This window comes from Agrococcus sp. GCM10030265, from assembly GCF_042666675.1.
Lineage (GTDB): Bacteria > Actinomycetota > Actinomycetes > Actinomycetales > Microbacteriaceae > Agrococcus.
On the sequence record NZ_JBHTCZ010000004.1, the window covers coordinates 390091 to 445497 of the forward strand.

Annotated in this window: 55 protein-coding genes and 1 tRNA gene (2 of these 56 cut by a window edge); 43 read left to right on the forward strand and 13 right to left on the reverse strand. The window is 73.4% G+C overall.

Annotated elements, in window-relative coordinates:
• The 3 genes in view from ACFQPP_RS13575 to ACFQPP_RS13585 are tightly spaced (at most 56 nt apart) and all read left to right on the forward strand, a layout consistent with a single transcriptional unit that may run on beyond the window.
• Window positions 1-244, forward strand: the end of a protein-coding gene (locus ACFQPP_RS13575; RefSeq protein WP_376917175.1) for an acyltransferase. Its footprint begins 1034 nt before the window's first position; only the last 244 of its 1278 coding nucleotides appear in the window; the start codon falls outside the window, past its left edge; the stop codon is at window positions 242-244.
• A 56-nt stretch (window positions 245-300) separates the two neighbouring features.
• A complete protein-coding gene (locus tag ACFQPP_RS13580) occupies window positions 301-1707 on the forward strand; it encodes an NAD(P)/FAD-dependent oxidoreductase (protein WP_376917176.1) in 1407 nt (468 codons plus the stop codon).
• The gene (locus ACFQPP_RS13585; protein WP_376917177.1) at window positions 1704-2030 is read left to right on the forward strand and encodes a cupin domain-containing protein; all 327 of its coding nucleotides are present in this window, start codon (window positions 1704-1706) and stop codon (window positions 2028-2030) included. Before ACFQPP_RS13580 ends, ACFQPP_RS13585 begins: the two co-directional genes overlap by 4 nt.
• On the opposite strand, the gene ACFQPP_RS13590 is transcribed toward ACFQPP_RS13585, so the two are convergent.
• Window positions 2018-2668 (reverse strand): DNA-3-methyladenine glycosylase, encoded by a 651-nt coding sequence (locus ACFQPP_RS13590; RefSeq protein WP_376917178.1) that lies wholly within the window; start codon window positions 2666-2668, stop codon window positions 2018-2020. The two genes, ACFQPP_RS13585 and ACFQPP_RS13590, sit on opposite strands and share 13 nt — an antisense overlap.
• A gap of 5 nt (window positions 2669-2673) precedes the next feature.
• A complete protein-coding gene (locus tag ACFQPP_RS13595; protein WP_376917179.1) occupies window positions 2674-3375 on the reverse strand; it encodes a TetR/AcrR family transcriptional regulator in 702 nt (233 codons plus the stop codon).
• A gap of 146 nt (window positions 3376-3521) precedes the next feature.
• Between ACFQPP_RS13595 and ACFQPP_RS13600 the strand changes: the two genes are divergently transcribed.
• Window positions 3522-4754, forward strand: coding sequence for an MFS transporter (locus ACFQPP_RS13600; RefSeq protein ID WP_376917180.1), 1233 nt, complete (start codon window positions 3522-3524; stop codon window positions 4752-4754).
• 75 nt (window positions 4755-4829) lie between these two features.
• Here the strand turns inward: ACFQPP_RS13600 and ACFQPP_RS13605 are convergent.
• Window positions 4830-4905 (reverse strand) — tRNA-Arg (locus tag ACFQPP_RS13605).
• A 91-nt stretch (window positions 4906-4996) separates the two neighbouring features.
• Between ACFQPP_RS13605 and ACFQPP_RS13610 the strand changes: the two genes are divergently transcribed.
• Window positions 4997-5794, forward strand: coding sequence for a transglutaminase family protein (locus ACFQPP_RS13610; protein WP_376917181.1), 798 nt, complete (start codon window positions 4997-4999; stop codon window positions 5792-5794).
• 12 nt (window positions 5795-5806) lie between these two features.
• On the opposite strand, the gene ACFQPP_RS13615 is transcribed toward ACFQPP_RS13610, so the two are convergent.
• A complete protein-coding gene (locus ACFQPP_RS13615; protein WP_376917182.1) occupies window positions 5807-6367 on the reverse strand; it encodes a hypothetical protein in 561 nt (186 codons plus the stop codon).
• Between the two features lie 22 nt (window positions 6368-6389).
• Here ACFQPP_RS13615 and argS point away from each other — a divergent pair, with 22 nt between their 5' ends.
• The 15 genes from argS (at window position 6390) to ACFQPP_RS13690 (ending at window position 23668) form a co-directional block, all read left to right on the forward strand.
• Window positions 6390-8039: an arginine--tRNA ligase gene (argS, locus tag ACFQPP_RS13620; protein WP_376917183.1), complete on the forward strand. Its 1650-nt coding sequence runs from the start codon at window positions 6390-6392 to the stop codon at window positions 8037-8039.
• A 5-nt stretch (window positions 8040-8044) separates the two neighbouring features.
• The gene (locus ACFQPP_RS13625; protein ID WP_376917184.1) at window positions 8045-8797 is read left to right on the forward strand and encodes an LmeA family phospholipid-binding protein; all 753 of its coding nucleotides are present in this window, start codon (window positions 8045-8047) and stop codon (window positions 8795-8797) included.
• 162 nt (window positions 8798-8959) lie between these two features.
• Window positions 8960-10306, forward strand: coding sequence for a diaminopimelate decarboxylase (gene lysA / locus ACFQPP_RS13630; protein WP_376917185.1), 1347 nt, complete (start codon window positions 8960-8962; stop codon window positions 10304-10306).
• Window positions 10303-11604, forward strand: a complete 1302-nt coding sequence (locus ACFQPP_RS13635; RefSeq protein ID WP_376917186.1) for a homoserine dehydrogenase — start codon at window positions 10303-10305, stop codon at window positions 11602-11604. The genes lysA and ACFQPP_RS13635 overlap by 4 nt, the downstream gene beginning before the upstream one ends.
• A 17-nt stretch (window positions 11605-11621) precedes the next feature.
• A complete protein-coding gene (gene thrC, locus ACFQPP_RS13640) occupies window positions 11622-12692 on the forward strand; it encodes a threonine synthase (RefSeq protein ID WP_376917187.1) in 1071 nt (356 codons plus the stop codon).
• Window positions 12689-13606 carry a homoserine kinase gene (thrB, locus tag ACFQPP_RS13645; protein WP_376917188.1) on the forward strand — a complete coding sequence of 306 codons (918 nt, stop codon included), beginning with the start codon at window positions 12689-12691 and terminating at the stop codon, window positions 13604-13606. The genes thrC and thrB overlap by 4 nt, the downstream gene beginning before the upstream one ends.
• Window positions 13607-13759: 153 nt before the next feature.
• Complete coding sequence (rho, locus tag ACFQPP_RS13650) at window positions 13760-15811, forward strand: transcription termination factor Rho (RefSeq protein ID WP_376917189.1); 2052 nt, start codon at window positions 13760-13762, stop codon at window positions 15809-15811.
• Window positions 15812-15815: 4 nt separating this feature from the next.
• Window positions 15816-16895, forward strand: coding sequence for a peptide chain release factor 1 (gene prfA / locus ACFQPP_RS13655; protein WP_376917190.1), 1080 nt, complete (start codon window positions 15816-15818; stop codon window positions 16893-16895).
• A gap of 116 nt (window positions 16896-17011) precedes the next feature.
• A complete protein-coding gene (locus ACFQPP_RS13660; RefSeq protein ID WP_376917191.1) occupies window positions 17012-17326 on the forward strand; it encodes a DMT family transporter in 315 nt (104 codons plus the stop codon).
• 2 nt (window positions 17327-17328) lie between these two features.
• Window positions 17329-17676, forward strand: coding sequence for a DMT family transporter (locus ACFQPP_RS13665; protein WP_376917192.1), 348 nt, complete (start codon window positions 17329-17331; stop codon window positions 17674-17676).
• Between the two features lie 178 nt (window positions 17677-17854).
• Complete coding sequence (locus ACFQPP_RS13670; protein WP_376917193.1) at window positions 17855-18910, forward strand: extracellular solute-binding protein; 1056 nt, start codon at window positions 17855-17857, stop codon at window positions 18908-18910.
• Between the two features lie 109 nt (window positions 18911-19019).
• Window positions 19020-20018, forward strand: coding sequence for an ABC transporter ATP-binding protein (locus ACFQPP_RS13675; protein ID WP_376917194.1), 999 nt, complete (start codon window positions 19020-19022; stop codon window positions 20016-20018).
• Window positions 20015-21802, forward strand: coding sequence for an ABC transporter permease (locus ACFQPP_RS13680; RefSeq protein ID WP_376917195.1), 1788 nt, complete (start codon window positions 20015-20017; stop codon window positions 21800-21802). The genes ACFQPP_RS13675 and ACFQPP_RS13680 overlap by 4 nt, the downstream gene beginning before the upstream one ends.
• Entirely contained in the window at window positions 21795-22790 is a 996-nt protein-coding gene (locus tag ACFQPP_RS13685) for a LacI family DNA-binding transcriptional regulator (protein ID WP_376917196.1), read from the forward strand. The genes ACFQPP_RS13680 and ACFQPP_RS13685 overlap by 8 nt, the downstream gene beginning before the upstream one ends.
• Window positions 22787-23668, forward strand: a complete 882-nt coding sequence (locus tag ACFQPP_RS13690) for a metallophosphoesterase (protein ID WP_376917197.1) — start codon at window positions 22787-22789, stop codon at window positions 23666-23668. Before ACFQPP_RS13685 ends, ACFQPP_RS13690 begins: the two co-directional genes overlap by 4 nt.
• 56 nt (window positions 23669-23724) lie before the next feature.
• On the opposite strand, the gene ACFQPP_RS13695 is transcribed toward ACFQPP_RS13690, so the two are convergent.
• The 3 genes from ACFQPP_RS13695 to ACFQPP_RS13705 are packed head-to-tail and all read right to left on the reverse strand — an operon-like array spanning window position 23725 to window position 27319.
• Window positions 23725-24639, reverse strand: coding sequence for a hydroxymethylglutaryl-CoA lyase (locus ACFQPP_RS13695; protein ID WP_376917198.1), 915 nt, complete (start codon window positions 24637-24639; stop codon window positions 23725-23727).
• On the reverse strand, window positions 24636-25877 hold the full coding sequence (locus tag ACFQPP_RS13700; protein ID WP_376917199.1) for a CaiB/BaiF CoA transferase family protein: 1242 nt from the start codon (window positions 25875-25877) through the stop codon (window positions 24636-24638). The genes ACFQPP_RS13695 and ACFQPP_RS13700 overlap by 4 nt, the downstream gene beginning before the upstream one ends.
• Window positions 25874-27319 (reverse strand): GntP family permease, encoded by a 1446-nt coding sequence (locus ACFQPP_RS13705; protein ID WP_376917200.1) that lies wholly within the window; start codon window positions 27317-27319, stop codon window positions 25874-25876. The genes ACFQPP_RS13700 and ACFQPP_RS13705 overlap by 4 nt, the downstream gene beginning before the upstream one ends.
• 142 nt (window positions 27320-27461) lie before the next feature.
• Here ACFQPP_RS13705 and ACFQPP_RS13710 point away from each other — a divergent pair, with 142 nt between their 5' ends.
• The 4 genes from ACFQPP_RS13710 to ACFQPP_RS13725 are packed head-to-tail and all read left to right on the forward strand — an operon-like array spanning window position 27462 to window position 30306.
• A complete protein-coding gene (locus tag ACFQPP_RS13710) occupies window positions 27462-28220 on the forward strand; it encodes an IclR family transcriptional regulator (protein ID WP_376917201.1) in 759 nt (252 codons plus the stop codon).
• Between the two features lie 38 nt (window positions 28221-28258).
• On the forward strand, window positions 28259-28978 hold the full coding sequence (locus ACFQPP_RS13715) for an MSMEG_4193 family putative phosphomutase (RefSeq protein ID WP_376917202.1): 720 nt from the start codon (window positions 28259-28261) through the stop codon (window positions 28976-28978).
• Window positions 28979-28987: 9 nt separating this feature from the next.
• Window positions 28988-29542 carry a DUF3090 domain-containing protein gene (locus tag ACFQPP_RS13720; RefSeq protein WP_376917203.1) on the forward strand — a complete coding sequence of 185 codons (555 nt, stop codon included), beginning with the start codon at window positions 28988-28990 and terminating at the stop codon, window positions 29540-29542.
• Window positions 29543-29559: 17 nt separating this feature from the next.
• The gene (locus tag ACFQPP_RS13725; RefSeq protein ID WP_376917204.1) at window positions 29560-30306 is read left to right on the forward strand and encodes an SCO1664 family protein; all 747 of its coding nucleotides are present in this window, start codon (window positions 29560-29562) and stop codon (window positions 30304-30306) included.
• A 3-nt stretch (window positions 30307-30309) separates the two neighbouring features.
• Here the strand turns inward: ACFQPP_RS13725 and ACFQPP_RS13730 are convergent, their stop codons facing one another.
• Window positions 30310-30762: a hypothetical protein gene (locus ACFQPP_RS13730; protein WP_376917205.1), complete on the reverse strand. Its 453-nt coding sequence runs from the start codon at window positions 30760-30762 to the stop codon at window positions 30310-30312.
• A 33-nt stretch (window positions 30763-30795) separates the two neighbouring features.
• On the opposite strand from ACFQPP_RS13730, the gene ACFQPP_RS13735 reads away from it, so the two are divergent.
• Window positions 30796-31263, forward strand: a complete 468-nt coding sequence (locus ACFQPP_RS13735; protein ID WP_376917206.1) for an AAA family ATPase — start codon at window positions 30796-30798, stop codon at window positions 31261-31263.
• Window positions 31264-31275: 12 nt separating this feature from the next.
• Here the strand turns inward: ACFQPP_RS13735 and cysE are convergent, their stop codons facing one another.
• The gene (cysE, locus tag ACFQPP_RS13740; protein ID WP_376917207.1) at window positions 31276-31806 is read right to left on the reverse strand and encodes a serine O-acetyltransferase; all 531 of its coding nucleotides are present in this window, start codon (window positions 31804-31806) and stop codon (window positions 31276-31278) included.
• A 1-nt stretch (window position 31807) separates the two neighbouring features.
• A complete protein-coding gene (gene cysK, locus ACFQPP_RS13745; RefSeq protein ID WP_376917208.1) occupies window positions 31808-32737 on the reverse strand; it encodes a cysteine synthase A in 930 nt (309 codons plus the stop codon).
• A 69-nt stretch (window positions 32738-32806) separates the two neighbouring features.
• On the opposite strand from cysK, the gene prmC reads away from it, so the two are divergent.
• From prmC to ACFQPP_RS13820, 15 genes are all read left to right on the forward strand, one after another.
• Entirely contained in the window at window positions 32807-33694 is an 888-nt protein-coding gene (gene prmC, locus ACFQPP_RS13750; protein WP_376917209.1) for a peptide chain release factor N(5)-glutamine methyltransferase, read from the forward strand.
• Between the two features lie 41 nt (window positions 33695-33735).
• A complete protein-coding gene (locus tag ACFQPP_RS13755) occupies window positions 33736-34413 on the forward strand; it encodes an L-threonylcarbamoyladenylate synthase (RefSeq protein WP_376917210.1) in 678 nt (225 codons plus the stop codon).
• Window positions 34410-35606 (forward strand): MraY family glycosyltransferase, encoded by a 1197-nt coding sequence (locus ACFQPP_RS13760; RefSeq protein ID WP_376917211.1) that lies wholly within the window; start codon window positions 34410-34412, stop codon window positions 35604-35606. Before ACFQPP_RS13755 ends, ACFQPP_RS13760 begins: the two co-directional genes overlap by 4 nt.
• Window positions 35603-36055 carry a hypothetical protein gene (locus ACFQPP_RS13765; protein ID WP_376917212.1) on the forward strand — a complete coding sequence of 151 codons (453 nt, stop codon included), beginning with the start codon at window positions 35603-35605 and terminating at the stop codon, window positions 36053-36055. Before ACFQPP_RS13760 ends, ACFQPP_RS13765 begins: the two co-directional genes overlap by 4 nt.
• Window positions 36056-36210: 155 nt before the next feature.
• On the forward strand, window positions 36211-37065 hold the full coding sequence (gene atpB, locus ACFQPP_RS13770; protein WP_376917338.1) for a F0F1 ATP synthase subunit A: 855 nt from the start codon (window positions 36211-36213) through the stop codon (window positions 37063-37065).
• A gap of 51 nt (window positions 37066-37116) precedes the next feature.
• Window positions 37117-37341 (forward strand): ATP synthase F0 subunit C, encoded by a 225-nt coding sequence (gene atpE / locus ACFQPP_RS13775; RefSeq protein WP_092502204.1) that lies wholly within the window; start codon window positions 37117-37119, stop codon window positions 37339-37341.
• A gap of 42 nt (window positions 37342-37383) precedes the next feature.
• Window positions 37384-37941, forward strand: a complete 558-nt coding sequence (locus tag ACFQPP_RS13780; protein ID WP_376917213.1) for a F0F1 ATP synthase subunit B — start codon at window positions 37384-37386, stop codon at window positions 37939-37941.
• Window positions 37938-38720 carry a F0F1 ATP synthase subunit delta gene (locus tag ACFQPP_RS13785; RefSeq protein ID WP_376917214.1) on the forward strand — a complete coding sequence of 261 codons (783 nt, stop codon included), beginning with the start codon at window positions 37938-37940 and terminating at the stop codon, window positions 38718-38720. The genes ACFQPP_RS13780 and ACFQPP_RS13785 overlap by 4 nt, the downstream gene beginning before the upstream one ends.
• Before the next feature lie 18 nt (window positions 38721-38738).
• Window positions 38739-40367 carry a F0F1 ATP synthase subunit alpha gene (atpA, locus tag ACFQPP_RS13790; protein ID WP_376917215.1) on the forward strand — a complete coding sequence of 543 codons (1629 nt, stop codon included), beginning with the start codon at window positions 38739-38741 and terminating at the stop codon, window positions 40365-40367.
• A 5-nt stretch (window positions 40368-40372) separates the two neighbouring features.
• Window positions 40373-41272, forward strand: coding sequence for a F0F1 ATP synthase subunit gamma (locus ACFQPP_RS13795; RefSeq protein WP_376917216.1), 900 nt, complete (start codon window positions 40373-40375; stop codon window positions 41270-41272).
• A gap of 22 nt (window positions 41273-41294) precedes the next feature.
• Window positions 41295-42749, forward strand: coding sequence for a F0F1 ATP synthase subunit beta (gene atpD, locus ACFQPP_RS13800; RefSeq protein WP_376917217.1), 1455 nt, complete (start codon window positions 41295-41297; stop codon window positions 42747-42749).
• Window positions 42749-43006 carry a F0F1 ATP synthase subunit epsilon gene (locus ACFQPP_RS13805; RefSeq protein WP_376917218.1) on the forward strand — a complete coding sequence of 86 codons (258 nt, stop codon included), beginning with the start codon at window positions 42749-42751 and terminating at the stop codon, window positions 43004-43006. The genes atpD and ACFQPP_RS13805 overlap by 1 nt, the downstream gene beginning before the upstream one ends.
• Window positions 43003-43716, forward strand: a complete 714-nt coding sequence (locus ACFQPP_RS13810) for a YaaA family protein (RefSeq protein ID WP_376917219.1) — start codon at window positions 43003-43005, stop codon at window positions 43714-43716. Before ACFQPP_RS13805 ends, ACFQPP_RS13810 begins: the two co-directional genes overlap by 4 nt.
• A 54-nt stretch (window positions 43717-43770) precedes the next feature.
• Entirely contained in the window at window positions 43771-44712 is a 942-nt protein-coding gene (locus ACFQPP_RS13815; protein ID WP_376917220.1) for an aldo/keto reductase, read from the forward strand.
• Between the two features lie 97 nt (window positions 44713-44809).
• Window positions 44810-45832, forward strand: coding sequence for a DUF4192 family protein (locus tag ACFQPP_RS13820; protein ID WP_376917221.1), 1023 nt, complete (start codon window positions 44810-44812; stop codon window positions 45830-45832).
• A 26-nt stretch (window positions 45833-45858) separates the two neighbouring features.
• On the opposite strand, the gene ACFQPP_RS13825 is transcribed toward ACFQPP_RS13820, so the two are convergent.
• From ACFQPP_RS13825 to ACFQPP_RS13835, 3 genes are read right to left on the reverse strand one after another with little or no spacing between them, the layout of a single operon-like run.
• Entirely contained in the window at window positions 45859-47580 is a 1722-nt protein-coding gene (locus tag ACFQPP_RS13825; protein WP_376917222.1) for a gamma-glutamyltransferase family protein, read from the reverse strand.
• 3 nt (window positions 47581-47583) lie between these two features.
• Entirely contained in the window at window positions 47584-48960 is a 1377-nt protein-coding gene (locus ACFQPP_RS13830) for an aspartate aminotransferase family protein (RefSeq protein ID WP_376917223.1), read from the reverse strand.
• Window positions 48961-48969: 9 nt separating this feature from the next.
• The gene (locus tag ACFQPP_RS13835) at window positions 48970-49434 is read right to left on the reverse strand and encodes an Lrp/AsnC family transcriptional regulator (RefSeq protein ID WP_376917224.1); all 465 of its coding nucleotides are present in this window, start codon (window positions 49432-49434) and stop codon (window positions 48970-48972) included.
• A gap of 140 nt (window positions 49435-49574) precedes the next feature.
• Here ACFQPP_RS13835 and ACFQPP_RS13840 point away from each other — a divergent pair, with 140 nt between their 5' ends.
• The 3 genes in view from ACFQPP_RS13840 to ACFQPP_RS13850 are tightly spaced (at most 3 nt apart) and all read left to right on the forward strand, a layout consistent with a single transcriptional unit that may run on beyond the window.
• On the forward strand, window positions 49575-50405 hold the full coding sequence (locus ACFQPP_RS13840) for a PP2C family protein-serine/threonine phosphatase (protein ID WP_376917225.1): 831 nt from the start codon (window positions 49575-49577) through the stop codon (window positions 50403-50405).
• A 3-nt stretch (window positions 50406-50408) separates the two neighbouring features.
• On the forward strand, window positions 50409-51767 hold the full coding sequence (locus ACFQPP_RS13845) for a serine/threonine-protein kinase (protein WP_376917226.1): 1359 nt from the start codon (window positions 50409-50411) through the stop codon (window positions 51765-51767).
• Window positions 51764-55407 carry the 5' portion of an Ig-like domain-containing protein gene (locus ACFQPP_RS13850; protein WP_376917227.1) on the forward strand. Its footprint extends 2095 nt past the window's final position, so only the first 3644 of its 5739 coding nucleotides appear in the window; its start codon is at window positions 51764-51766; the stop codon falls past the right edge of the window. Before ACFQPP_RS13845 ends, ACFQPP_RS13850 begins: the two co-directional genes overlap by 4 nt.

A 55407-nucleotide genomic window follows, 5' to 3' on the forward strand; every position in this document is an offset into this window, starting at 1 on the left:
CGCCGTCGTGTCCCTCCTGTCGATCCCGCTCGTGCGCTTCGAGCGCGTGCAGGCGCTGCCGGATGCCCCGTCGGCGTGGCGCACGGTCGTCGCGCTCGTGCTGTTCATCGCGCCGCCGTTCGCGATCATGACGTTCGGCCTCGACCTGCTGCTCGCAGCGCTCGCCGTCGCCGGCACCGTCTCGGCGCTGCTGCTCGCCCGCATCCCGCTCGCCCCCGCGCCGCGGGCGCGCCTCCTGCCGTGATCGCCGCCCACCGCGGAGCCCGCCGCGGAGGGCTGCCGCTGCCCTAGGCTCCGCTCATGGAGACCACGTTCGACGCAGCCGTCGACCCGGCGCTCGTCGCCCGAGCGCTCGCCCCCGCGCAGGAGGGCTCGGTGTGGCTCGACATGCCCGCCCCGCGGCATCCGCGACTCACGGCGCACGTGCGCGCTGACCTCGTCGTCGTCGGCGGCGGCTACCTCGGGCTGTGGACGGCGCTCAAGGCCGTCGAGCGCGAGCCCGGCACGAAGGTCGTGGTCGTCGAGGCGCACCGGCTCGGATGGGCCGCGTCGGGCCGCAACGGCGGCTTCTGCGACGCGTCGCTGACGCACGGGCGGTCGAACGGCGAGTCGCGCTGGCCCGCCGAGCTCGACGAGCTCGAGCGCCTCGGCATGGAGAACCTCGACGGCATGCAGGCCGACGTCGAGCGCCTCGCGCTCGACGTCGAGTGGGAGCGCACGGGCTCGCTCACGGTCGCGACCGAGCCGCACCAGCTCGAGTGGCTGCGCACCGAGGCGGTCGAGGAGCGCGGCGTGTTCCTCTCGGCTGCGCAGACGCGCGCCGAGCTCGACTCGCCCACGTACCTCGGCGGCTACCTCGACCGCACGGGCACGGCGCTCGTGCACCCCGGTCGGCTCGTGCACGAGCTCGCTCGCGCGTGCGCCGACCGCGGCGTCGAGCTCTTCGAGCGCTCGAAGGCCGTCTCGATCGACACGGATGCCGATGGCGTCACGGTGCGCACGGGCGGCGGCAGCGTGCGCGCGCCGCGCGCGATGCTCGCGACGAACGCGTTTCCGAGCCTGCTGCGGCGCGATCGCCTCTCGACGGTGCCGGTCTACGACTACGTGCTCGCGACCGAGCCGCTCACCGCCGAGCAGAAGGCGGCGATCGGGTGGGACTCCCGTCGGGGCATCTCGGATGCGGCGAACCAGTTCCACTACTACCGGCTCACGGCCGACGACCGCATCGTGTGGGGCGGCTACGACGCCGTCTACTTCTACGGCGGCCGCATCCGCCCGCACCACGAGCGCAGGCAGGCGTCGTACGACCGGCTCGCTGCGCACTTCCTCACCACCTTCCCGCAGCTGGAGGACGTGCGCTTCGCCTACCGCTGGGCGGGCGTCATCGACACGTCGACGCGTTTCTGCGCCCAGTACGGCCTCGCCCGCGGCGGGAGGGTCGCCTACGCGAACGGCTTCACGGGGCTCGGCGTCGCGGCGACGCGCTTCGCCGCCGACGTGTGCCTCGACCGGCTCGCGGGCATCGAGACCGAGCGCACCGAGCTGCAGATGGTGCGGCAGCCGGCGATCCCGTTCCCGCCGGAGCCGTTCGCGTCCGCGGGCATCCAGGCGACGCGCTGGTCGCTCGATCGCGCCGACCACCAGTCCGGTCGTCGCAACGCGCTGCTGCAGACGCTCGACGCGCTCGGGCTGGGCTTCGACTCGTGAGCCGGGTCGTGCGCCTCGCCGACGTGCCCGTGCCGCTGCAGCCGCTCCCGGCGACGGAGGTCGTGGCGGGCTCGCCGGAGGCCGGCGCCGTCGCGCTCGCGACGGCGGGCGAGGTCGAGGTGGGCGTGTGGCGCATGACGGTGGGCGTCGCGACCGACGTGGAGGTCGACGAGGCCTTCGTCGTGCTCTCGGGCCGCGCGAGCATCCGCGTGGGCGGCGGCGAGACGTTCGACGTCGCCCCGGGCGACCTCGTGACGCTCGGCGCCGGCGAGCGCACCGAGTGGACGGTGCACGAGACGCTCACGAAGGTCTACGTCGCCTGACGGGGCCTGCGCGGCGCGGCCGCGCGGTAGGCCGACACGCTCGGCTCGCCGGGCAGCCAGCACCGCCACGGGAAGCGCTCGGCGTCGCCGCCGACCCCCGAGACGCCCACGCGCGGGCCCGTGCGGTGGGGGAGCGGATGCGTCGGCAGGCTCGCGCCGACGTCGAGCGACCACGGCCCGCCTCCCAGCAGGTCGGCGCCGTCGTCGGCGAGCGTCGCGCCGAGCGCCTGCGCCAGGTTCCCCGGCCCGCGCGCGAGCTCGACGATGGGGGAGCGTCTGGGCCTCGCCTCGCGCCGCGCCCTCGCGAGCGGCTCGCCGTCGACGACGCTGCCCGCCCGCACCAGCACCCCGAAGCCCTCGTGGTCGCCAGCGACGACGTTGATGGCGTGATGCATGCCGTAGGTGAAGTAGGCGTAGAGGTGGCCCGCCTCGCCGAACATCGTCGCGTTGCGCGCGGTGCGGCCGCGGAACGAGTGCGCGCCAGGGTCGTCGGCGCCGCGGTAGGCCTCGACCTCGGTGATGCGCACGACGACGCGGCCCTCGCTCGTCTCGTGCGCGATCGTCGCGCCGAGCAGCAGCGGTGCGATGACGACGGGGTCGCGCGCGAGCCATGCCCGCACGGCGCGCGCATCCGGCATCCGCGTCAGCGGCCCGGCCGATCGGTGGGCCAGCCGCGCGCGTGCAGGCTCTCGAGCCCGGCGATCGTCGTCTCGAGGATGAAGGAGAAGTACGCGTCGTCCGCCGCGGCGACGTCCTCCGCCTCGCCGAGGAACGGCTCGACGAGGGTCGCGGCGATGAGCGCGATCGCCTCGCTCGTGCTCGACTCCATGCTCGCGAGCATCGCCGCGTGGTCGCGGGGCCCGTCGTCCTCGACGAGGCGGCGGTCGTCGCCCATCGCGATGGCGGCGAGCGTGTTGTTGACGAGCGTCGCGTAGGCGAGCGCCGCATGGTCGCCGAGGCCGGCGCGCTGCAGCGCCGCGACGCCCGACTCGACCGTCGGCACGGTGAGCGTGAGCGTGGGGCCGTGCAGCAGCAGCCACTTCGCGACGCCGGGATGCGCGCCGATCACGGCGCGCGCCGGCAGGATGAGCCCGCGGAACCAGTCCTGCCACGAGAGGTCGTCGCTCGGCAGGTCGATGGCGCCGAGCACGCGCTCGACGACGCGACGCACGATGAGGTCCTTGCTGCCGACGTGGTGGTAGAGCACGGATGCGGCGACGTCGAGCCTGCGGGCGAGGTCGCGCACCGACCATCCGAGCAGGTGCGTCTCGCGGGTCAGGGCGACGGCCACGTCGACGACGCGCTCGGGCGTCAGCCCCACGTGGAATGGTGCCTCGTCGGGCATGCCCGCCTCCGTCCGTCGTGGTCAGTCTGGACCATGGCGGGCGCTCGGCCATGACGGCGCGCACGCTCGAGGGGTGACGACGCCTCGCTTTCGCGGTACCGTGCAATCGAACGACGTTCTACCACCGATCGAGAGTCGCAGGCTCCATGGCCGCCGAGAGTCCCGTGCGCGTTCCCGCACCGGTCGTCGCCGTGCTCGCCGCCGTGCTGCTGTCGGCGTTCGCGCAGATGTCGGTGCAGCCGACGTCGGCCCCCATGGCGAGCGAGCTCGGGCTCGCGCCGTGGCAGGTCGGCCTCGCGGTCGCGCTCTCGGCGGTCATGATGCTGCTCGCCGCACCCGCATGGATGCGCCGCATGGCGAGACACGGCGCGCGCGGTCCCATGGTGCTGGCGCTCGCGCTCGCGGCGGTCGCCATGGCGGCGTTCGGCACGCTCGCGATGCTCGGCGCCCGCGGGCTCGTCGAGGGGTGGATGCTCGTCGCGGCCATCCTCGTCCTGCGCGGCATCGCGCTCGGCGCCTCGCTCGCCGCGATCGCGCCCGCCGCGCGCGTCGTCATCGCCGCGGCGGTCGACGGCGCCGCTCGCGCTCGTGCGCTCGCCGGCATCGCGACGGTGCAGGGCGTCGCGGTCGTCATGGGCGTCGCGCTCGGCGGGTTCCTCTCGGCGTTCGGGGCGCTCGTGCCGCTGCTCGCCGCCCCCGTGATCCTCGCGGCCGGGGCGCTCGCCGTGGCGCTCTGGGGGCCCGTCGCACCCGTCGCGCTGCCCACGGCGCCCGCCGAGCGAGCCCGCGTCGTCGACGCCCGCTCGTGGCCCTTCGCGGTCGTGGCGCTCGTCGTGCTCTCGAGCGTCGCGTGCGTGCAGGTCGTGCTGGGCTTCGTGCTGCAGGAGCGCCTCGCGCTCGACGCTGCGACCACGGGGTTCGCGACCGGTGGCATGCTGCTCGTCGGCAGCCTCGCCGCCGTCGTCGCGCAGTCGCTCATCGCCCGCGCGTCCGAGCGCCCTCGCGTGCTGCTGCGCGTGGGCGTGGCGCTGCTCGCCGGCTCGCTCGTGGTGCTCGTCCCCGCGATGGACGTCGTGACGATGCTCGTCGCCGTCGTCGCAGGCGGCATCGGCGCTGGGCTCGCGCTGTCGGGGGCGGCGCGCACCGCGACGCTCGTGCTCGGCGGCCGTGCGGCGTCGCAGCGCGTCATGGGCGTGGCGGGCGTGCTGGGGGCCGTCGCGGGGCCCGCCGCGGGCACGGCGCTGCTCGCCGCGTCGACGTCGGCGCCGTTCGTGGCGTGCGTCGCCGCGCTGGCGCTCGCGATCGCGCTCGTCGTCGCGCATCCCGCGTTCCACTCTGCGGTCGCGCCGGAGCCGCTGGCCGAGCCGGCCGCGGCCTGAGGCCGCGAGCGACGCGTCGACGTCGGGGACGGCGTCCGGCTGCCGGCCGCCTCGGCCGGTCGTGCCGCGACGACCTGGTGCCCTCGATAGGATTCGAACCTACGACCTTCTGCTCCGGAGGCAGACGCTCTATCCCCTGAGCTACGAGGGCAGGGGCTCGATCAGGCTAGCACCCGGGCACGCATCGCCTCGCCACCGGTCGAGGGGCGAGACGATGACCTCGACGTGAGGAGACCCCCCCCATGGTGCGCACCCTGCACGCCGAGTTCGCGATGGACGTCGACGAGCCGGCCGACTTCACGTTGCTCCTGCTGCCGTCGGCAGGGCACGACGGCGACGAGCGGCTCGCGATCGACGTCGACGGCGAGCCCGTGGAGGCCGCGGAGGTCGTCGGCAGGCACGGCACGCGCGAGCTGCGCTTCACGGCCGGTCCCGGCGCCCTCTCGTGCTCGATCGACGCGCGCATCGCCGGCCGCGCGCCGAGCGCCCCCGAGGGCGACGACGTCGACCGCTACCTCGCGCCGTCGCGCTACACCCAGGTGGATGCGCTGCGCGACTTCGCCTCCGAGCGCTTCGGCCGCGCCGAGGGCTGGGCGGCCGTCGACGCCATCGTGCGCCACGTCGCGCGCAGCCTCGACTACGACGCGCAGCGCTCGGCGCTCGACGACGGCGCCGTCGAGACCCTGCGCAAGGGCGGCGGGATGTGCCGCGACTACGCCCACGTCGTCATCGCGCTGTGCCGTGCGCTCGGCATCCCCGCCCGCTACGCGTCGGTCTTCGCGCCCGCGCTGCAGCCGCCGGACTTCCACGCCGTCGCCGAGGTGCGCATCGACGACGAGTGGTGGGTCGTCGACGCCACGCACCTCGCGCCGCGCGCGAGCATGGTGCGCATCGCGACGGGCGTCGACGCCGAGGAGACGGCGTGGGCGACGAACGCGGGCGGCTGGGTCACGCTGCGCTCGCTGTCGGTCTCGGCCGCCGACGACGCGCTCGACGCCGACGCCGCCGACGACCCGCGGGAGCGCATCCGCCTGTCGTGAGCGGGCGGATCCTCAGCCGAGGTTCGCGCCGATCTGCTGGATGAGCGCGTCGGCGGCGGGCGCGTCGCCCTCGAAGTACTCGGAGCCGACGGCGATCGCCCATGCGCCGACGACGGCGGCCCCGCCGGGCAGCGTCGAGACTGCGGGCGCGTCGCCCGCGGCCTCGAGCACCCCGACGAGCAGCACGTCGCCGCTCGTGACGTGCTGCCATGCGCACACGACGCCCGAGTCCGAGTAGGGCGCGAAGTCGGCGGGGATGCCAGCCGTGGGCGACGCCGTCGCGAGCAGCTCGGGGCTGATCTCGTACACCTGGTCCGGCGTCAGCACGTCGGGGCACGCGAGGTCGAGCGCGCCGTCGACCGGCGCCACGACGGGCGGCTCGCTCGGCGCCGGCTCGAAGTCGGAGGGGTTCGGGTCGGGCACGCTCGGCGAGGCGCTCGGGATGGGCGTCTCGGGCGCCGACGTGCTCGGGCTGGGGGAGGGCTCGCCGTCGAGCGCGCCGGGTGCGCAGGCGGCGAGCACGAGCGTGCCGGCGGCGGCGAGGGCGATGGCGAGGGCGCGAGGGCGAGGCATGCGGCCAGCATAGGATCGGGGGATGCATCCCGCCGCGCTCGCCGACGCCCTCCTGACCTCCGTGCAGGCCGTCGTCGCAGACCGAGCGGAGGTCTCGGCTGCCGACATCGTGCTCGAGCGGCCCCGCAGCCGAGAGCACGGCGACTGGACGACGAACGCGGCCATGCGCCTCGCGAAGCGCGTCGGCATGGCCCCCCGCGACCTCGCGGCCGAGCTGCAGGGGCACATCGCCGCCATCCCGGGCGTGGCTGGCGTCGAGGTCGCGGGTCCCGGCTTCCTCAACCTGCGGCTCGACGCGGCCGCGGCCGGCGAGCTCGCGCGCACGATCGTCGAGGCGGGCGGCGCGTACGGCCGAGGCGACACGATGCAGGGCATCGCGATGAACCTCGAGTTCGTGTCGGCGAACCCCACGGGTCCGCTGCACCTCGGCGGCACGCGCTGGGCGGCCGTCGGCGACTCGCTCGCCCGCATCCTCGAGTCGCAGGGTGCGCGCGTGACGCGCGAGTACTACTTCAACGACCACGGCGCGCAGATCGACCGCTTCGCCCGCAGCCTCGTCGCCGCGTGGCGCGGCGAGCCGACCCCGGAGGACGGCTACGGCGGCGACTACATCGCCGACATCGCGGCACGCGTCGAGGCCGCGAGCGAGGTCGACCTGCTCGACCTCGACGACGACGCGCTGCAGGAGCACTTCCGCGCACGCGGCGTGCAGCTGATGTTCGGCGAGATCAAGCAGTCGCTCGCCGACTTCGGCGTCGTGTTCGACGTCTTCTTCCACGAGCACGACGTGCAGGCCAACGGCGACGTCGAGCGCGCGATCGAGCGTCTGCGGGAGCGCGGCCACGTCTTCGTGGAGGACGGCGCGACCTGGTTGCGCACCACCGACTTCGGCGACGACAAGGATCGGGTGGTCGTGCGCTCGAACGGCGCGCCCGCGTACTTCTCGGGCGACCTGGCGTACTACCTCAACAAGCGCGAGCGCGGCTTCGAGCAGTGCTTCATCATGCTGGGCGCCGACCACCACGGCTACGTCGGCCGCATGATGGCGATGTGCGCCGCGTTCGGCGACGAGCCGCACGTGAACCTCGAGCTGCTCATCGGCCAGCTCGTCAACCTCATGCGCGACGGCAAGCCCGTGCGCATGTCGAAGCGCGCGGGCACCATCGTCACGATGGAGGATCTCGTCGAGGCCGTCGGCGTCGACGCCGCCCGCTACTCGCTCGCGCGCTCGAGCGTCGACACGCCGCTCGACATCGACCTCGAGCTGCTGCAGAAGCGATCGAACGACAACCCCGTCTTCTACGTGCAGTACGCCCATGCCCGCACGAGCGCCGTGGCCCGCAACGCCGCCGCCGCGGGCGTCGACCGCTCGGCGTTCGACGCGTCGACCCTCGCGCACGAGACCGAGTCGGCGCTGCTGGGCGCGCTCGCCGACTTCCCGCGCGTGCTGACGCAGTCGGCGCAGCTGCGCGAGCCGCACCGCGTGGCGCGCTTCGCCGAGGAGCTCGCGGGCCTGTACCACCGCTGGTACGACGCCTGCCGCGTCGTGCCCGTCGGCGACGAGCCCATCGGCGACCTGAACCGCTCGCGCCTGTGGCTCAACGACGCGACGGGCCAGGTGCTGCGCACCGCGCTCGGCCACCTCGGCGTGAGCGCTCCCGAGCGGATGTAGCAGCCGTGCCGCGCCGACTCCTCCGCGTGGGTGCGGGCCTGGCGGGCATCGCGGCGCTCGTCGGCGCAGGCGTCGTCGCCGACATGCTCGTGCGCGACGGCATGGAGCGCGTCGCGCGCGAGGAGATCGCCGTCGCGCTGCAGCTCGAGGACGCCGACCAGGTCGACGCGGAGGTCATCGGCGGCAGCGCCCTCGTGCAGCTGCTGCTCGGCTCGGTCGATCGGGTGTCGATCACGGTGCCGGAGCTCGACCTCGGCGTCGCGGACGGCACGTTCCACGCCGAGATCTATGACCTGCCGACGAACCCGCTCACGCCGATCCCCCGCGTCTACTCCTACGTCGCGCTCGACCACGACTCGGTCGTGCAGCTCACGGGCGACTTCGTCGACGCGCCCGTCGTCGACGTCGCGCTGCAGCCGCCGGCGCTCCGCGTCGAGCTCGAGGCGCGCCTGCCGTGGGGCGCGACGCCCGTGACGGTCGTCGTCGAGCCCGTGACGCGCGGCGGCCGCATCGTGCTCGTGCCGGAGACGGTCGAGCTCGGGGCCGCCGAGCTGAGCCCCGCCCAGTTCGAGGAGCGCACGGGCGTCTCGACGGGCTCGCTCTTCGACCAGACGGGCTTCTGCATCGCCGACTCGGTGCCGACGACGATGGAGACGACCGACGTGCGCGTCTCGAACGGCGCCGTCATCCTCGTCTTCGGCATCGAGCAGCGCTCGGTGCTGCAGCTGCAGGCCCCGCACGGCTCCTGCGCGGGCTGACGCCTGCGCCGCGACGCACGGCGTCACGGCGCGTCGAGCGGGCATCCTGCGCCCGCTAGGCTTGCCCCGTCAGGCTTCAGGGGCCAATCCAGGTCCGCTCGCCTGCTGTTCGCGGCCGCATCGCGCCCGCACCGCAGGCGATCCCACCCCTCACGGACCGACATGACCCACGCTTCCTCCGCCAACGCGCTCCAGGCCGCCATCTGGCCCGAGTCCGCGACGCGCGTCGACGGCGTCGTGCACGTCGCAGGCGCGAGCCTCGACGCGCTCGTCGCCGAGCACGGCACGCCGCTCATGCTGCTCGACGAGGCCGAGCTGCGGGGCCGGGCCGCGCGCATCCGCGCCGCGTTCGCCGCCGTGCTCGACGACCCGATGGTCTACTACGCGGGCAAGGCGCTGCTCACGGCCGACGTCGCCCGCTGGGTCGTCGCCGAGGGCCTCGGCGTCGACGTGTGCTCGGCGGGCGAGCTCGCGCTCGTGCGCGCCGCGGGCGTCGACCTGGCGCACGTCGGGTACCACGGGAGCAACAAGTCGGAGCACGAGCTGCGGCACGCGGTCGCAGCGGGCGTCGGCACCATCGTCGTCGACTCCACGCTCGAGGTCGAGCGCCTCACGCGCATCGCCGCGGAGGCCGGGGTGCGGCAGCGCGTCCGGCTGCGCATCAACGTGGGCGTGCACGCCTCGACGCACGAGTTCCTCGCCACGAGCCACGAGGATCAGAAGTTCGGCGTGCCCATCGCCGACGCACCCGCGATCGTCGCGCGCATCCGAGCGGACGACGTGCTCGAGCTGCGCGGCCTGCACACGCACATCGGCTCGCAGATCTTCGACGGGGCGGGCTTCGCCGCGGCGTTCGACCGCATGGTGGCGCTGCACGCGTCGCTGCTGCCGGGCGGCGACCTGCCCGAGCTCAACGTCGGCGGCGGCTTCGGCATCGCCTACACCGAGGCCGACGACCCGCAGCCGATCGAGGAGATCGCGCGCTCCTTCGCCGAGGCGCTCCGCGCGGCATGCGACCGCGAGGGCATCGCGATGCCGCGCGTCGCCATCGAGCCCGGCCGCTCGATCGCGGGCCCGTCGGGCGTCACGGTCTACCGCGTCGGCACCGTGAAGCGCATGGCGCTGGCCGACGGGGAGCGCGTCTACGTCTCGGTCGACGGCGGCATGAGCGACAACCCGCGCCACGTGCTCTACGGCGCACGCTACACCGCGCGCATCGCAGGCAGGGAGTCGGAGGCCGAGCCCGTGCGCGCCCGCGTCGTCGGCCTGCACTGCGAGTCGGGCGACATCGTCGTCGACGAGGTGAGCCTGCCCGGCGACGTGGGCCCCGGCGACCTGCTGGCCGTGCCCGCGACGGGCGCGTACTGCGCGAGCCTCGCCTCGAACTACAACATGACGCCGCGTCCGCCGATCGTCGCCGTCGCCGACGGCGCGTCGCGCGTGCTCGTGCGGCGAGAGACGATCGACGACCTGCTCGCACGCGATGCGGGCCTGGGAGGGAACCGATGACCGCCTACCGCAGCCTCAAGGTCGCGCTGCTCGGAGCCGGCTCCGTCGGCTCGCAGGTCGCGCGCCTGCTGCTCGAGCACGGCGACGAGCTCGCCGCGCGCGCAGGCGCCGGCCTCGAGCTCGTCGGCATCGGCGTGCGCGACGTCGACGCGCCGCGCGACGTCGAGCTCCCGCGCGAGCTGCTGACGACCGACCTGGCGCGCCTCGCCGCCTCCGCCGACATCGTCGTCGAGCTGCTCGGCGGCATCGAGCCCGCGCGCACGCTCGTGCTCGACGCGCTGAACGCCGGCGCCGACGTCGTCACCGCCAACAAGGCGCTCGTCGCCGCCCACGGCCCCGAGCTCTTCGACGCCGCCGAGCGCGTCGGCGGGCAGCTGGCCTTCGAGGCGGCCGTCGGTGGCGCCATCCCCATCATCCGGCCGCTCGAGGCGAGCCTCGCAGGCGACCGCATCACGCGCGTCATGGGCATCGTCAACGGCACGACGAACTACATCCTCGACCTCATGCACCGCGAGGGCGCGACGATGCAGGATGCGCTCGCCGAGGCGACGCGGCTCGGCTACGCCGAGGCCGACCCGACCGCCGACGTCGAGGGCTACGACGCCGCGTCGAAGGCGACGATCCTCGCGTCGCTCGCCTTCCACACCGTCGTCCCCGTCGATCGCGTGCACCGCGAGGGCATCACGGGCATCACGGCCGAGGTCGTGCGGCAGGCGGAGCGCGACGGCCGCGTCGTCAAGCTGCTCGCCATCTGCGAGCGCATCGACGGCCCGGGCGGCGAGCGCGTCTCCGCGCGCGTCCACCCGGCGCTCATCCCCGGCGACCATCCGCTCGCTGCGGTGCACGAGGCGAAGAACGCCATCTTCGTCACGGCCGAGGCCGCGGGCGACCTCATGTTCTACGGCGCGGGCGCGGGCGGTCCCGAGACGGCGTCCGCCGTGCTCGGCGATCTCGTGTCGATCGCGCGCCGCCACGTCATCGGCGGCCCCGGCCTCGCGGTGTCGAGCCACGCCAACCTGCCCATCGCGCCCCTCGAGGACGTCGCGACGCGGTACCAGCTGCGCCTCGCGGTCGCCGACCGGCCGGGCGTGCTCGCCGCGATCGCGTCGATCCTCTCCGGCCACGACGTGTCGATCGAGTCGATCGAGCAGCACGTGGCGGACGGGCCGACGGCTAGCCTGGTGCTCGGCACGCATGCCGCGCCCGAGGGCAGGCTGCGACAGGTCGTCGACGCGCTGCGCACGCATGAGGACGTCGCGGCGATCGAGCACGTCATCCGCATCGAGGCGCAGGCCTGAGCGGGGAAGAGGGACGCATGGCACATCAGTGGCGCGGAGTCATCCGCGAGTACGCAGACCGGCTCGACGTCACCGACGCGACGCCCATCGTGACGCTCGGCGAGGGCGGCACGCCGCTCATCGAGGCGTCGCACCTGTCGGCGCGCGTCGACGCGCGCGTGCTCGTGAAGTTCGAGGGCATGAACCCGACGGGATCCTTCAAGGACCGCGGCATGACGATGGCGGTCACGAAGGCCGTCGAGCAGGGCGCGAAGGCCATCGCCTGCGCCTCGACCGGCAACACGTCGGCGTCGGCGGCCGCCTACGCCGCGCACGCGGGCATCACCGCAGCGGTGCTCGTGCCCGACGGCAAGATCGCGATGGGCAAGCTCGCGCAGTCGGTCGTGCACGGTGCGCGCATCCTGCAGGTGCAGGGCAACTTCGACGACTGCCTGGAGATCACGAAGGAGCTGTCGCAGCACTACCCCGTGCACCTCGTGAACTCGGTGAACGACGACCGCATCGAGGGGCAGAAGACCGCCTCGTTCGAGATCGTCGACGTGCTGGGCGACGCGCCCGACCTGCACCTCATCCCGGTCGGCAACGCCGGCAACATCACGGCGTACTGGCGCGGCTACACGCAGGCCGCGCAGCACGGCGACGCCACGCGCACGCCGCGCATGCTCGGCTTCCAGGCGCTCGGCGCCGCGCCGATCGTGCGCGGCGAGGTCGTGCGCGAGCCCGACACGGTCGCGACGGCCATCCGCATCGGCAACCCCGCGTCGTGGGAGCAGGCGCTCGCCGTGCGCGACGAGTCGCGCGGCGGCTTCTGGGCGATCGACGACGAGCGCATCCTCGCGGCGCAGCGTCTGCTGGCGCGCGACGAGGGCATCTTCGTCGAGCCCGCATCCGCCATCTCGGTCGCGGGCCTGCTCGAGCAGCACGCCGCAGGCAACGTGCCGAAGGGCTCGACCGTCGTGCTCACCGTCACGGGCCACGGCCTGAAGGACGCCCAATGGGGGCTGAAGGGCGACGACGGGCAGGATGCCTCGCCGCAGGTCGTGCGGGCCGAGACGAGCGAGGTCGCGAGCCTGCTGGGGCTCGCGTGAGCCTCGTCGGGCGCCGCGTGCGCGTGCGCGTGCCCGCGACGAGCGCGAACCTCGGCCCCGGCTTCGACACCCTGGGCCTCGCGCTCAACGTGCACGACGAGCTCGAGGTCGAGGCCATCGCCTCCGGCGTCGAGATCACGGTCGAGGGCGTGGGTGCCGGCGAGGTGCCCACCGACGAGTCGCACCTCGTCGTGCGCGCAGCCCTCCACGCGTTCGACCGCCTCGGGGTCCCTGCGCCCGGCCTGCGCATCCACGCGCGCAACGCCATCCCGCATTCGCGCGGCATGGGCTCGTCGGGTGCGGCGATCGTCTCCGGCGTGCTCGCAGCCGTCGGCCTGATCGGCGACGACGCCGACGTCGACGACGCGACCGTCCTGCGGCTCGCGACCGAGCTCGAGGGCCACCCGGACAACGTCGCGCCCGCGATCTTCGGCGGCCTCACGATCGCGTGGGTCGACGACGACGGCCCCCATCACACGGAGCTCGCCGTGCACCGCGGCGTCTCGCTGCTCGTCGCGGTCCCCGAGGAGCGCATGTCGACGTCGCTCGCGCGCAGCCTGCAGCCGACCGACGTGCCGCATGCGGACGCGGTGTTCAACCTGTCCCGCGCGGCGCTGCTCATCGCGGCGCTCACGCAGACGCCGGACCTCCTGTCGGCGGCGACCGAGGATCGCCTGCACCAGCGCTATCGCGCCTCCGCGATGCCCTCGACGTCGCGGCTCGTCGCCGACCTCCGAGCCGCCGGCCATGCCGCCGTCGTGTCGGGGGCGGGGCCCAGCGTGCTCGTGCTCTCGAGCGACCCCGAGCAGCGGCTCGCGGCCGCCGAGATCGTCGCGGCGCAGCCCGACGGCTGGGAGGCGCTGCTGCTCGCCGTCGACATCAAGGGTGGTACAGTCGAGGGCAACCCCCGCTAGTCCCGGCCACGATCCGTGTCCGCTCGCGGAGGGGACACGAGACTCCAGTCGCAGCACCGCCCATCTTCGGCGATGTCCTCTCGAACGCCGCGCGATGGTGCCGCGCATCCTTCAGGCCGTGCAGTCACGGCCGTTCCCCCGGAAAGGGAGACGATGACCAACGAGACCCTCGACGTCGACGCTGCCGCGAACCAGGCCACCGAGCCTGCGCAGCCCGCCGACGCCGCACCCGCATCCGACGCCGTCGAGGCGCCCGCAGCGCCGCCGAAGGCGCGCCGCTCGCGCCGCGCGCAGAGCGCCGCCGCAGCGCCCGAGGCCGCGACGCTCGACCTGCCGGCCGCCGAGGCTGCGCCCGCCGAGGCGCCGGCCGCCGAGGCCGCACCCGCAGAGGCCCCCGCGGCGAGCGAGGACGCTCCCGCCGAGGCGCCGAAGCGCAAGCGCGCCCCGCGCAAGAAGAAGGAGGCGCCCGTCGAGGTCGCCGAGGCGCCCGCCGCCGAGCAGCAGGCCGACGCGCCCGCCGAGGAGGCAGCGCACGACGACCGCGAGCACGCCGAGCAGGCCGCACCGGCCGAGCAGGCCGCACCGGCCGAGCAGGCCGCACCGGCCGAGCAGTCCGCGCCGGTCGAGCAGGCCGCCGCCGAGAGCCCGGCCGAGCAGGGCGGGCAGCCCGCCGAGGGCGCCGACGAGGGCGAGCAGCGCCCCAGCCGCCGCCGCCGAGGGCGCGGCAAGGCCGCCGACCGCGGCGACGAGCAGCAGGCGAAGGACGGCCAGCAGCCGAGCCGCCAGCAGCAGCAGGGCGACGACGACGAGGCCGAGGGCGGCTCGCGCCGCGGCGGCCGCGGTCGCCAGAACGGCAACGGCGGCACCGCCAAGGACGGCAACGGCAACGGCGGCAACGGCAACGGCGGCAACGGCAACGGCAGCAACGGCCCCGAGGGCCGTCAGGGCGGTCGCGGTGGCGACGTCGAGCTCGAGACCTCGCGCCGGGGCCGCACGCGCGACCGCCGTCGCGGCTCGGGCCGCGGCGACGACATCGACCCCGAGATCCTCGAGGACGACGTCCTGCTGCCCGTCGCGGGCATCCTCGACGTGCTCGAGAACTACGCCTTCGTGCGCACCTCCGGCTACCTGCCCGGCCCGACCGACGTCTACGTCTCGCTCGGCCAGGTGCGCAAGCACCACCTCCGCAAGGGCGACGCGGTCGTCGGCGCCATCAAGCAGCCGCGCGAGGGCGAGCAGGCCGGCGCCCAGAGCCGCCAGAAGTTCAACGCGCTCGTGCGCGTCGACTCCATCAACGGACAGCCCGTCGAGGAGGCGGCGAACCGTCAGGAGTTCGCGAACCTCACGCCGCTCTACGCGCAGGACCGCCTGCGGCTCGAGACCGTGCCCGGCAAGCTCTCGACGCGGGTCATCGACCTCGTGTCGCCCATCGGCAAGGGCCAGCGCGGACTCATCGTCTCGCCGCCGAAGGCAGGCAAGACGCTCGTGATGCAGGCCATCGCGAACGCGATCGCCGAGAACAACCCCGAGGTCCACCTCATGATCGTCCTCGTCGACGAGCGCCCCGAGGAGGTCACCGACTTCCAGCGCACCGTCAAGGGCGAGGTCATCGCGTCGACGTTCGACCGCCCGGCCGAGGATCACACGACCCTCGCCGAGCTCGCGATCGAGCGCGCGAAGCGCCTCGTCGAGATGGGCAAGGACGTCGTGGTGCTGCTCGACGGCATCACGCGCCTGGGTCGCGCCTACAACCTCTCGACGCCCGCGTCGGGCCGCATCCTCTCGGGCGGCGTCGACTCGAGCGCGCTGTACCCGCCGAAGCGCTTCTTCGGTGCCGCGCGCAACATCGAGCACGGCGGCTCGCTCACGATCCTCGCGACCGCGCTCGTCGAGACCGGATCGAAGATGGACGAGGTGATCTTCGAGGAGTTCAAGGGCACCGGCAACATGGAGCTGCGCCTGTCGCGCGCGCTCGCCGACAAGCGCATCTTCCCGGCCGTCGACGTCAACGCGTCGGGCACGCGCCGCGAGGAGATGCTGCTCGGCACCGAGGAGACGAAGGTCATGTGGAAGCTGCGTCGCGCCCTCGCGGGCCTCGACCCGCAGCAGGCCACGGAGCTCGTCCTGAAGAACCTCAAGGACACGCAGTCGAACGTCGAGTTCCTCATGAAGGTCTCGAAGTCGACGCCGGGCGAGCAGGCCTGACCACGTGTTCGACTCCGTCGCGGCGCTGCTGAGCGAGCACGCGGACCTCGAGCAGCAGCTCGCGGATCCTGCGCTGCACGCCGACGCGGTGCGCGCCAAGCGCGTGAATCGCCGCTACGCGGAGCTCAGCCAGATCAAGGCCGCGCACGAGCGCTGGATGGCGGCGGGGGAGGACCTCGCCGCCGCCCGCGAGCTCGCGCGCGAGGACGAGGCCTTCGCCGACGAGGTGCCCGGGCTCGAGCAGGTCGCCTACGAGGCGGAGGAGCGGCTGCGCCGGCTGCTGATCCCGCGCGACCCCGACGACGGACGCGACGTGATCATGGAGATCAAGGGCGGCGAGGGCGGCGAGGAGTCGGCGCTCTTCGCGGCCGACCTCCTGCGCATGTACGAGCACTACGCCACGAGCCGCGGCTGGAAGACCGAGATGCTCGAGCACACGACGAGCGACATGGGCGGCTTCAAGGACGTCCAGGTCGCCATCAAGGGCTCGGCCTCGGATCCCGCGCAGGGCGTGTGGGCGTCGCTCAAGTACGAGGGCGGCGTGCACCGCGTGCAGCGGGTGCCGGCCACCGAGTCGCAGGGGCGCATCCACACCTCCACGACCGGCGTGCTCGTGTTCCCCGAGGTCGACGAGCCCGAGGAGGTGCAGATCGACCCGAACGACCTGAAGATCGACGTCTTCCGCTCGTCGGGCCCCGGCGGGCAGTCGGTCAACACCACCGACTCCGCCGTGCGCATCACGCACCTCCCGTCGGGCATCGTCGTGTCCATGCAGAACGAGAAGTCGCAGCTGCAGAACCGCGAGGCGGGCATGCGCGTGCTGCGTGCGCGCCTGCTCGCGAAGCAGCAGGAGGAGCTCGACGCCGCGGCGTCCGACGCCCGCCGCTCGCAGATCCGCGGCATGGACCGCTCCGAGCGCATCCGCACGTACAACTTCCCCGAGAACCGCATCGCCGACCACCGCACGGGGTTCAAGGCGTACAACCTCGACACCGTGATGGACGGCGCGCTGCAGCCCGTCATCGACTCGTGCATCCAGGCCGACGAGGAGGCGAGGCTCGCGGCGCTCGCCGACGAGTCCTGACGAGCGCCCTGCCACGGGTAGCCATCCTTGCTACCCTGGAGGCACGCCGAGGCAGGCGTGCGGACGAGGGCGCAGTACCCGCACAGCGACAAGACTGACCACATCGGAGGTCTGTCATGGACTGGGTCATCCTCGTCGTCTCGGGGCTGCTGGAGGCGGTCTGGGCCACGGCGCTCTCGCGCACGAAGGGCTTCCGGCGACTCGCCCCCACGGTCGTCTTCGCCGTCGGCCTCGTCGGCAGCATGGTGGGCCTCGCGATCGCGATGCTCACGATCCCGACCGGCACCGCGTATGCGGTCTGGGTGGGCATCGGGGCGGTGACGACCGCGGCGTGGGCGATGATCACGAGGGCGGAGCGCGCGACGGTGACGCGCGTCGTGCTGCTGGCCGTGCTCGTCGGCTGCGTCGTCGGCCTCAAGGTGGTGGCGTAGCCATGGCGTGGCTCGTGCTCGTCGTCTCGGCGGTGCTCGAGGCGGTGTGGGCCACGGCGCTCGGTGCGTCGGAGGGCTTCACGCGTCCCGTCGAGACCGTCGTCTTCGCCGTCGGCTGCATCCTGTCGATGGTGGGCCTCGAGCGGGCGGCGCGCTCGATCCCGATCGCGACGGCCTACGCGGTCTGGGTGGGCCTCGGCGCTGCGCTCACCGTGGGCTGGGCGATCGCGACGGGGTCGCAGCCGTTCTCCTGGTGGACGGTGCTGTTCGTCGCCGGCATCGTCGGCAGCGTCATCGGTCTGAAGGTCACGGCACCGCGCGACGCGCCGTCGCCGCGCGCGGACGCCTGAGTCCGAGCCGCCGAGCCGTGCGGGATGCGGCCGCCCGCATCCCTCCCGTTCACCGCGCGCGCGCCCATCGTTCACCTCTGCGGCGTACGGTGTGTGCGGACGCGCGACCGCACCTATGGATTTCGCGATCCGTTGTAGATACTCTCCATCAGGAGAGGTCATTCGACGAGGAGAGACCATGCAGGCAGGAACCAGGCGCGCGCTGCGCGCCACGGCAGGGCTCGCAGTGGCGGGCGTGGCGCTCGCCGGATGCGCGAGCGGCGGCGACGAGGGCGGATCCGGCGAGGCCGGCGGGCCGCTCATCGTCTACACGAACTCGAACGGCGACGGCCGCGGCGAGTGGCTGACGGAGCAGGCAGCCGAGAACGGCTTCGAGATCGAGATCGTCGGGCTCGGCGGCGCCGACCTCACGAACCGCATCGTCGCCGAGGCGAACAACCCCGTCGGCGACGTGGTGTTCGGGCTCAACACGATGTTCTTCGAGACGCTGAAGGCCGAGGAGGTCATCACGGCCTACGAGCCGTCGTGGTCCGACGAGGTGCCGCAGGACGCGGGCGACCCCGTCGACGGCGCCTACTGGCCGCTCGTCGACCAGGCGATCGTGACCGTCTACGACGCGAACGCCGTCACCGACCCGCCCGCCGACGTCAGCGAGCTCTGGAGCTCCGAGTACGAGGGCCAGTACGAGGTCAACACCGCGCTCGGCGAGGCGACCCCGCAGCTCGTCGTCGCCGGCATCCTCGCGCCCTACGCCGACGAGGACGGCGAGGTGTCCGACGAGGGCTGGGAGGCCGTCGACGCGTACTTCTCCAACGGCAGCCCCGCCGTCGAGGGCAGCGACCTCTACGCCCGCTTCGAGCAGGGCGACGTCTCCTACGGCGTGCTGCCCTCCGGCGGCATCATCGCCCGCGACGCCGAGTACGGCACCGAGACGGCGATCGTGCCCAACGAGGACGGCGTGCCGTTCGTGACCGAGCAGATCGGCGTCATCGCGGGCACCGACCGCGAGGAGCAGGCGCAGGAGTTCATCGACTGGTTCGGCAGCGCCGAGGTGCAGGGCGCCTTCGCGCAGGAGTTCAACGCCATGCCGGTCAACGAGATCGCGCTCGAGCAGGCGAACCCCGAGATCGTCGAGCTCATCGGCTCCGTCGAGCGCGCCGACATCGACTACGCCCTCGTGCGCGAGCACATCGGCGAGTGGGTCGAGCGCATCGAGCTCGAGTACCTGCCCTGATCCGAGGATGCGCGCCGCGCGCATCCGGTCGTCGGCTCCTCGCGGAGTCCCGACCGGGTGCGCGGGCGGCGCGCCGAGGGCCGGCGACGCCGGCCATGAGGAGCACCACATGATCCGCTTCGAAGGCGTCAGGGTCGCGTTCGGCGACCACGTCGCGCTCCACGGTCTCGACCTCGAGATCGCCGAGGGCGAGTTCTGCACGCTGCTGGGGCCCTCCGGCTGCGGGAAGACCACGGCGCTGCGGGCGCTCGCCGGGTTCGTCGAGCCGACGGCCGGCAGCGTCCACGTCGCCGGGCGCGACGTGACGCGCGTGCCGAGCGAGCAGCGCGGCGTCGGCATGGTGTTCCAGAGCTATGCGCTCTTCCCGAGCATGACCGTGCGCGACAACATCGCGTTCGGCCTCTCGGTGCAGCGCGTCGGCAAGGCCGAGCAGCGCGAGCGCGTCGACCGCGCCGCCGCGCAGGTCGGGCTCAAGCCCGAGCAGCTGGGGCGCGGCGTCTCGGCGCTCTCGGGCGGCCAGCAGCAGCGCGTCGCCATCGCGCGTGCGCTCGTGCTCGAGCCGAGCATCCTGCTCCTCGACGAGCCGCTGTCGAACCTCGACGCCAAGCTGCGCGTGCAGCTGCGCGGCGAGCTGCAGCGCCTGCAGCGCGAGGTGGGCATCACGACCGTCTACGTCACGCACGACCAGGAGGAGGCGCTCGCGCTCAGCGACCGCATCGCCGTGCTGTCGGAGGGCCGCCTCGAGCAGCTCGGATCGCCGCGCGAGATCTACGAGCAGCCCGCGAGCGCGTTCGTCTGCGACTTCGTCGGCGAGGCGACGCGCCTCACCGCCGCGCAGCGCGCCGCCCTCGCGCCCCAGGCGCTCGCCGGCGACGACGACGCATGGGTGCGACCCGAGCACGTCGCGCTCGTCGACGACGGCGGCGTCGAGGGCATCGTGCGCGAGCACGCCTACCGCGGCGCCTCGACGCTGCTCGAGCTCGAGCTCGCCGGCAGCGTCCTGCGGGTCGAGTCGACGAGCGGCGCCGCCGCAGCGCTGACGCTCGGCGACACGGTGCGCGTCGTGCTCGACGCCGACCGCGTGCACCGCTTCCCGGTGGCGGCATGAGCACCGCCGAGCGCGCGGCCGAGCCGCGCACGCCCGCGGAGGCGGGCGTCACGCCGCAGCCGCCCGCGCGCAGGCCGCGCGGTGCGACGGCGCGCATGCTGCGGTCGCCGCTCGGCATCGGCGTCGTCCTCGGCACGCTGTGGTTCTCGGTGGCCTTCCTCGTGATGCCGAACGTGACGCTGCTGCAGGCGACCTTCGCGCCCGACGGCGAGCTCTCGCTCTCGGCGATCGAGCGGCTGCTCTCGAGCGAGCGCGCGCTGCGCTCGCTGGGCAACAGCGTGCTGCTCGCCGGCACCCTCGCCGTCACCGTCAACGTCGTCGGCATCTTCATCGTCCTCGTGACGGGCTGGTTCAAGATGCGCGCCCGCCGCGTGCTGTGGCTCGGCTACGCGACGACGTTCATCTACGGCGGCATCGTGCTCGCCACCGGCTACGCCTTCATCTACGGCCGCTACGGCTTCCTCACGAATGCCGTCGCGAACGTGTGGCCCGAGATGGATCGCGACTGGTTCTCGGGGTTCATGGCCGTCGTGCTCGTCATGACGTTCGCCACGACGACGAACCACATGCTCTTCCTGTCGTCGGCGCTCGCGAAGATCGACCACCAGTCGATCGAGGCGGCGAGGCTCATGGGCGCCTCGAACTGGACGATCCTGCGGCGCATCGTGCTGCCGACCCTGCGGCCCATGATCTTCGCCGTGACGGTCCTCGTCTTCCTGACGGGCCTCGGCGCGCTCACCGCGCCGCTCGTGCTCGGCGGGCAGGACTTCCAGACCGTCGCGCCCATGATCCTGTCGTTCTCGCGCACCACGACGTCGCGCGACGTCGCGGCGCTGCTCGCGATCATCCTCGGCCTCGCGACGATCGCGCTGCTCGCGATCCTCAACCGCGTCGAGCGCGGCGGCACATACTTCGCCGTCGCGAAGGTCGCGGCGCCGCTCGAGCCGCAGGCGTTCCGCACACGGTGGGGCTCGATCGTCATGCACGTCCTCGCCTGGGCGCTGTGGGCCGTGTACGTCTTCCCCGTGCTCTGCGCCGTGCTCTTCTCGTTCGCCGACTCGCGCGCCGTGCAGGGCGGGTCGATCGGGCTCGACGACCTCACGCTGGAGCACTGGACGACGGTGCTGACGCAGCCGGATGCGCTGTCGCCGTTCGTCGTGTCGGTCGTGTACTCGGCTCTCGCCTCGATCGCCGTCGTGCTGGGTCTCGTGCTCGTGTCGCGGGCGCTCACGACGTGGCGGGGGCGCCTGTCGAGCGTCATCGAGTACGTGCTCCACATCCCGTGGATCCTGCCGACGATCCTCATCGCGCTGGGCCTCGTCATCACGTTCGACCGGCCGCAGTGGCTCGTCGGCGGCCAGGTCCTGCAGGGCACGGTCGTCATCCTCGGCCTCGCCTACGTCATCGTGAAGATCCCCTTCACGCTGCGGCTCCTCAAGGCGGCGTTCGCCGCGGTGCCCGACGAGCTCGAGGACGCCGCGCGCATCCTCGGCGCAGGACAGCTCACGACCATCCGACGCGTCGTCGTGCCGATCATCGCGCCGACGATGGCCGCCGTCACCGCCCTCAACTTCACGAGCCTCGTCGACGACTACGATGCCGCCGTGTTCCTCTACCACCCGCTCGCGGAGCCGCTCGGCATCGCGATCCGGCGGGCGACCGAGGGCGACGCCAACGTGCAGGCGATGTCGATCACGTTCGTCTACACCGTGCTGCTCATGATCGTGCAGGGGCTCGTGCTCTGGCTCGTGTACGGCAGGGGACTGCGGAGGCGGCGTGACTGAGCGGCAGCTCGGGGTCACGGTCGAGGACGTCGCGCGCGAGGCGGGCGTCTCGCGGTCGACCGCCGTGCGCGCGCTGCGCGGCCACGGCCGCGTCGCCGACGCGACCCGCGAGCGCGTCGAGGGGGTCGCGAACCGCCTCGGATACGTGCCGAACCTGGCCGCGACCGATCTCGCGGCCGGCGGCACCGGCGTCGTCGGCCTCATGCTGCGCGACGCCGCGAACCCCGTGTACGGCGCCCTCTTCTCGCGCATCGAGCTCGCGGCGCGCGACGCCGGGCTCGACCTCGTCACCGTCACGATCGGTGCCGACCCCGGTGGCGACCAGCAGGTGCAGGGGCTGCGCAGGCTGCTCGGCATGCGGGTCGCCGGTCTGCTCGTGGCGACGGGCGGCGTCGAGTCGAGGCGGCTCGAGCCGTTCGCGAGCGAGGTGCCGATCGTGCGCGTCGGGCGCGACGAGCCGAGCGACCGCATCCACGCCGAGGCGTACGACGAGGCATGGCACGGTGCGGCGCTCGCCGCACGCGTCCGCGAGCTCCGTCACGAGCGCGTCGTCGTGCTGGGCGCCGATGCCGCGACGTCGCTCGGCGAGCACGCCCGCGCCGACGAGCTCGTCGCCGGGCTCGACGGCCTCGACGTGCGGCGCATCGCGACGAGCGCCGCACCGCACGACGGCGTCGCGGATGCGCTCGCCGCCGTCGACGCCGGAGCGACCGCGGTGCTGTGCGCATCCGACACGCGCCAGCTCGCGGTGCTGCGCGCGCTGGCGGAACGAGGCGTCGAGTGCTCGACGACCGGATGGGACGGCGTGCTGCCCGGCGTCGACCTCCTGGGGCTCACCACGGTGCGCGTCCCCGTCGAGCGCGCCGCCGACGCCGCCGTCGGCCGCCTCGCCGCCCTGCTCGACGGCGACGTCGACCTGCCCGTCCACCGCCGCTGGCGCGGCGAGCTGCTGCCCGGCCGCACCCTGAGACCCGTGGAGCCCGCATGACCACCACCGAGTTCCCCGCGCCGAGCGTCGTGCTCGCGCACCTCACCGACCTGCACGTGACGGGAGACGGCTCGCCCCTGTACGGCGCCGTCGACTCCACCGCAGCGCTCGCGCACGCGCTCGAGCGGCTCGAGGCCTCGGGGGTGCGCCCCGACGCCCTCGTGCTCTCGGGCGACCTCGCCGACCGCGGCGAGCCGGAGGCGTACGTGCGGATGCGCGCGCTCGTCGCGCCCGCCGCCGAGCGGATGGGCGCGGCGCTCGTCGTCGCCACGGGCAACCACGACGACCGCGCGGCCCTGCGCGCGCACCTGCTCGGCGACGACTCCCAGCCCGCCGACCGCCCGCTGCACGCCGTGCACCGCGTCGGCGACCTGCGCATCGTCGTGCTCGACTCCAGCGTGCCCGGCGCGCACTGGGGGGCCGTCGACGACGAGCAGCTCGCCTGGCTCGCCGACGAGCTGCGCACGTCGGCGCCGCTCGGCACGATCCTCGTGCTGCACCATCCGCCGGCGCCGACGCTGCTCGACCTCGCGCTCACCGTCGAGCTGCGCGGGCAGGAGCGTCTCGCCGAGGTGCTGCGAGGGACCGACGTGCGCGCGATCCTCGCCGGCCACGTGCACCACGCGGTCTCGTCGACGTTCGCGGGCATCCCCGTGCACGTCTCGAGCGGCCTCGCGTACACGCAGGATCTGCTCGCTCCCGGCGGCGGCACGCGCGGCCAGGACGGCGAGCAGGCGCTCGCGATCGTGCACGTGCTGCCGGAGACCGTCGTGCACGCCGTGGCGCCCGTGCGGGCGCACGCGACCGTGGGGGAGCGGGTCGAGCAGCCCGAGGTCGACCGCAGGCTCGCCGCCGCGGGCATCGTGCGCCGCGACTGAGGCAGGGCGCCGCGCGCCCGAGGCAGGGCGGGCACGGCTCGCCGACGCGCGCGCCCTCAGCCCTCGACGACCCAGCCGAACGCCTCGGCGCCCGAGCGCGCGCCCGCCTGCGATCGCGCACGGTCGGGCTCGGCGAGCGTCGCCGTCACCTCCTCGCCGAGGCGCACGAGCGCGCCGAACGACTCGGGGCTCGCCCACGCCGGACGCAGGCCGAACACGAGGTCCTCGGTCGCGGTGTTGCCGGAGGCGCCGGGTGCGAACGGGCATCCGCCGAGGCCGCCGAGCGCGCCGTCGACGACCGTCGCGCCCCCGTCGACCGCGGCGAGGGCGTTCGCGACGCCGTTGCCCCAGGTGTCGTGGCCGTGGAAGACGACGCCGAGACCCGGGCGCAGCCGCGACGCCTCGGCGATGCGGCGCCGCACCTCGCCGGGATGGGCCTGGCCGAGGGTGTCGGCGATGACGACGTCGACCGCGCCGTCGGTGCGCGGGTCGTCGACGATCGCGGCGACGCGCTCGAGGGGCACCTCGCCCTCGAAGGGGCACGTGAAGGCGGTCGCCACGCACAGCTGCACCGTGCCGCCCACGGCCCGGGCTGCGGCGAGCGCGTCGGGGAAGGCCGCGACCGAGGCCTCGGCATCCCGCCCCACGTTCGCACGGTTGTGGCTGTCGGACGCCGAGAGGCAGTACTGGAAGCGGCGCACGCCGGCGGCGGCGGCGCGCTCGACGTGGCGCGGCGTCGCGACCCACACCCACGCGCGGTCGCGCTCCGCCTCGTCGAGCGCGGCGACGACGTCGAGCGTGTCGGCGAGCGTCGGCACGAGGTCGGGCCTCGCCATCGACCCCACCTCGACGTGCTCGACGCCGAGCGCGAGCAGCTCGCGCACGAGGCGCACCTTGCGCTCGGTCGGCAGGGGTCGCCCGACGAGCTGCAGCCCGTCGCGCAGCGTCACGTCCCTGATCTGCACGGTCATCGCATCCGCTCCTCGTAGTCGGCGACGCGCTCGTCGCTCCATCCCAGCTCCCGCAGCACCTCGGCGGTGTGCGCGCCGAGGTCGGGGCCCGCGTGCCGGATGGGCAGCGACCGCGGGCCCAGCACGGGCACGACGCCCGGGAAGGCGGTGCCGGGCAGGGCGCGCTCCCCGTCGTCGACGTCGAGATGCTGGATCATGCCGCGTGCGGCGAGCTGCTCGTCGGCGACGAGGTCCTCGGCCGTCGCGATGGGGCCGGACGGCACGCCGGCCTCGCCGAGGACGGCGAGGGCGTCGTCGCTCGTCCGCGCAGCCGCCCACGCGCCGATGGCGTCGTCGAGCGCATCGCGCGCGGCCCATCGGCCGTCGTTGGTCTGCAGCGCCGCGTCGTCGGCGAGGTCGGGCCGGTCGATCGCGTGCATGTAGCGCTGGTAGATGCCGTCGCCGTTGCCCGCGACGACGATGCTGCGCCCGTCGGCGCACAGGTAGGCGTTCGACGGCGCGATGCCCTCCATGCGACCTCCGGTGCGCTCGCGTCGCACGCCGTACGCCGACCACTCGGGCACGAGCGACTCGGTGACCGAGAGCATGGCCTCGTTGAGGGCGACGTCGATCGTGCGCCGGTCGATCGCGAGATGCGCCTCGCCGCGCACCGCGCGGGTCGTCTCGCGCTCGAGCAGCGCCATGACGGCACCGAACGCGCCGTAGAGGCCCGCGATGGTGTCGCCGATCGAGACGCCCGTGCGGCTGGGTGCGCGACCGGGTTCGCCGACGAGCTCGCGGAAGCCGCCCGCGGCCTCGGCGACGGCGGCGAAGCCGGGACGGGGAGCGAGCGGGCCCGTCTGGCCGAACGCCGAGATGCGCACGACGACGAGGTCGGGGTTCGCGGCCTCGAGCGCCGCGGCGTCGAGGCCCCACCGCTCGAGCGTGCCCGGGCGGAAGTTCTCGAGCAGCACGTCCGAGCGGCGCACGAGCCTCAGCACGAGGTCGCGCCCCTCGTCGGAGCGCAGATCGGCGACGATCGACCGCTTCGAGCGGTTGATCGTGCGGTGCAGCATCGACGTCGTGCCCGAGCGCAGCCGCCAGCGGCGCAGCTCGTCGCCCGTGCGCGGCCGCTCGACCTTCACGACGTCGGCGCCGAAGTCGGCCAGGAGCCTGCCGGTCGTGGGCGCGGCGATGTAGTTGCCGAGCTCGACCACCCGCACGCCCGCGAGCGGGCCGAGGGCATCCGCGCCGCTCATGCGATGAAGAGCGACAGCACGAGGGTCATGGCGAGCGCGATGACCGAGGCGACCGAGACGCCGAACGTGACCGACTTGAGCGCGCCGCGCACCGACTGGCCGAGGAACGACTGCAGGAGCCAGAACGTGTTCGACGTGACGTGGATGCAGAAGAGCGCCCCGGCCCCGGCAGCGAGGGCGATGAGCAGCGGGTTCAGGCCCAGCGTCGCGGCGACGGGGCCGAGGATGCCGGCGGCGGTGATGGCCGAGAGCGTCACCGACCCGACGGCGATGTGCAGGACGGCGGCCATGACCCACACGACGAGCAGCGGCGCGACGGTCGTCGCCTGGAAGTATCCCTGGAGGATGGCGCCGAGGTCGCCCTCGGCGATGACGGCGGCGAGCGCCCCGCCGACGCCCGTGAGGACGAAGATCTGGCCGCCGTCCTGGAAGCCGCGCACGAGCGAGCGCTCGACGCGCGGCGTGCCGATGGTCGCGCGACCCACGAGCCCCGTCGCGATGACGGCGAGCAGCAGCGCGATGACGGGGTTGCCGAGCAGCTGCATCGCGGGCACCTCGACCTCGAGCACCGTGAGCACCGCCTGCGCCGCGATGAGGGCGAGCGCGGCGAGCATGGGGCCGAAGAGCACGATGAGCGGCACGGTCGCGGGGTCGCGGGGCCCCTCGGGGCTCACCCCGCCCGGTGCGGTGGCGATCGACGTCGTCGACCGATCGCCGTGGTCGCCGCCGACGGAGCGCGACGAGCCCACCCCCTGGGCGGCGTCGAGCGCGAGCTCCTCGTCGCCGTCGCTGATGAGCCGCTGCTCGTCGCTCTCCGGCTTCCAGAGGCCGAGGCGGAAGAGGGTGCCGACGACGAGGATCGACAGCACGACGGTCGGCACGACGACGGCGAGCCCGCCGAGGAGCATGATGCCGAGCGGCACGCCGAGGAGGCCCGCGAGGGCGACGGCGGCGAAGCCGGGCACCATCATGACGATGCCGACCTCGAGGCTGATCGCGAAGGTCGCGGCCATGATGCCCGTGCCCGCCTTCCCGAGCCTCGGCGCGATGCGCCTCGCGAGCGGAGCGGCGATGACGATCATGGCGTCGACGAAGATCGTCTGCAGGTACGTCGCGAACGAGAGCCCCAGCGCGTAGGGCACGCCGCGTCTGCCGAAGACGCGCAGGAGCGACTCGACGAGGCGCGTGATCGCACCCATCTCGTTGAGCATCGCGCCGATCAGCACGCCCCAGGCGATGAGGAGGCCGGCCTCCATCATGACGTCGCCGAAGCCTCGCGTCATGGTCGAGACGGTGTCGACGGGGCCGAGGCCCGTGAGCAGCCCGATGGCCGCTGCGCCGAGCGCGAGCGCGATGACGGGGTTGATGCGGAAGCGGACGATGACGACCACCACCGCCAGGATCACGAGGCCGACCACCGTCAGCGTGTACCAGTCGGGCATCCGGCTCCTCCTCGTCGAGGGATGCGGTGCTCGCCGTCGAGCGCCGCCCATCGCGATGTCCACCATCGCGATTGCCACATCGTAGGACGCATCCCGCGATATGGGTACCCCGTCGGCGTGTTGCTGTGCGACGATCGGGCGCATGGCAGAGCAGCCGCTCCTCGTGCTGGGCAAGATCCGCAGCATCCTCGACGCGTTCACGCTCGCCGCGCCCGTGCGCACGTCGGCGCAGATCCGCCAGGCCACCGGCTTGCCGTCGTCGACGGCGCACCGCCTGCTCGCGAACCTCGTCGAGCACGGCTTCCTCGATCGCGAGGGCGACGCGTTCCGCATCGGCGCGCGCATGGCGTACTGGGCGGGGCCCGCGACGCGCGCTCGCGACCTCGTCGACCTGCTCGCGCCGCAGCTCGAGGCGCTGCGCGACGCGACGGGCGAGACGGCGTGCTGCTTCCGCGAGGAGCAGGGCGCGAGGGTCTGCATCGGCGTGGCCGAGACGCGCCACGGCCTCAAGCGCGAGATGTACGTCGGCCGCATCCAGCCCCTGCACGTCGGCAGCGCCGGCCGCGTGCTGCTCGCGTGGGATGCGTCGCTGCTCGACGAGGTCGCCGCCGGAGAGCTGCCCGCGCTCACCGACGCGACGGTCACCGATGCCGCGACGCTGCGTGCCAACGCGGCGCGGACGCGGGCGCAGGGCTACGCCATCACGATCGGCGAGCGCGTCGAGGCGGCCTCCGGCGTCTCGGCGCCCGTGTTCGACGCGCACGCCCGCGTCGTCGGCGCGCTCACGGTCATGGGCCCGACGCTGCGCATGCCGTACGAGGCGTGCGCGGCGATGGTGGATGCCGTGGTCGCGGCAGCCGAGGGCGTGACGGCGTCGCTCGGCGGTCGAGCGCCCGCCTGAGCACGGCCGCGGTGGCGCTCGCGGCCTAGGCTCGACGCATGCCCACCGTGCTGCTCGTCCGCCATGGCCGCACGACGGCGAACGCATCCGGCGTGCTCGCGGGCCGCATGGCCGGCGTGCATCTCGACGACGTCGGCGTCGTGCAGGCCGCGGCGACGGGTGCGCGCCTCGCCGACGTGCCGCTCGTGCGCCTGGCGTCCAGCCCGCTCGATCGGTGCCGCGAGACGGCAGACGCCATCGCGGCGCTCCAGGCGCCCGCCGCGCCCGTGGTGCTCGAGCCCGGCCTCGTCGAGTGCGACTACGGCGAGTGGCAGGGCCGTCCGCTCGCGGAGCTCGCCCGAGAGGATCTGTGGCGCGTCGTGCAGGCCACGCCGTCGGCGGCCGTGTTCCCGGGCGGCGAGTCGATGCTCGCGATGCACGCGCGCGCCGTGGAGGCGATCCGTCGCATCGACGCGGAGGTGCTCGCCGAGCACGGGCCGGATGCGACGTGGGCCGCGGTGAGCCACGGCGACCTCGTGAAGGCGATCCTCGCCGACGCCCTCGGCATGCACCTCGACCTCTTCCAGCGCATCCACGTCGACCCCGGCTCGGTGTCGATCGTGCGCCTCGGGCCGGGAGGCTCGCGCGTCGTCGGCAGCAACACGCACGCGGGCGACCTGTCGTGGCTGCGCCCGCGACCTGCGGATGCCGCGCGTGCCGGCGCGCCCGGCGACGCGGCGGTGGGTGGCGGTGCGGGCCCGGAGGCCTCGCGCTCCTAGCATGGAGGCATGGCTCCTGAGGTCCACGCCTTCGACTGGCCCGACCGGTTCGTCGTCGGCACGGTCGGCGCGCCGGGTGCGCGCACGTTCTACCTGCAGGTCCGCAGCGGCCGCGAGGTCGTGAGCGTCGCGCTCGAGAAGCAGCAGTCGGCGCAGCTCGCGGCGGGGGTCGACCGCATCCTCGACGAGCTGCAGGCGATCGACGGCAACCCCTTCCACGTGCCCTCCGGCACGCCGGACGAGCTGCGCGACGACGAGCGGCTCGACGAGCCCGTGCTCGAGCGGTTCCGCGTGGGTCGCATGACGCTCGGATGGGATGCGTCGACGGCGCAGGTCGTCATCGAGGCGCTGCCGATCGACGTGGGCGACGACGACGACCCGCTCGCGGATGCGCTCGCCGACGACGAGCTGCTCGAGGTGCGCATCCCCGTGGGCGCCGCGAGGGCGTTCGCGCTGCGCACCCGCGAGGTCGTCGCCGCCGGCCGCGCGCTGTGCCCGTTGTGCGGCGAGCCGATGCAGGCCGACGCGCAGCACGTCTGCCGCCTGCTCGACGACCCGCTGTGATCGCCGAGCCGGAGCGCGTGGCGGATCGCCTCACGCTCACCGGCCGCGTGGCCTCCGCATCGAACGCGGTGCTCGTGGGCGAGCTCGACGGCGTCCGCGTCGTCTACAAGCCCGTCGCGGGCGAGCGCCCCCTGCACGACTTCCCCGACGGCACGCTCGCGCGTCGCGAGGTGGCGGCCTTCGCCGTGTCCGAGGCGACGGGGTGGGGCATCGTGCCCGACACGCGCCTCGTCGACGGCCCGTACGGCGTCGGGATGCTGCAGCGCTGGGTCGACGCCGACGACGCGCAGGAGGCGGTGACGCTCGTGCCGCCCGACGCGGTGCCCGCCGGCATGCTGCACGTGCTCGACGGCGTCGGCATCGACGACGCCCCGGTCGCGCTCGTGCACGAGGACACCGCGGCGCTGCGGCGCATCGCGGTGCTCGACCTCGTGGCGAACAACGCCGACCGCAAGGGCGGGCACGTGCTCGAGTGCGCGGACGGGCATCGTCACGGCATCGACCACGGCCTGACGATGCACGTCGAACCCAAGCTGCGCACGGTGCTGTGGGGCTGGATCGGGGAGCCCCTCGACGCGGAGGAGGTCGCAGGCGTGCGGCGGGTGCGCGCGGCGCTCGACCGCGACCTCGCAGCGGTGCTGCTCGAGCTCCTCGCGCCGAGCGAGGTCGACGCGCTCGTCGCGCGGTGCGACGCGCTCGTGGCGGCAGGCGCGTTCCCCGAGCCCCTCGCCGGGCTGCCTGCGGTGCCCTGGCCGCCGTTCTGAGCCTCAGCGGCGCGCGAGCGCCTGCAGGCGATGCCCGCGCCACTGCCACAGCGCCCACAGCGTCGGCCACATGGCGGGCGCGGCGGCGCCGCCGACGTCGAGGCGGTCGCGGAACCGGCTTCGCCCATCCGGCAGCGGCGACACGGCCATGCGGTGCCGCCACGACGTGAGCGCGGCGAGCGGGCCGGAGACCGGGCCGCCGCGGTCGTGCACGATGCGCACGTCGCCGCGCACCTCGTCGTGCAGCTCGACGACCATGCGCCCCGACGGCACGCCCAGCATGCGGGTCTCGAGCGCGACGGGCGTGGCGTCGGGCCAGACGGGAGGCCACGCGCCCTCCACGGGCGCGGGGGCGAGCACGGGTGCCATGGCGAAGCGCATGGCGGCGGGGGAGTGCAGCAGCGTCCACGCCCGCTCGGCGTCGCAGTCGAGCACGAGGTCGAGGACGATGCGCATGCTCCCAGCATGGCGTGCGCGTACCGTGGGCGCATGCCCCTCGTCACCCTGCTGAGCGGCCCGACGGCGACGGGCAAGACCACGATGGCGAAGGCGCTCGAGGCGGCGGGCGCCATGCGGCTGTCGATGGACGACGCGCAGTGGCAGGCCGGGTACCGCAGCGCCTTCGCGCCCATCGAGGTGCTCCAGCGGCTCGAGGCGGGCCTGAAGGAGCGCATGGCGCAGGCGGTCGGGGCCGGCCGCCCCGTCGTCGTCGACCTGTCGCTCACGACGAGGGCCGTGCGGGATGCGTGGCGGCGGGCCGCGCAGGATGCCGGGGCGAGCGTCGACCTCGTCGTGCTCACGGCGCCCACCGACGTGCTGTGGCAGCGCATCCGGGAGCGCGCCGGTCGCGGCGGGCCGGATGCGTTCACGCTCGACCGGGAGGCGCTCGACGCCTACGTCGCGTCGGTGGAGCCGCCGCATCCCGACGAGCGCGCACGCATCGTCGTCACGGGCTGAGCGGCCCGCGCCTCAGATCTGGTACTCGATCGACCCCGGGCGGGCGAGCATCGCGGGCACGCCGACGAGCGTCGCGCCGTTCGGCGCGTCGCGCACGACGACGGCGTTCGCGCCGACCTTCACGTCGTCGCCGAGGTGGATGGGGCCGAGCACCTTCGCGCCCGCGCCGACGATCACGCGGTCGCCCAGCGTCGGATGCCTGCGTCCGACGCCGACCCCGCGCCCGCCGAGCGTCACCTGGTGGTAGATGAGGCAGTCGTCGCCGACGACGGCCGTCTCGCCGATGACGACGCCCATGCCGTGGTCGATGAGCAGGCGCCTGCCGAGCGTCGCCCCCGGGTGGATCTCGACGCCGGTGACGAACCGCATCCACTGGCTGCCGGCGCGGGCCGCGAAGCGCAGCCCGCGCCGCCAGAGCCAGTGATGCCATCGGTGCGCCCACACGGCGTGCAGGGTCGAGTACGTCAGCCACACCTCGAGGGCGCCGCGAGCCGCCGGATCGCGCAGCTGCGCGTTCCGGATGTCCTCGCGGATCCCGAGCACGTCAGGCGAGGTCGGCGTAGACCGGGTTCGAGAGGTAGCGCTCGCCCGTGTCGCAGATGATGGCGACGACGGTCTTGCCGGCGTTCTCGGGGCGCCGTGCGACCTCGAGCGCCGCCCAGACGATGGCGCCCGACGAGATGCCCGAGAAGATGCCCTCCTTCGCGGAGAGCTCGCGCGCGACGCGCACGGCGTCGTCGAGTGCGACGTCGACGACCTCGTCGTACGCCTCGCGGTCGAGGATCGACGGCACGAAGTTCGCGCCGATGCCCTGGATCTTGTGCGGCCCGGCGGTGCCCTGCGTGAGCAGCGGGGAGTCGATGGGCTCGACGGCGACGACCTGCACGTCGGGCTTCAGCTCCTTGAGGCGGCTGCCCGCGCCCGTGATGGTGCCGCCCGTGCCGATGCCGGCGACGAAGATGTCGACGGCGCCATCGGTGTCGGCCCAGATCTCCTCGGCGGTCGTGTCGCGGTGGACCTTGGGGTTCGCGGGGTTGTCGAACTGGCGGGCGAGGATGGCGCCCGGCGTCTCCTCGACGATCTGGCTCGCGCGCTCGACGGCGCCGCGCATGCCCTCGGAGCCCGGCGTGAGCACGAGCTCGGCGCCGAGCGCCTTCAGCACGGCGCGACGCTCGACCGACATGGTCTCCGGCATGGAGAGGATGACGCGGTAGCCGCGTGCGGCGCCGACGAGCGCGAGCGCGATGCCCGTGTTGCCGCTCGTGCCCTCGACGATCGTGCCGCCGGGCTGCAGCTCGCCCGAGGCCTCGGCGGCGTCGATGATCGCCTTGCCGATGCGGTCCTTCACGCTCGCGCCCGGGTTGAAGAACTCGAGCTTCGCGAGGATGGTGGCGTGCGTGTCGTCGACGCGCTGGAGGCGCACGAGCGGCGTGCCTCCGATCGTCGCGGTCACGTCGTCGTAGATGCGAGCCATAGGTGGGCCTTTCACGGGTGAGAAGCAGTCGTGATGATGCTAGCCGTTCGACCCCGAGGCCGTGCCTGGATGGGGGCGCCCCCAGGGTACGGTGCCGAGGTGCCCGACCTCGAAGCCACCATCGCTGCCGCGCGCGCGGCGCTCGCACGCGTCGACGTCGTCGGCCCCGACGCCGAGATCCTCGCCGCGCACGTCGTCGGCACGTCGCTCGGCGAGCTGCGGATGCGCATGCTGCGCGGTGCGTCGCTCGACGATCCGCAGGCCAGGCGGCTCGGCGCGCTCGTCGCGCGCCGCGCCGAGCGCGAGCCGCTGCAGCACCTCACGGGCGAGGCGCACTTCCGCCACGCGACCCTCGCGGTCGGCCCCGGCGTCTTCGTGCCGAGGCCCGAGACCGAGGTGCTCGTCGACCACGCGCTCGCCGCGCTCGATGCGCTCGGCGTCGCGCATCCCGTCGTCGTCGACGCGTGCGCCGGCTCCGGCGCCATCGCGATCGCCATCGCGACCGAGCGTCCCGCCGCGCGCGTGCACGCCGTCGAGGTCGACGACGCCGCCATCGCCTGGACGCGCCGCAACGTCGCGGCGCTCGCGCCGCGCATCCGCCTCGTGCAGGGCGACGCCACCCGGCTCGACGCCCTGCTGCCGGACGTCGCGGGCTCGGTCGACGTGCTCGTGTCGAACCCGCCCTACGTGCCGAGCGCCGCGGTGCCGCGCGACGCCGAGGTGCGGCTGCACGACCCCGCGCTCGCCCTCTACTCCGGTGACGACGGGCTCGACGTCGTGCGTGGTCTCGCCGACGTGGGCGTGCGCGTGGTGCGCGAGGGCGGATGCATCGCGCTCGAGCACGGCGAGGAGCAGGGCGCCGCGGTGCGCGCCGTGCTCGACGCCGCCGGCTGGCGCGACGCGGCGACGCATCGCGACCTCACGGGCCGCGATCGCGTGACCACCGCGCGCCGCTGACGCGCACGGCGCGCACGAGCACGCGACCGTACGATGGTCGCGTGCCCGAGACCTTCGACTGCAGCGTGCCCGCGTCCCTCCTCGCCGGGGTGCGCGCCGCACGGCAGGCGCTGCAGACGGGCGGGCTCGTCGTCATGCCCACCGACACGGTCTACGGCATCGCCGCCGACGCGTTCGACGCCGACGCCGTCGCGGGCCTGCTCGCGGCGAAGGGTCGCGACCGACAGTCGCCGCCGCCCGTGCTCGTGCCCGACCTCGCGACGCTGTCGGCCCTCGCCGAGCAGGTGTCCGACGACGTCCGTGCGCTCGCCGAGGCGTTCTGGCCCGGCCCCCTCACGATCATCGTGCGCGCGCAGCCGAGCCTCAGCTGGGATCTGGGCGAGACGAGGGGCACCGTCGCGCTGCGCATGCCCGCGAACGACGTCGCCCTCGGCCTCCTCGCCGAGACCGGCCCCCTCGCCGTCTCGAGCGCCAACCTCCACGGCGAGCCCGCCTCCACGACGGCCGCGGAGCCCGCGGCGGCGCTCGCCTCCTCCGTCGCGGTCGTCCTCGACGCCGGCGAGGTCGGCGAGGGCTACGAGCCGCACGCCGACGGCGAGAGGGCCCAGAACGGCTCGACGATCGTCGACGCGACGGGGGAGCGCATCCGCATCGTGCGCCAGGGCGTGCTGGCCCGCGAGCGCATCGCCGAGATCGTGGGCGAGGCGCTCGAGCCATGACGATCTTCCTCGTCGTCGGGGTGCTCGCGGCGGTCGTGACCTGGCTCGTGAGCCTCGGCACGCTCCGCTTCGCGCTCGCCCACGGCATCCATCCGCCCGTGCGCGAGCGCGACGTGCATGCGAAGCCGACGCCGCGCCTCGGCGGCGTCGCGATGTTCGCAGGCGTCGTCGCGGCGGTGACAGCCGGCTCGTTCGTGCCGCAGTTCGACCCGGCGTACGCCGAGTGGCCCCGCATCGTCGCGCTGCTGTGCGCCACGGGCTTCATCGTCGTCGTGGGCGTGCTCGACGACCTGCTCGACCTCGACTGGATGGTGAAGCTCGGCGCGCAGCTCGTCACGGCGGGCGTCGTGGCCTTCTTCGTCGTGCGCATCACGAGCATCCCGAATCCGTTCGGCGGCATCGCCGTCGGGTCGCAGCAGATGTCGATCGTGCTGACGGTCGTCACGATCGTGCTCGTCATGAACGCCGTGAACTTCATCGACGGGCTCGACGCCCTCGTCGCGGGCACGACCATCATCGGCTCGGCGGCGTTCTTCGCCTACATCTGGATCATCAGCAACGCCCTCGGCCAGCAGGAGGCCTACTTCTCGCTCGCGAGCCTGCTGACCGCGATCGTCGTGGGCGCGTGCGTCGGCTTCCTGCCGCTCAACTGGCACCGCGCGAAGATGTTCATGGGCGATGCGGGCGCGCTCATGGTGGGGCTCCTCACGGCGACGGCCGCGATCTCGGTCACGGGCCAGATCGACCTGACGGTCGTCGGCGGCCGCTCGCAGCTGCTGCCCGCCTTCATCCCCGTGCTGCTGCCGTTCGCGATCCTCGCGCTGCCGCTGCTCGACTTCGTGCTCGCCGTCGTGCGCCGGCTGCTGAACGGCCAGAGCCCCTTCGCGGCCGACCGCAAGCACCTGCACCACCGCCTGCTCGACATGGGGCACACGCATCTGGGCGCCGTGCTGATCTTCTACTCGTGGACGATCGTGGTCGCGGGCGGCACGCTGCTGTTCCTGTTCATCGACGAGTGGCTCGCTGCCGGTATCATCGGGGTCGGCTTCCTCGTCTGCGCGATCCTCACCGCGCTGCCGGTGAGCAGGCGGGTCTGGCATTCCGCGCTGCGACTCGCGAGGGCGCGCTCGGCACAGCGTCGGGCGCGGAGGACGCCCACCACCGACACGGTCGATGCAGGGGAGCGACGATGACCATCCAGGACGTCATGCGCCGGGTGCTCGCATACGGCGGGCTGCTCGCAGCCGCCGTCGCGCTCGTCGGCGGGATCGTGGGATTCGCCGTCGCGGGGTGGACGGGCGTCGTCAGCGCCCTCGTCGGCACCGCGATCGCGATCGCGTTCCTCTCGCTCACGGCGCTCAGCGTGCTCGTGGGCTTCAAGGTCTCGCGCGGCGAGCTGCTGCATCCCGCCTTCTTCGGCGTGCTGCTGGGCGGCATGCTGCTGAAGTTCGTGGCGTTCCTCGTCATCATGCTCGCGCTGCAGGGCCAGGCGTGGCTCGCGGGCGGCGTCGTCTTCGGCACGATGCTCGCCGCGGTGCTCGGCTCGCTCGTCGTCGACGTGCTCGTCATCGGTCGCTCCAAGCAGCCGACGGTCGACGAGCCCGCCGAGGAGGAGACCCAGGGGCGCCCCGCGCGCCGCTGACGCCCCCGCTCTGCTAGGCTGAGAGCGATCCCCCAGGTTGGTCCCTCATCCTCCGCGCCCGCATGGTCGCACGGCGATGGAGGAGCGATCCGGGACACCGATCAGTACGACGACGACCTTGGCGCCGTGACGCGCCGTGACCGACGGAGACCCCGCTGAGCGCGCTTCCCCTGCTGGCCATTTCCGCCGCCGCTCCTGAGCCCGAGCCGTTCCATCCGCCGAGCCTCACGGAGTTCTTCCCGGAGGTGTTCCTCCTCACGGACCCGACGGCCGTCGGCCTCTCGGGTGCCGAGGAGCCGATCTTCGGACTGAACAGGATCATGCTGATCCGCTTCCTCGCGGTCGCGGTCATGATGCTCATCCTGTGGCTCGCCGTGCGCAACATGCGCATCGTGCCGACGCGCTTCCAGGCCGGCGCCGAGTTCCTGCTCGGCTTCGTGCGCCAGAACGTGATCATCGACACGCTCGGCGAGAAGGACGGCCGCCGGTTCATGCCGGTGCTCATGGCGATGTTCTTCGGCATCCTCGCGATGAACATCACGGGCATCATCCCGGGCCTCAACATCGCGGGCACCTCCGTGATCGGCATGCCGCTCGTGCTCGCGCTCGTCGCGTACGTGCTGTTCATCTACGCGGGCCTCAAGAAGCACCCGGGCACGTTCCTCAAGAACTCGCTGTTCCCGTCGGGCGTGCCGATCCCGATCTACGTGATCGTGACGCCGATCGAGTTCCTCTCGACGTTCGTGCTGCGCCCCGTGACGCTGGCGCTGCGACTCCTGATGAACATGGTCGCCGGCCACCTCCTGCTCGTGCTCTGCTTCGCGGCGACGCACTTCTTCTTCTTCTCGATGCTCGCCTACGGCGACTTCCTCGGGCTCCTCGGCATCGGCACGCTGGCCTTCGGCCTCGCGTTCACCCTCTTCGAGATCCTCGTGGCCGTCCTGCAGGCCTACGTCTTCACCTACCTCGCTGCCGTCTACATCCAGCTCGCGCTGGCAGACGAGCACTGATCGTCCGACCTCCCCAGGTCGTACAGCAACCTCCAGAAAGGAACCGCACCAATGAACATCGTCGGCTACCTCGCCCCGATCGCATTCGGCCTCGCGTCCATCGGCTCGGCCATCGGCGTGGGCATCATCGTCGGCAAGACGATCGAGTCGGTCGCGCGCCAGCCCGAGCTCCAGGGCCGCCTGACGGGCCTCATGTTCCTCGGCATCGCGTTCACCGAGGCCCTGGCGTTCATCGCCATCGCGACGGGCTTCATCCCGTTCACCGCCCCGGCCTGATCGCCGACCGCCTAGCGGTCTCCAAGGAGCAAAGGAGTAGGGATGCAGCTCGCATTCCCCGTCGTGATGGCGGATGAGGGGCACGGCGAGACCTCGCCGAACCCGCTGATCCCCGCCATCTACGACATCGTCTGGTCGCTGGTCGTCTTCGCGATCGTCCTCGCCTTCTTCTTCTGGCTGGTGCCGAAGCTGAACAAGGCGCTCGACGCACGTCGCGACGCGATCGAGGGTGCGCTCGAGCGCGCCGAGGCGGCGGAGGCGAAGGCGAAGGCCTCCGTCGAGGAGAACGCCGCGATCCTGGCCGAGGCACGTGCCGAGGCCGCGCAGATCCGCGAGAAGGCGCGCGCCGAGGGTGCGCAGATCCTCGCGGAGCTGAAGGCGGGCGCGCAGGAGGAGGCCGACCGCGTCGGCGCCACCGCTCGCGCGCAGATCGAGGCCGAGCGCCAGGCTGCCGTGCAGTCGCTGCGCCAGGAGGTCGGCGTGCTCGCGCTCGACCTCTCCGAGAAGGTCGTCGGCGAGGCGCTCGACGAGCAGCGCGCCGCAGGCATCGTGGACCGCTTCCTCGCGGACCTCGAGGCCGAGGAGGCTGGTCGCCGGTGAGGTCCGCCACGCGTGAGGCGCACGGCGCCCTGATCGACGCCGTCTCGGCGTCGTCGGGCGCCGGCGTCTCCGACGCCCGCGAGGTGCTGCAGGCCGCTCGTGCCATCGAGCGCACGCCGCAGCTGCTCGCGGCGCTCGTCGACACGAACGGCACGAGCGCCGATCGCGACGCGATCATCGCGCGCGTGTTCGGGTCGCTCGGCGCCGAGGCGCGCCGACTGCTCGGCCTCGCCGCCGCGCAGCGCTGGTCGTCCGGGCAGGATCTGCTCGCAGGCCTCGAGGACGCGGGCATCCGCATCGCCTCGACCGCGAGCGACGCCGACGTGTCTGGCGAGATCCAGCAGGTCGAGCGGGTCGTCGTCGGCGACACCGACCTCGAGCTCGCGCTCGGTGGGCTCATCGGCGGGCCCGACGACAAGGCGCTCGTCGTCGAGCGTCTGCTCGCAGGCAAGGCCTCCGAGGCCACGCTCGTCATCCTCGACCACCTCGTGCGCTCGCCGCGCGGCCGCCGCATCGGCGTGCTGCTGCGGCAGGCAGCCGAGTCGGTGGCCGAGGCCGCCGGAGCCGGCATCGCGACGGTCACCACCGCCGTGGCGCTCCCCGAGGCGCAGCTGCAGCGGCTCGAGACGAGCCTCTCGCAGCGCTACGGACGACGTCTGCTCGTGCAGCAGGTCGTCGACCCCCAGATCATCGGCGGCCTCCGGGTCGCGGTCGCGGACGACGTCATCGACGGCACGCTCCGCGCGAAGTTCACCGACCTCCGGCTGCGGCTGGGCTAGGTCACACGAGGAGAAGCAATGGCAGAGATCACCATCAGCCCCGATGACATCAAGGGTGCGCTGAGCGACTTCGTGGCCTCGTACGAGGCCAAGGCCTCGTCGACGAGCGAGGTCGGTCGCGTCACCGACGCCGCCGACGGCATCGCGCACGTCGAGGGCCTCCCGGGCGTCATGGCCAACGAGCTCGTCCGCTTCGCGGACGGCACGCTCGGCCTCGCGCAGAACCTCGACGAGACCCAGATCGGCGTCGTCGTGCTCGGCGAGTTCAACGGCATCGACGAGGGCATGGAGGTGACCCGCACGGGCGAGGTCCTCTCCGTCCCCGTCGGCGAGGGCTACCTCGGCCGCGTCGTCGACCCGCTCGGCAACGCGATCGACGGCCTCGGCGAGATCGCGACGAGCGGCCGCCGCGCCCTCGAGCTCCAGGCCGCCGGCGTCATGCAGCGCAAGTCGGTGCACGAGCCCATGCAGACGGGCATCAAGGCGATCGACGCCATGATCCCGATCGGCCGTGGCCAGCGTCAGCTCATCATCGGCGACCGCCAGACCGGCAAGACGGCCATCGCGATCGACACGATCATCAACCAGAAGGCCAACTGGGAGTCGGGCGACGTCTCGAAGCAGGTGCGCTGCATCTACGTCGCCATCGGCCAGAAGGGCTCCACGATCGCCTCCGTCCGCGGTGCGCTCGAGGAGGCCGGCGCCATGGAGTACACGACGATCGTGGCCGCTCCCGCATCGGACCCTGCCGGCTTCAAGTACCTCGCGCCCTACACGGGCTCGGCCATCGGCCAGCAATGGATGTACGAGGGCAAGCACGTCCTCATCATCTTCGACGACCTCTCGAAGCAGGCCGAGGCCTACCGTGCCGTCTCGCTGCTGCTGCGTCGCCCGCCGGGCCGCGAGGCATACCCCGGCGACGTCTTCTACCTGCACTCCCGTCTGCTCGAGCGCTGCGCGAAGCTCTCCGACGAGCTCGGCGCCGGCTCGATGACGGGTCTGCCCATCATCGAGACGAAGGCCAACGACGTCTCGGCGTACATCCCGACCAACGTGATCTCGATCACCGACGGCCAGATCTTCCTGCAGTCCGACCTCTTCAACGCCAACCAGCGTCCCGCGGTCGACGTCGGCATCTCGGTCTCGCGCGTCGGTGGCGACGCGCAGGTCAAGTCGATCAAGAAGGTCTCGGGCACGCTCAAGCTCGAGCTGGCGCAGTACCGCTCGCTCGAGGCGTTCGCGATGTTCGCGTCCGACCTCGACGCCGCGTCGCGTCGTCAGCTCGCTCGTGGTGCGCGCCTCACCGAGCTCCTCAAGCAGCCGCAGTACTCGCCGTACCCGGTCGAGGAGCAGGTCGTCTCGATCTGGGCGGGCACGAACGGCAAGATGGACGCCGTCCCCGTCAGCGAGGTGCTGCGCTTCGAGGCCGAGCTGCTCGACCACCTGCGCCGCAACTCGTCCGTGCTCACGACCCTGCGCGAGACGAACGTGCTCGACGACGACACCCTGAAGACGCTCGAGAGCGAGGTCGACGCGTTCGCCGCCGGCTTCGTGGCCGACGAGTCCGACTCGATCGTCGCCGACTCGCCTGACGAGATGCCGCTCGACGACGTCAACCAGGCGCAGATCGTGAAGGGCAAGCGCTAAGCCTCATGGGAGCCCAGCTCAGGGTCTACACGCAGAAGATCAAGTCTGCGCAGACGACCAAGAAGATCACGAAGGCGATGGAGCTCATCGCCGCGTCGCGCATCCAGAAGGCGCTGGCGCGGGTCGAGTCCTCGTCGCCGTACGCACGCGCGATCACGCGTGCCGTGAGCGCGGTCGCGACGTACTCGAACGAGGTCCACGACCTCACGCTCGAGCGCGACGAGATCCGCCGCAGCGCGATCGTGGTCCTCACGAGCGACCGCGGCCTCGCCGGCGCGTTCAACTCGCAGATCCTCCGCGAGGCCGGCGAGCTGCGTGCGCAGCTCGAGGGCCAGGGCAAGGAGGTCGAGCACTACCTCGTCGGTCGCAAGGCGGTGCAGTACTTCCAGTTCCGCCGCCGTGCGGCGGTCCGCGACTGGACGGGCCAGACCGACGTGCCCACTGCCGACCTCGCCAAGGAGATCGCCGACGCCGTCATCGAGTCCTACGTCAAGGGCTCGGCGAACGGCGGCGTCGACGAGATCCACGTCGTCTACAACCGCTTCGTCAGCATGATGACGCAGGAGCCGCAGACCGTCCGTCTGCTGCCCCTCGAGATCGTCGACGCAGCGACGGACGCCACGGACGGCGAGCACTTCCCGCTCTACGAGTTCGAGCCGGAGCCGGGCCGCGTGCTCGACGCCCTCCTGCCCGTCTACGTCGAGAGCCGCATCTTCAACGCACTCCTGCAGTCGGCCGCCGCGAAGCAGGCCGCCACGCAGAAGGCGATGAAGTCTGCATCCGACAACGCGGACACGCTCATCACCGACTACACGCGCCTGCGCAACAACGCGCGCCAGGCCGAGATCACGCAGCAGATCTCCGAGATCGTGGGCGGCGCGGACGCCCTCTCCTCGGCGAAGTAAGCCACGAAAGGCACTGGAAGCAATGACCATCACGGAAGCAGCCGCCACGCAGGCAGCCGTCGGCCGCATCGCCCGCGTCACGGGGCCGGTCGTCGACATCGAGTTCCCGCACGACGCCATCCCCGGCATCTACAACGCGCTCAAGACCGAGGTCTCGTTCGGCGAGGGCACCGAGACGATGACGCTCACCCTCGAGGTCGCGCAGCACCTCGGCGACGACCTCGTCCGCGCCATCGCCCTCAAGCCGACGGACGGCCTCGTCCGCGGCCAGGAGGTGCGCGACACCGGCGAGGCCATCACGGTCCCCGTCGGCGACGTCACCAAGGGCAAGGTCTTCAACGTGATCGGCGAGGCGCTGAACCTCGGCGAGGGCGAGACCCTCGAGGTCACCGACCGCTGGCCCATCCACCGCAAGGCGCCGGCGTTCGACCAGCTCGAGTCGAAGACGCAGCTCTTCGAGACCGGCATCAAGTCGATCGACCTGCTCACCCCGTACGTGCAGGGCGGCAAGATCGGCCTCTTCGGCGGTGCGGGCGTCGGCAAGACCGTCCTCATCCAGGAGATGATCCAGCGCGTCGCGCAGGACCACGGTGGCGTGTCGGTGTTCGCGGGCGTCGGCGAGCGCACGCGTGAGGGCAACGACCTCATCCACGAGATGGAGGAGGCGGGCGTCTTCGACAAGACGGCCCTCGTCTTCGGCCAGATGGACGAGCCGCCGGGGACGCGTCTGCGCGTCGCCCTCTCGGCGCTCACGATGGCGGAGTACTTCCGCGACGTGCAGAAGCAGGACGTCCTGCTCTTCATCGACAACATCTTCCGCTTCACGCAGGCGGGCTCCGAGGTGTCGACGCTGCTCGGCCGCATGCCCTCCGCCGTGGGCTACCAGCCGAACCTCGCCGACGAGATGGGTCTCCTCCAGGAGCGCATCACGTCGACGCGCGGTCACTCGATCACGTCGCTGCAGGCCATCTACGTGCCTGCCGACGACTACACCGACCCGGCACCGGCCACGACGTTCGCGCACCTCGACGCGACGACCGAGCTGAGCCGCGAGATCGCGTCGAAGGGCCTCTACCCGGCCATCGACCCGCTCACGTCGACGAGCCGCATCCTCGACCCGCGCTACATCGGCGAGGACCACTACCGCGTCGCGACGACCGTGAAGCAGATCCTGCAGAAGAACAAGGAGCTGCAGGAGATCATCGCGATCCTCGGCGTCGACGAGCTCTCCGAGGAGGACAAGATCGTCGTGTCGCGTGCACGTCGCATCCAGCAGTTCCTCTCGCAGAACACGTATATGGCGAAGAAGTTCACGGGCGTCGAGGGCTCCACGGTGCCGCTCAAGGACACGATCGAGTCGTTCGACGCGATCGCCAAGGGCGAGTTCGACCACGTGGCGGAGCAGGCGTTCTTCAACGTCGGCCCCATCACCGACGTCGAGGAGAAGTGGGCGCAGATCCAGAAGGAGAACGGCTGATGGCACTCGCCGTCAGCATCGTCTCGGCCGAGGCCGAGGTCTGGTCGGGCGAGGCGAGCCAGGTCGTGGCACGCACCGTCGAGGGCGAGATCGGCATCCTGTCGGGCCACGAGCCGGTGCTCGCCGTGCTCGGCTCCGGCCAGGTGCGGGTCACGCCCGTCGACGGCGCGGTGATCGCGGTGGATGCGGCCGAGGGCTTCCTCTCGGTCGACCACGACCGGGTCGAGATCGTCGCACGGCACGCGCAGCTCGCGTGATCGTCATCCTGCCGCCCTCGGAGACGAAGGCGGCGGGCGGTGCGCCGGGGTCCACGCTGGACCTCGGCGCACTGGCGTTCCCGCCCCTGCGTCGCACGCGCGAGCGCATGGTCGAGGCGACGATCGCGAAGGCCGTCGCGGCCCCCGCCGCACCGACCGCCGCGCGGCAGCGCTGGATCGACGACGATCGTGCCCTGCGGACGTCGCCGACGATGCCTGCCCTCGAGCGCTACGAGGGCGTGCTCTACGACGCCCTCGGCGCGGCGACGCTCGACGCGCCGGCGCGCGCGTGGGTCGACGCGCACGTCGTCGTGGCGTCGGCGCTGTGGGGTCTCGTGCGCGCGAGCGATCGCATCCCCTCGTATCGGTGCTCGGCGAGCGACCTGAAGGGCCCCCTGCGCGGCGCGTGGGCCGATGCGGCGGCGGTGCTCGCCGACGAGACGGTCGTCGACCTGCGCTCGAAGGCGTACGTCGACGTGGCGCCCGTGCCCGGTGCCATCGGCGTCGACGTGGTGGGGGAGGACGGCGCGGCCCTCAACCACTGGAACAAGCACGGCAAGGGCGCGCTCGTGCGCCGCATGGCGGGCGACGGCGTGATCGCGTCGTCGGCGGACGACCTCGCCGCCTGGGCAGCGGGCGCCGGCATCCGCCTGCGGCGCGTCGCCGACGACCGGCTCGAGCTCACGGCGACCGCCGCCGGGCTCGGCTGACGCGTCCGCCCAGAGCGCACGCGGCGGCGGCGCGCGCGTGGCTAGGCTTGAGGGATGCGTCGCACGCTCGGATCCAGTGACATCGTCGTGAGCCAGGTGGGCCTCGGGCTCAACAACCTCGGGCGGCCCGGCACCGCGACCGAGGAGCAGCCCGGCACCGATCGCCTCGTGCACGCCGCGATCGACCACGGCATCACCCTGCTCGACACCGCCGACATGTACGGCGTGCCGCCGACGACGAGCGAGCGGCTGCTGGGCAACGCCCTGAAGGGCAGGCGCGACCAGGTCGTGCTCGCGACGAAGTGGGGTCACCAGCAGTTCCCGATCCCGGGATCGGAGGACTGGGGGCCGAAGGGCGGCCGCCGGTACCTGCGCAACGCGGTCGACGCATCGCTGACGCGGCTGCAGACCGACTGGATCGACCTGTACCAGCTGCACACCCCCGACCCCGAGACGCCGATCGAGACGACGATCGACGCGCTCGACGAGCTGGTCGAGGCCGGCAAGATCCGCGCCTACGGGCACTCCAACCTCTCGGGCGAGCAGATCCGCGAGGCGGCGGCGGTGCAGTCGCCGCACGGCTTCGTGACGGCGCAGGACGAGTACAGCCTGCTGGCGCGCGGCGTCGAGACCGACGTGCTGCCTGCGGCGCGCGAGGCGGGGCTCGGCTTCCTGCCGTACTTCCCGCTGTACAACGGCCTGCTCTCCGGCAAGTACACGCGCACCGAGCAGCCGCACGACGGCCGGCTGACGCGGATCAAGCCGCAGCTGCTCGAGGGCGTCGACTGGACGCTGCTCGAGGAGTACGATCGCGTGGCGCGCGACGCCGGCCTCACGATGCTCGAGGCCACGTTCGCGTGGCTGCTCGCGCAGGAGCCCGTGGTGTCGGTGATCGCGGGCGCCACGAAGCCCGAGCAGATCGCGCAGAACGTCGCGGCAGGCGAGGCGCGCATGGGCGCCGACGTCGTCGAGGCGATCTCCGACCTCTTCTCCTAGGCGGCGAGGGGCGCGCGCGTCCCTCCCACCCGGCCGGCGTCCACAGGCGCCGCGGCTGCGGGCGGACGCCGTCGGGCGGGGCCGCCAGCCTCTCGGCATGCAGATCGTCCGCGCCTCCTCGCCCCAGCAGCTCCTCCTCGCCCTCCCGCACCTCGCGGGGTCGGCCATCGCACGCTCCGTGCTGCTCGTGCCCTTCCACGGCTCGCGCACCGGCATGGCGCTGCGGTGCGACATCCCGGGGCTCCCGCGCGGTGCGCTGCCCGCCTGGGCCGATCGGATGCTCGATGCCGTGCTGGGCGCCGAGCCCGACGCGCTCGCCGTCGCGGTCGTGACGGATGCCGTCGTCGGCACGGGGGCGCTGCCGCACCGCGGCGTCGTGCGCGCGATCTGCGCGGCCGCGCGCCGCGCCGGGCTGCCCGTGCGCGCACGGCTGTGCCAGGCCGCCGACGCGTGGGGCGACTACGACGCCCCCGGGGCCGCGCGAGGGCCGCTCGCCGAGCTCGAGGTCACCGACGGGCTGCCGTTCCTCGCACCGACGCCGCCTCCTCGCGTGCCGAGGCCTGCGTCCCCGGCGCGCAGGCTCGCCGTCGCCGAGGCGCTCGAGGCCGTCGCGTCGTCCGGTGCGCTGCGGGCTGCGCTCGACGACCCCGTCGTGCCGATCGAGCTCGCGCTCCACGCCGCGGTGCTCGATCCCGAGCAGGCGGCGCTCGTGCTCGCGCTCGTGCAGCGTCCCGCGCTGCGCGACGCTGCGACGTGCCAGCTGCTCGACGGGCTTGCCGCGGGCATCCAGGCGCATGCGCTGCAGCGCGGCGAGCCTGCCGACGTCGAGCCCGCGCGCCTGCTGGGCGTCGGGCCTGCGCCAGACCGCGACCGCGTCGAGCGCGGCATCGGGCTGCTCGAGCACGTCGTCGCCGTCGCGCCCGAGGGCATGCGGGCGGCGCCGCTCGTCATGCTCGCGACGCTGCACTGGCTCGTCGGCCGTGCGGGCACGGCGGCGGCGTGCATCGACGTCGCGCTCGACGACGACCCCGAGCTCGGCATGGCGCTGCTCATGGCGACGGTGCTGCACGCGGGCATGCTGCCCGAGTGGGTCGGCGCCGACCGCGCCGCGGCGTCGTGACCCGCGGGATCACGACGCCGCGCCGCTCAGCGCGCGACGGCGTAGCCCTGCTCGCCGCGAGGGTTCGCGGCGGCGCGCACCGAGCCGTCCGGCGCGCGGCTCGCGAGGCTCAGCCGGCCGAGGCTCCACGCGCCGACCTCCGAGACGCGGTGGCCGCGGCGACGCAGCTCGGCGATGACGTCGTCTCCGAGGCGATCCTCGACGTGGAGGCCGCCCGGCTCCCACACGCGCGGATCGAACGACGAGACGAGGTGCGTCGTGTGCCACGCGGGGGCGTCGATCGCTGCCTGCGGCTCGAGCCCGAGCACGCCCATCCCGAGCAGCATCGACACCTGCCAGGAGTCCTGCTGGTCGCCGCCGGGGGTGCCGAAGGCGGTGACGGTGCCGTCGTCGTCGAGCGCCATCGAGGGCGAGAGCGTCGTGCGAGGGCGGATGCCGGGAGCCATCGACGTCGTGAGGCCCTCCTCGAGCCACAGCATCTGCGCACGGGTGCCGAGGCAGAACCCGAGCCCCTCGATCGCGGGGCTCGACTGCAGCCATCCGCCGCTGGGCGTCGCCGAGACGACCATGCCGTCGGCGTCGACGACGTCGAGATGGCACGTGTCGCCGCGGGTCGGCTCGCCGGCGCCCGCCGCCCGGTGCGCGCCCTCGACCTCGACGACGGGCATGCGGGGCGGCCCGTGCAGCGCGCCGGGGCGCAGCTCGAGCGAGGCGGTCTCCGCGATGAGCGCGCGTCGCTGGGCGAGATAGGCCTCGTCGAGCAGTCCCGAGATGTCGGCGCCGTCGCCGAACCACGCGTCGCGGTCGGCGAAGGCGAGCTTCGCCGCCTCGGTCGCGACGTGCACGACGTCGGCGTCGAAGCGCTCGGCTCGCGTCGGCAGCAGCGGCTCGACGATGCCGAGCTGCGCGAGCAGGGCGGGCCCCTGCGTCCACGCGCCGCACTTCAGCACGCGGCGGCCGCGCCAGTCGAGGCCGAGCGGGGCCTCCCACGTCGGCTGCCACGCGGCCATGTCCTCGCCCCGCAGCAGACCGGGATGCGCGTCGCCCGTGGCGTCGACCACGGCGGTGCGCCCGTGGGCGTCGATCGCCTCGGCGACGAACCCCTCGCGCCAGGCTGCGATGGCGGCGTCGCACGCGGCCTCGCGGCCGAGCCCGGCGCCCGCATCCGCGAGCCTGCGGTACGTCGTCGCGAGCTGCGGCATGCGGATGCGCTGCCACGGCTCGGGCGCGCCGCCCGCGACCCACAGCTCCGCGGACGTCGGCCAGTCCATGCGGAAGCGCTCGGCGTTGGCCGCGATCGTCGCGGCGACGCGCGGCAGCACGTGGTGGCCGCGGTCGGCGAGGTCGATGGCGAAGGCGAGCACCTCGGCGGGCGTCCACGTGCCGAGATCGCGCAGCAGCGTCATCCAGGCGGGGACGGCTCCCGGCACGACGGCGGCGAGCAGGCCCGTGCCCGGCACGTGGTCGACGCCGAGGGCGCGGTAGGCGTCGATCGTCGCACCGGCGGGCGTGACGCCCTGGCCGCACAGCACGCGCGGCTCGCGGCCCGGCTCGTGCACGATGGCGGGCAGGTCGCCGCCCGGCCCGTTGAGGTGCGGCTCGACGACGTGCAGCACGAAGCCGGCCGCCACCGCGGCGTCTGCGGCGTTGCCCCCGCGCTCGAGCACGGCCATACCGGCGCTCGATGCGAGCCAATGGGTCGACGCGACGGCGCCGAAGGTGCCGTGCAGCTCGGGTCTCGTGCGCATGGGCTAGCGCTGCGCCTGCGCGCGGGAGAGGACGTCGCGGAGGATGTCCGTGATCTGCGCGAACTCGGGCTCGCCGATCGTGAGCGGCGGCGAGAGCTGGATCACGGGGTCGCCTCGGTCGTCGGCGCGGCAGTACAGCCCGGCCTCCCACAGCTCCTTCGAGAGGAAGCCGCGCAGCAGCCGCTCGGACTCCGGGCCGTCGAACGACTCCTTCGTCGCCTTGTCCTTCACGAGCTCGATGCCGAAGAAGTAGCCGTCGCCGCGCACGTCGCCGACGATGTCGAGGTCGAGCAGCGTCTCGAGCGACGAGCGGAACGCGGGGGAGAGGGTGCGCACGCGCTCGAGGAGCCCCTCCTCCTCGAAGAGGTCGAGGTTGGCGTTCGCGACGGCGGTCGACACGGGGTGGCCGCCGAACGTGTAGCCGTGGCTGAACATGGCGTCGGCGTGCCGGAAGGGCTCGTACACGCGGTCGCTCACGATCGTGCCGCCCAGCGGCGCGTAGCCGCTCGTGACGGCCTTCGCGAACGTGATCATGTCGGGCTCGTAGCCGTAGGCGTCGCACGCGAACATGTGGCCGATGCGCCCGAAGGCGCAGATGACCTCGTCGCTCACGAGCAGCACGTCGTGCCGGTCGCAGATCTCGCGCACGCGCTGGAAGTACCCGGGCGGGGGCGGGAAGCATCCGCCGGCGTTCTGCACGGGCTCGAGGAAGACGGCCGCGACGGTGTCCGGCCCCTCGAACTGGATCATCTCCTCGATGCGGTCGGCGGCCCAGATCCCGAACTCCTCGTCGGTCGTGCCGGTGAACCCGGCCTCCTCGGCGCGATAGCGGTTCGTGTTGGGCACGCGGAACGTGCCGGGCACGAGCGGCTCGAACATCTGCTTCAGCGAGGGGATGCCCGTGATGGCGAGGGCGCCCTGCGGCGTGCCGTGATAGGCGACGGCGCGCGAGATGACCTTGTGCTTCATCGGCTTGCCCTGCATGCGCCAGAACTGCTTCGCGAGCTTGAACGCCGTCTCGACGGCCTCGCCGCCGCCGGAGGAGAAGAACACGTGGTTCAGCGCGCCCGGGGCGTAGCCCGCGAGGCGATCGGCGAGCTCGATGGCGGGCGGATGCGCGTAGGACCACAGGGGGAAGAAGGCGAGCTCCTTCGCCTGCCGCGCCGCGGCCTCGGCGAGCGACTCGCGCCCATGGCCGGCCGCGACGACGAAGAGCCCGGCGAGGCCGTCGACGTACTCCTTGCCGCGGTCGTCGTAGATGCGGTGCCCGTCGCCCCGCACGATGATGGGCGTCTGGCCCGCCTCGAGCGCCGACTGGCGCGCGAAGTGCATCCAGAGGTGGTCGGCGGCCTTCGTCTGCAGGTCGGTGAGCTCGGTCATCGGTGCCTCCTAGCGGGTTCCCCAGTCGTAGCGCTGCTCGACGAGCCGCATGTAGAGGAAGGTCTCGGTCGCGGCGACGCCCTCGATCGTGCGCACCTCGGTGTTCAGCAGCTCGATGAGCGCATCGTCGTCCTCGCAGACGACCTCGGCGATGACGTCGAACGAGCCCGCCGTCATGACGACGTAGTCGATCTGCGGCAGCGCGGCGAGCCGCTCGGCGACCACGACGGTGTCGCCCTGCACGCGGATGCCGACCATCGCCTGCCTGCGGAAGCCCAGCTGCAGCGGGTCGGTCACCGCGACGATCTGCATGACGCCCGACTCGGTGAGGCGCTGCACGCGCTGTCGCACGGCGGCCTCGCTGAGGCCCACCTCCCTGCCGATCTCGGCGTACGAGCGGCGGCCATCGCGCTGCAGCCGCTCGATGATCGCCTTCGACACGTCGTCGAGCATGTGGCTCCTGCGGTCGCTCATGTCGATGATCCTGGTCGACGGATGCGGCCGTGGCAAGGGATTCCGTCGTCGCGACCCGTCGCAGCCATCGGAATCCGTAGCGACGGGGTCGCCGCGTCGGGCGCGCACGCGAGGGGTGCGCGCATGGGAGACTGGTGGGCGTGACGCACATCGGAGCGCCTGTCGGCGAGCACACGGGCCAGGGGCCGGCGAGCCAGACGTTCCAGGTGCGCTGGGCCGGCACGACCGACGTCGGGCTGCGACGCCAGCACAACGAGGACAGCCTCGTCACGCAGCCGCCCGTGTTCGCGATCGCCGACGGCATGGGTGGCCACAGCCACGGCGACCTCGCGAGCCGCGTCGTCGTCGAGCGACTGGGGGGACTCGGGGGCCGTGAGCGCGTCGAGCCCGCCGACGTCGTCGAGGCGCTGCGCGAGGCGACCGCCGACATCGCCCGGCTCGTGGGCGACGCCGACGCCGGCACGGGCACGACCGTCACGGGCTGCGCGTTCGCCGAGCACGACGGCGACCCCTACTTCGCGATCTTCAACGTCGGCGACTCGCGCACGTACGCGATGCTCGGCGAGCGCCTCACCCGCATCACCGTCGACCACTCGGTCGTGCAGGAGCTCGTCGACGCGGGCCTGCTCGCGGAGGACGAGGCCGAGTCGCACCCGGAGGCCAACGTCGTCACGCGCGCCGTCGGCTTCAACGCCGACCCCGTGCCCGACTACTTCCTGCTGCCGATCATGCCGAGGCTGCGCCTGCTCGTGTGCTCCGACGGGCTCACGAAGGAGATCCACGACGTCGACATCGAGCGCATCCTCATCGAGCACGAGGAGCCCCACGCCGCATGCGAGGCCCTCGTCGACGCCGCGCTCGATGCCGGCGGCCGCGACAACGTGACCGTGGTGGTCGTCGACGTCGTCCGCGCGCCCGAGGTCGAGGACGTCGACCGCACCGTGCCCCGGGCGACGCTCCGCGAGGACTGACGCATGGCCGCCAGGCTGCCGTCGTCACCACCGGTGCTGCCTGGGTTCACGCACGTCCACATCCTCGGCAAGGGCGGCTTCGCCGACGTCTTCCTGTACGAGCAGAACCTGCCGCGACGGCCCGTGGCCGTGAAGGTCATGCACGCCGACCTCGTCGACGACCGCGTGCGCAGCGCGTTCCGCTCCGAGGTGAACCTCATGGGCAGGCTGAGCGCGCATCCGTCGATCCTCACGGTGTACTCGGCGAGCGTGTCGGGCGACGGCCGTCCGTACCTCGTCATGGAGCTCTGCTCGACCGAGATCGGCGACCGCTTCCGGCAGCGGCCGTTCGAGCTCGACGAGGCGCTCGAGATCCTCGTGCGCATCGGCGGAGCGCTCGAGACCGCGCATCGCGCAGGCACGCTGCATCGCGACGTGAAGCCGGCGAACATCATGACGACGGCCTTCGGGCATCCCGTGCTGTCGGACTTCGGCATCGCGTCGAACATGCACCTCGGCGACCACGAGTCGGCGGGCGTCTCGGTGCCGTGGTCGGCGCCGGAGGTGCTGCGCGACGAGACGGCCGGCACGGTCGCGAGCGAGGTGTGGTCGTTCGGGGCCACGCTGTACTCGCTCGTCGCCGGCCGCAGCCCCGCCGAGGTGCGCAGCGGGCGCAACGGCACCGACGAGCTGACGGCCCGGATCCTCGCGCACGACATCCAGCCGTTCGACGTGGATGCGCCGCGCGCGCTCGCCGCGATCGTGCGGAAGGCGCTCGCGCGCGACCCCCTCGACCGCTACCGGTCGATCCTCGCGATGGTCGAGGATCTGCAGGCCGTGCAGCAGGAGATGGGCGTGCCCGTGACGCCCATCGACCTGCAGGAGCGCCCCTGGTCGCGCGACGTCGAGCGCGCCGAGGAGTCGGCGCGCGAGGAGGAGCTGCCGCTGCGCGTGCGCGCCGCCCGCCGTCGAGCGCCGATGCGCGGGGCGCAGCAGATCGACATCTCGGCGTCGACGCAGTCGGCTCCCGCGCCCACGCGGCGCGGCTTCGTGTCGTTGCTCGTGGGTGCCGCGACCGCCGTCGTCCTCGGCGCGGTCGCGGTGGTCGCCGTCGCCGTGACGACGCTGCAGGGCTCGATCCCCGTCGTCGACGAGGTCGTGGCCGAGCCGGTCGACGGCGGCGTCGCGTTCACGTGGGACGACCCCGGCCTCGTCGACGCCGACTCCTACCTCGTGACGACGGCGTCCGGCGACGCCGTCATCCAGCGCGCCACGACCTTCAGCCTCGTCGGCGGCAGCGGCGACGAGCTGTGCATCACGGTCGCGGTCAATCGCGACGGACGCTCCGGCGACGGCGCGGAGGCGTGTGCGGAGGTGCCGTGAGCCAGGCGACCCGCATCGGAGGCATCGCGCTCGGGGGCGCGCTCGCCATCGCCGTCGCGACCGCCGCGGCGCTGTGGCCGGGCAACGCCGCCCTCGACCCGCGACTCGACCCCGGCAGCGTGTGGGTCGCGAACGGCGAGGCGTCGCTCGTGGGCGCCGTGAACACGCAGACCGACCAGCTCGAGTCGATCGTCGCGCCCGGCGGCGCGGCGAGCGAGGTCGTGCAGGGCGACGGCGGCGTGCTCGTCGTCGACCGCGCGGCGAGCGTCGTGCGCGCGCTCGACCGCGCGACGCTCGAGCCCGGGCCCGCCGTGCTCGTGCCCTCCGGCTCGGACGTGCAGCTCGCGGGATCGTCGGTGGCGATCGTCGCGCCGTCGAGCGGCGACGTGTGGGTGAGCGACGTCGCCGCGATCGAGTCGGGCGACGAGCTCGGCGAGCCCGTCGTGCAGCTCGGACGCGGTGCCGTCGCTGCCCTGACGCCCGAGACGCTCTTCGCCGCGTCGCCGGGCCTCGGCCGCGTGCTCGAGGTCGACGTCGAGTCCGGCGAGACGCGATCGAGCGTCGACGCCCCGATGTCGCCCGACGAGCCCGCGCTGCAGATCACGGCGGTCGGCGACCGGTGGGTGCTGCTCGACACGACGTCGAGCGTGCTCTCGAGCGGCGGCTGGCAGACGCGCATCGAGGCGGAGGATGCGGCGCTGCAGCTGCCGGGGCCGGCGACCGGCCGGGTGCTGGTCGCGACGGAGACGGGCATCGAGTGGCACGAGCTCGGGGTGCAGACCGTCGAGGTCGAGGCGTCGGGCCTCTCGGGCTCGCCGTCGCGGCCGCTGCTCCACGACGGCTGCGCCTACGGCGCGTGGTCGTCGGGGTCCGCCTGGCGCGGATGCGACGGCGACGGGGCGGCGCTCGAGCTCGAGGGCGTCGAGTCGGGCGCCGAGCTCGAGCTCGCGGCGCACGGCGGCGCCGTCGTGCTCGCCGATGCCGCGAGCGGCGACGCCTGGACCGTGGCGGGCGACGGCACCCTCGTCGACGACTGGACGCTGCCGACGCCGCCGGAGGTCGCCCCGGGCGGCGAGGAGCCGGAGGAGCCGGATGCGGGCGCCGACGATCCCGAGCAGCTGCCGCCCGTCGCGGTCGACGACGAGCTCGGGGCGCGGCCCGGGCAGGTGACGCTGCTGCCCGTGCTCGAGAACGACTCCGACCCGAACGGCGACGAGCTGACGGTGATCGACGTGCGCGGCGACCCGAGCGCATCCATCGCCCCCGACGGTCGTTCGGTGCGCCTGGCGCTGCCCGCGGATGCCGCAGGGTCGCTCGCGCTCGAGTACCGCATCTCCGACGGCGCGGGCGGCGAGGCGACCGCGACCGCGACGGTGGAGGTGCGCGGCCCCGAGGTCGACGAGCCTCCGGCCCCGCAGCGGCCCGCGACCATCGAGATCGCGCCGGGGGAGACGGTCGTCGCCGACGCGTTCCAGCACTGGGTGGATCCCGACGGCGACGCGCTCGTGCTCATGGATGCGTCGAGCGACGCGGGCGACCTCGTGCGCTTCCGGCCGGATGGGCGCATCGAGATCACCGACGGCGGGGCCGGCACGGTGCGCGACCTCGCGATCGCGGTGTCCGACGGCACCTCGATCGTGCGCGGATCGATCTCGCTGACGCCGGTCGAGCAGCCGCCGCTCGTCGCAGGCACCGTGACGGCGACGACGCGCGTGGGGCAGACGGCGGTGCTCGAGCCGCTGCTCTCGGCGCGCGGCGGCGCCGGGCTCGAGCTGCACAACGTCAACGGCCCGGCCGGCGTCGTCGCCGGCTACGTCGACGACACCATCTCGGTGACGCCGGAGACCGCGGGCATCATGACGTTCACGTACGTCGTGAGCGACGGTGCCGCGACCGCGACGGGGCAGGTGCGCGTGCAGGTGCTGCCGGCGGTCGACGCCTCGACCCCGCCCCAGCCGACGCAGCACGCCGTGGGCGTGCTCGCGGGCGACACCATCGAGGTGCCCGTCGCCGACCTCGACGTCGACCCCGCCGGCGGCGTGCTCGTCGTCACGGGCGCACGGACCGACTCGGATGCGGTGCGCGTCGACGTCGTCGACCAGGAGCGCGTGCGCATCGAGCTCGCCGGCCCGCTCGAGGGCCAGGCGACCGTGCGCTACGGCATCGCCAACGGCGTCGCGTCGGCGGAGGGCGTCATCGTCGTCGTCGAGCGCGACGACGCGCTGCAGGCGCCCATCGCGCGCGACGACGCCGTGCGCGTGCAGCCGGGCGGAGCGGTCGACGTCCCCGTGCTCGCCAACGACGAGCATCCCGACGGCGCGAGCATCGAGCTCGCGCCCGCGCTCGTCGAGCCCGCGGCCGCGGGGCTCGCGTTCGTCGACGGCGATCGGCTGCGGTACGTCGCACCCGACGAGCCCGGCGAGGTGTCGGTGACGTACGAGATCCTCGGGCCGGACGGCCAGAGCGCGTTCGCGACCGTCGCGATCGTCGTCGCCGACTCCGACGCGGCGACGAACGTCGCGCCGACGCCGCCGACGGTCGACGCCCGCGTCGTCGCGGGCGAGACGGTCGACATCCCCATCGATCTCACGACCGCCGACCCCAACGGCGACGGGGTGTCGCTCGTGGGGCTCGCGACGCCCGCGAGCCTCGGCAGCGTCGCCATCGTCGACGGCGGCACGCTGCGGTACGAGGCCGGCGGGTACTCCGCGGGCACCGAGACCCTCTCGTACGTCGTCGCCGACGACCTCGGCGCGCAGGCGACCGGCGTCGTGCGCATCGGCGTCGCCGCCCTCGACGGCGCCGCCGCGCCGCCGATCGCCGAGCCCGACGTCGTCACGCTGCGACCTGGCACGTCGCAGACGGTCGACGTGCTCGCGAACGACCTCGACCCCGCGGGCCTCGCGCTCGACGTCGTGGGCGCCGTGCCGCAGGGCGACGTGCGCGCGAGCGTGCAGGCCGGCGAGGTGCTCGTGACCGCTGGCGACGAGGAGGGCGAGTCGGGCGTCGTCGTCACGATCGAGTCGTCGCGCGGCGCCCAGGCCGTCGGATGGCTGCGCGTCGTCGTCGACGAGGAGGCCGAGCCTCCCACGCCGCGCGCGCAGGACGTGCGCGTGCCCGTCACGGCCATCCTCGACCGCGAGCAGGTCGTCGTCGAGCCGCTCGACGCCGTCACCATCGCCGACGGCGCCGTCGACCAGCTCGAGGCGTCGCTGCCGCTCGACGTCGACGGCGTCGCGATCGACGACGACGGCAGCCTGCGCATCCCCGTGCGGCCCGAGACGCGCGTCGTGCCCTACACGGTGACGCGCGCCGACACCGGCGCGTCGGCGTCCGCGCTCGTCGTCGTGCCGGGCACCGAGGATGCGCTGCCGCAGCTGCGTCCGGACGCCCCGCCGATCGTCGTCGCCTCCGGCGAGACGATCGAGATCGACATCGACGACCACGTCGTCGCGGTCGACGGCGACCCCGTGGTGCTCACCGACGCGTCGTCGGTGCGGGCCGAGCACTCCGACGGCGCCCAGCCGGTCGTCGACTCCCGCACGTTGCGCTTCACGTCGGCGCCGGGGTTCTTCGGCTTCGCGAGCATCGCCTTCGAGGTCACCGACGGCGACGGGCCGGGCGACCCGGAGGGGCGCGT

Excerpts from the sequence above, each read along its gene's own strand:
- ACFQPP_RS13730 (WP_376917205.1), bottom strand. The coding sequence starts at position 30,762 with ATGCGCATCGTCCTCGACCTCGTGCTCGACTGCGACGCCGAGCGGGCG.
- prmC (WP_376917209.1), top strand. The coding sequence starts at position 32,807 with ATGGGGGCGCCCCCAGGGTACGGTGCCGAGGTGCCCGACCTCGAAGCC.
- ACFQPP_RS13815 (WP_376917220.1), top strand. The coding sequence starts at position 43,771 with ATGCGTCGCACGCTCGGATCCAGTGACATCGTCGTGAGCCAGGTGGGC.
- ACFQPP_RS13820 (WP_376917221.1), top strand. The coding sequence starts at position 44,810 with ATGCAGATCGTCCGCGCCTCCTCGCCCCAGCAGCTCCTCCTCGCCCTC.
- ACFQPP_RS13825 (WP_376917222.1), bottom strand. The coding sequence starts at position 47,580 with ATGCGCACGAGACCCGAGCTGCACGGCACCTTCGGCGCCGTCGCGTCG.
- ACFQPP_RS13675 (WP_376917194.1), top strand. The coding sequence starts at position 19,020 with ATGATCCGCTTCGAAGGCGTCAGGGTCGCGTTCGGCGACCACGTCGCG.
- ACFQPP_RS13595 (WP_376917179.1), bottom strand. The coding sequence starts at position 3,375 with ATGCCCGACGAGGCACCATTCCACGTGGGGCTGACGCCCGAGCGCGTC.
- ACFQPP_RS13615 (WP_376917182.1), bottom strand. The coding sequence starts at position 6,367 with ATGCCTCGCCCTCGCGCCCTCGCCATCGCCCTCGCCGCCGCCGGCACG.
- ACFQPP_RS13700 (WP_376917199.1), bottom strand. The coding sequence starts at position 25,877 with ATGAGCGGCGCGGATGCCCTCGGCCCGCTCGCGGGCGTGCGGGTGGTC.
- argS (WP_376917183.1), top strand. The coding sequence starts at position 6,390 with ATGCATCCCGCCGCGCTCGCCGACGCCCTCCTGACCTCCGTGCAGGCC.
- ACFQPP_RS13665 (WP_376917192.1), top strand. The coding sequence starts at position 17,329 with ATGGCGTGGCTCGTGCTCGTCGTCTCGGCGGTGCTCGAGGCGGTGTGG.
- thrC (WP_376917187.1), top strand. The coding sequence starts at position 11,622 with ATGGCACATCAGTGGCGCGGAGTCATCCGCGAGTACGCAGACCGGCTC.
- ACFQPP_RS13710 (WP_376917201.1), top strand. The coding sequence starts at position 27,462 with ATGGCAGAGCAGCCGCTCCTCGTGCTGGGCAAGATCCGCAGCATCCTC.
- ACFQPP_RS13680 (WP_376917195.1), top strand. The coding sequence starts at position 20,015 with ATGAGCACCGCCGAGCGCGCGGCCGAGCCGCGCACGCCCGCGGAGGCG.
- ACFQPP_RS13600 (WP_376917180.1), top strand. The coding sequence starts at position 3,522 with ATGGCCGCCGAGAGTCCCGTGCGCGTTCCCGCACCGGTCGTCGCCGTG.
- ACFQPP_RS13580 (WP_376917176.1), top strand. The coding sequence starts at position 301 with ATGGAGACCACGTTCGACGCAGCCGTCGACCCGGCGCTCGTCGCCCGA.
- ACFQPP_RS13780 (WP_376917213.1), top strand. The coding sequence starts at position 37,384 with ATGCAGCTCGCATTCCCCGTCGTGATGGCGGATGAGGGGCACGGCGAG.
- atpA (WP_376917215.1), top strand. The coding sequence starts at position 38,739 with ATGGCAGAGATCACCATCAGCCCCGATGACATCAAGGGTGCGCTGAGC.
- atpE (WP_092502204.1), top strand. The coding sequence starts at position 37,117 with ATGAACATCGTCGGCTACCTCGCCCCGATCGCATTCGGCCTCGCGTCC.
- cysK (WP_376917208.1), bottom strand. The coding sequence starts at position 32,737 with ATGGCTCGCATCTACGACGACGTGACCGCGACGATCGGAGGCACGCCG.
- ACFQPP_RS13830 (WP_376917223.1), bottom strand. The coding sequence starts at position 48,960 with ATGACCGAGCTCACCGACCTGCAGACGAAGGCCGCCGACCACCTCTGG.
- ACFQPP_RS13805 (WP_376917218.1), top strand. The coding sequence starts at position 42,749 with ATGGCACTCGCCGTCAGCATCGTCTCGGCCGAGGCCGAGGTCTGGTCG.
- ACFQPP_RS13590 (WP_376917178.1), bottom strand. The coding sequence starts at position 2,668 with ATGCCGGATGCGCGCGCCGTGCGGGCATGGCTCGCGCGCGACCCCGTC.
- rho (WP_376917189.1), top strand. The coding sequence starts at position 13,760 with ATGACCAACGAGACCCTCGACGTCGACGCTGCCGCGAACCAGGCCACC.
- ACFQPP_RS13835 (WP_376917224.1), bottom strand. The coding sequence starts at position 49,434 with ATGAGCGACCGCAGGAGCCACATGCTCGACGACGTGTCGAAGGCGATC.
- ACFQPP_RS13705 (WP_376917200.1), bottom strand. The coding sequence starts at position 27,319 with ATGCCCGACTGGTACACGCTGACGGTGGTCGGCCTCGTGATCCTGGCG.
- ACFQPP_RS13695 (WP_376917198.1), bottom strand. The coding sequence starts at position 24,639 with ATGACCGTGCAGATCAGGGACGTGACGCTGCGCGACGGGCTGCAGCTC.
- ACFQPP_RS13660 (WP_376917191.1), top strand. The coding sequence starts at position 17,012 with ATGGACTGGGTCATCCTCGTCGTCTCGGGGCTGCTGGAGGCGGTCTGG.
- ACFQPP_RS13610 (WP_376917181.1), top strand. The coding sequence starts at position 4,997 with ATGGTGCGCACCCTGCACGCCGAGTTCGCGATGGACGTCGACGAGCCG.
- ACFQPP_RS13845 (WP_376917226.1), top strand. The coding sequence starts at position 50,409 with ATGGCCGCCAGGCTGCCGTCGTCACCACCGGTGCTGCCTGGGTTCACG.
- ACFQPP_RS13795 (WP_376917216.1), top strand. The coding sequence starts at position 40,373 with ATGGGAGCCCAGCTCAGGGTCTACACGCAGAAGATCAAGTCTGCGCAG.
- ACFQPP_RS13720 (WP_376917203.1), top strand. The coding sequence starts at position 28,988 with ATGGCTCCTGAGGTCCACGCCTTCGACTGGCCCGACCGGTTCGTCGTC.
- ACFQPP_RS13690 (WP_376917197.1), top strand. The coding sequence starts at position 22,787 with ATGACCACCACCGAGTTCCCCGCGCCGAGCGTCGTGCTCGCGCACCTC.
- ACFQPP_RS13765 (WP_376917212.1), top strand. The coding sequence starts at position 35,603 with ATGACCATCCAGGACGTCATGCGCCGGGTGCTCGCATACGGCGGGCTG.
- lysA (WP_376917185.1), top strand. The coding sequence starts at position 8,960 with ATGACCCACGCTTCCTCCGCCAACGCGCTCCAGGCCGCCATCTGGCCC.
- atpD (WP_376917217.1), top strand. The coding sequence starts at position 41,295 with ATGACCATCACGGAAGCAGCCGCCACGCAGGCAGCCGTCGGCCGCATC.
- ACFQPP_RS13670 (WP_376917193.1), top strand. The coding sequence starts at position 17,855 with ATGCAGGCAGGAACCAGGCGCGCGCTGCGCGCCACGGCAGGGCTCGCA.
- ACFQPP_RS13760 (WP_376917211.1), top strand. The coding sequence starts at position 34,410 with ATGACGATCTTCCTCGTCGTCGGGGTGCTCGCGGCGGTCGTGACCTGG.
- ACFQPP_RS13715 (WP_376917202.1), top strand. The coding sequence starts at position 28,259 with ATGCCCACCGTGCTGCTCGTCCGCCATGGCCGCACGACGGCGAACGCA.
- ACFQPP_RS13735 (WP_376917206.1), top strand. The coding sequence starts at position 30,796 with ATGCCCCTCGTCACCCTGCTGAGCGGCCCGACGGCGACGGGCAAGACC.
- ACFQPP_RS13635 (WP_376917186.1), top strand. The coding sequence starts at position 10,303 with ATGACCGCCTACCGCAGCCTCAAGGTCGCGCTGCTCGGAGCCGGCTCC.